The following is a 55,999-nucleotide window of genomic DNA, read 5'->3' on the forward strand; positions in this document are numbered from 1 at the left end:
GGGGGGGGGGGGGCCCCCGGCGCCGGCGGGGGGGGGGGGGCCCCCGGCGCCGTGCGTCTCGGTCCGGGCGTGCCCGGGTCCGGGCTACCAGGCCACCGGCAGCCGCAGCGGGAAGCGGCGGATGGTCTTGGTGTCCCAGCGGACCTCGTCCGGCTGTACCGCCAGGCGGAGGTCGGGGAAACGGTCCAGGAGGCGGCCGACGGCCACCTCCAGTTCGGCCATCGCCAGGGGCACCGCGATGCACCGGTGGCCGCCCCAGCCGAAGGTCATGTGGGGCATGACGGGGCGGTCGGGCACGATCTCGTGCGGATCCGGGTAGCGGTCGGGGTCGCGGTTGGCCGTCAGGTACGAGACGTGGACGAAGTCGCCGCGTTTGATGAGGACCCCGTCCAGCTCCACGTCCTCCAGTGCCACCCGGGGAATGCCCACGCCCTTGCGGAAGGGGATGTACCGGAGCAGTTCGTGGAGGAACTCCGTCAGGTTCTCGCGGTGCGCGCGGGCGTACTCCGCGAGCTCCGGGCGGGTCAGCAGCAGGTACATGATGTCGCTGATCTGGCAGGTGGCCGTGTCCTGGCCGCTGAGGGTGAGCGTCAGCAGCAGGACCGCCAGTTCCCGGTCGTCGAGGTGGTCGTCGCCGTCCCGTGCCTCGACGAGCAGGCTGACGAGGTCCGTGCCGGGTTCCTTACGGCGTTCGTTGACGAGCTGGCCGAAGTAGGCCGTCAGGTCCTGCTTGGCCGCGCGGGCGACGTCGCGGTTGCCCGCGCCCACCACCAGCAGCCGCTGGACCTGTTCCTGCATCCGGGGCCACTCGGCGCGTTCGATGCCCAGCAGGTCCATGATCGTGTGCTGGGGAAGGGGGTCGGACAGATGCCGGACCAGGTCGGCGGGACAGCCCTGCGCCTCCATCCCGTCCAGCAGCCGGTCCGCGAGCAGGACGATACGGTCCCGCATGCGTTCCACGTGCTGCTGGGTGAAGGCCTGGGTGGCCAGATGCCGGATCCGGCTGCTCTGCGGCGGGTCCATCACGTTGATCGACTCGGGGGAGACGATCGGTTCGGCGGTCATGCGCGGATAGTCGTACTCGATGATCTCGGCCCGGCTGAACCGGGGATCCGTGGTCACCACCTGCACCGACTCGAAACTGGTGACCAGCCAGGCGTCCGACTCGCCGTACGGCAGGCGGATGGTGCCTAGGGACTCGCGCTCCATGAACCCGGACAGTGCCGGATCGAAGTCGAGGGCCTTGCTGAAACCGAAGGGACAGTCGACGGCCTGCACGTTGTTCTCCTTCATCGGTCGACCATGGAGTACCTCCTCTCGCGATGGAATCACGGCTTCCGTATCAACCGGTGTGTTAATCGACCCAGGTGGGGCCACGTGGGCTAACGCAAACCACCGTGCGCGGCGACGGCCGCCGGTCACTTGGCGTACAGACCCTCGATCTCCGTCGCGAAGTCCTTCATGACCGCCTCGCGGCGCAGCTTCATCGACGGGGTCAGATGCCCGGCCTCCTCGGTGAAGTCGACGGGGAGCATGGCGAAGCGCCGGATGGACTCGGGGCGGGAGACGAGCTTGTTGGCCTCGTCGACGGCGCGCTGCAGGACGGCGAGCAGTTCGGCGTCGTCCATCAGGAGCTCCGGCGGCACCGGGTGCTTGCCGTTCATCTGGCGCCAGTGGGTGAGGCCGTCCCGGTCCAGGGTGATGAGGGCGCTGACGTACGGCAGCCCGTCGCCGACCAGCATCACCTGGGAGATGAGGGGGTGCGAGCGCAGCCAGTTCTCGAGCGGGGCGGGGGCGACGGACTTGCCGCCGGCCGTGATCAGCATCTCCTTCTTGCGGCCGGTGATGGTGAGGTAGCCCTCGTCGTCGAGTTCGCCGAGGTCGCCGGTGGCCAGCCAGCCGTCCCGGGTGGCGGGGACGACCCCGCCGGCCGCCGGGTCCCAGTAGCCGCGCAGCACGTGTTCGCCGGCGACCAGGATCTCGCCGTCGGCGGCGATCCGGACCTTGGTGCCGGGCATCGGCCACCCCACCGTGCCGAGGCGCGGCTTGAGGGGCGGGGTGCAGGTGCTGGCCGCCGTGGTCTCGGTCAGGCCGTAGCCCTCGTAGATCTCGATGCCGGCCCCGGCGTAGAACGCGGCGAGGCGGCGGCCCAGCGGGGAACCGCCGCAGATGATGTGCCGGACGCGGCCGCCCATGGCGGTCCGGATCCGGCGGTAGACGAGCGGGTCGTAGAAGGTGCGGGCGGTCTTCAGGGCGCGGCCGGGCCCGCTGCCGGTACCGGTCTGTTTCGCCTCCAGCGCCTCGCCGTAGCGCTGCGCGACCCCCGTGGCCCGGTCGAAGACCGAGACCCGTCCGCCCGACTCCGCCTTCGCCCGCGCGGTGTTGAAGACCTTCTCCAGCATGTACGGGATGGTGAGCAGACAGGTCGGTTTGAAGCCGGCGAGGTCCGGGAGCAGGTCCTCGGCCTTGAGGCTGGGGGCGTGACCGAGGCGGACCCCGGCGCGGACGCAGGCGATCGCCACCATGCGGCCGAAGACGTGGGACATGGGGAGGAAGAGGAGGACGGAGACCTCCTCTTCGCTGCGCGCCTTGAAGATCGGGTAGAGGAGTTCGATCGCGTTGTCGACCTCGGCGAAGAAGTTGCCGTGCGAGAGGGCGCAGCCCTTGGGGCGGCCGGTGGTGCCGGAGGTGTAGATCAGGGTGGCGAGGGTGTCCGGGCCCAGCATGCCCCGCCGGACGCCCACCTCGCCGTCCGGCACCTGCGCGCCGGCCTCCGCGAGCCGGTCCACGTGCCCCTTCTCCATCACCCACAGGTGCCTGAGGTCGGGCAGCCGGTCGAGTTCGGGGCCGAGCGCGGCGGCCTGCGCGCCGGTCTCGGTGACCAGGGCGACGGCACCGGAGTCGTGCATGATCCAGCGGGTCTGGAAGACCGAGGAGGTCGGGTAGATCGGCACCGTCACCAGACCGGCCGCCCAGGCGCCGAAGTCGAGGAGTGTCCACTCGTAGGTCGTCCGGGCCATGATCGCGATCCGGTCGCCCGGCACCAGGCCCTCGGCGATCAGGCCCTTCGCCACCGCCAGCACCTGCGCGGCGAACTGAGCGGCCGTCACGTGCGCCCAACGGCCGTCCTCCTCGGACGACTTGCGGCTGAGCACCACGGCACCGGGCTCCGCCTCCGCGTTCTCGAACGGCAGGTCCGCGAGCGAGCCGTGCCGTACCGGGGGCGCGAACGGCGGTACGTACGCCTCCCGGACCACCCCGTCCAGCCGCTGCACGAGGGGCTCGACCAGGATCGGGTTCCCGTCGTAGTCCGTGGCCTGGATCGCCGCGCCGGAGAAGAAGACCGGGGCGGCGTGCGGATAAGAGGACGTGGACACGGGGCGGCTCCTCGGGCGTGCAGCGGTGAACTGCTTGCTGCATGACGTACGTGCCTCGCGCACCGAGGCGTTCACCGGCACCGGCACTCGGGAAGGGGTTACCGGCGGTTCAGGCTGGAGATCGTACGGGTCCGCTGTGGCGGGCTTGTGGGGTTTCGGGGGTTGTCCGGGGACGGGCCTGTGCAATCCCGGAGGTTACGTGAGGGTCCTTCACGTTCGGCCCGTTTCCCGGTGATTGACAGCTGTGACATAGGCTTACCTACGGTAACCTTACTCCGGAGTCAGGAATTGGGCCATATGGGGGACGCCGGGTACTTCCCAGGCCGCGGGTGCGTCGCGGCCGGGCGCGCCTTCGGCACCGGAACGTGAAAGGAAGGCCCTGTGATCAACCTCGGCAGCTCTCCTTCTCTCGGGCCTCTGCTCGTGCGCGGGGCGCTACGGTCACCGTTCAAACGGCCCGCCCCCGACGCGGACTTCCCCCGCACTCAGCTCGTGCTGCCGGGCGTCCGCCCCGACCTCGAAAGGCTCGCCGGCTACGAGCGGGTCTGCGGGTACGCCACCGGGGAGGACGGACTGCCGGTCACCTATCCGCACGTGCTCGGATTCCCGTTGGCCATGCGGCTGATGACCGCGCGCGAGTTCCCGTTGCCGCTGCTGGGGCTGGTGCACACCTCCGTCGAGATCGAGCGGTACGCCGAGCTGCCAGGCGGCGGGACGTACGACATCGCCGTCCACGTCGAGGAGTTGAGGCCGCACCGGCGGGGCACCGAGGCCACCGTCGTGACCGGGGTGCGGATCGGCGAGGACCTGGTGTGGGAGTCGCGGAGCACGTATCTGGCACGGCACCGTACGCGGCACCCGGGTGAGACGGTCCGGGAGGAGCCCGGCCGCCCGCTGCCCGTCGTCGAGGAGTGGCGGATCGCCGGGGACGTCGGCCGGCGGTACGGGGCCGCGTCCGGGGACCGCAACCCCATTCACCTGCACCCGCTCACCGCCCGCCTCTTCGGCTTCCCCCGGGCCATCGCGCACGGCATGTGGACCGTGGCCCGGTGCCTTGCCGCGCACGGGGTGCCGACGGCGGCAGTCGTGCGGGCGGAGTTCCGGGCGCCGGTGCTGCTGCCGGCCAGGGTCGAATACGCCGCCGCGGACGGCCGTTTCCAACTGCGCAGCGGCGACCGGGTGCACGTGGCGGGCAGTGTCGGACCGCGCGTTGCCCAGTGACCGGCCGACACCGCACAGAGATTGCGGCGCCTCGCCGGGCGGGGCACCAGGAAGCTGTACCACGTGGGCCGCAGCCGGCTGGCGCCCGCGTTGCGCCGCTGGGGTGCCGTGTGACGGACCGGGCCGGTCAGGGCGGGGACCAGGGCCGGCCCTCCATCAGGTTGCCGAGGCCCGCCCAGGCGAAGTTCATCAGGGTCGCGGCGGCCTGACGTGCCGTGACTCCCGGCGTGGCGTTGGCCCAGGTGGCCAGGGACTCGGCCGCGCCCACCAGCGCCTCGGCGAGGCCCGCGACCTCGCCCTCCGCCAGGTCGGGGTCCCGGTGCGCGGCACGGGCGGCGGCGACGATGAGCTGGGTCACGAACGCGACGATCTCCTCGCGCATCGCCGCGACCTCGGAGGCGAACCGCTCGCCGTGCGTACGGGCCTGGAGGTGCAGCACCGACCAGCCGTCGGGGTGTCCGGCGGTGTACGTGAAGAACGCCCGCAGTCCGTCCCAGAGCTGCCGGTCGGCGGGCAGCGCGCGGTCGACACCGGTGCGGACCGCGTCGGTCAGGGCTCTGGCCTCACGGCGGATGCAGGCCGTGAACAGATCGTCCTTGGAGTTGAGGTACAGGTACACCAACGGCTTGGAGACGCCGGCTAGTTCGGCGATCTCGTCCATCGACGCGGCCATGTAGCCGCGCTGGCCGAAGGTCCGCACGGCGGCGTCCAGCATCTGCTGCTCACGCACCGCGCGCGGCATCCGCTTGGTCTTGACGGTCCCCATGGCACGAAGCCTAGTTGGGGCCGGCGGCGAGGGAGCCGCTCAGGAGGAGGCCTGGGCCTGGTCCGCCGCGTCGACCGCGGCGTCCTCCTGGCTGCGGTTGGCCTCGATGTTCGCCTGCATCCGTTCGACCCGCTGCGCGACCTGCACCGAGGCCCGGTCCCGCTCCTTGCGCAGTACGACGAAGCTGATCGGCGCCGACAGGACGAGGGAGAGCAGCAGGACCCACAGAAGGTTGGAGTCGCCGAAGCCACGCGGGAACGCCCCGGCGTAGACGAGGCCCCAGACGACGAGGAGGCAGCCCGCGAAGATACCGAGGCGCATCAGCGTGTAGCGGAGCATCTCAATCCAGTCTTCCGATGACGAAAAGGGGCACCGTCCAGTGAAGCACGCCGTGGGGCCGATCTTTCACCGGGGTCAGGTCAGCGGGAGCAGCATGGTGATGTCGTCGCGGTCGTCGCCGGGGGCGACGCGGACCGCGGCGGGGACCCGGCCGACCTCCTTGTAGCCGCAGGAGCCGTAGAACTTCTCCAGGCCGAGGCCACCGCGGCAGCTGAGCCGTATCGCGTCGATGCCGTCGAAGCCGCGGGCGGCGTCGGCGGCGGCCGCGAGGAGGTCGCGGCCGTAGCCCCGGCCCTGGTGTCCCGGGTGCACCATCACGGTGTACAGCCACACCCAGTGCGTCATCAGCCGGTGCGTGTTGAAGGAGAAGAAGGCGGTGGCGGCGACCTCACCGGCCTCGTCGTGCCCGACGAGGAGCCGGTGCCGGCCCTCGGCCATCGCGACGAGATGCCGCACCAGCTCCGGCCGGACGTCCTCCGCCGTGACCGGCGCCACGAACCCGACGGCTCCGCCTGCGTTGGTCACGTCCGTCCACAGGGTGAGGACGCCGTCGCGGAGGGCGGGGGTGATGGCGGGGTCGAGGGTGAAGGTAAGGGGCATGCCGGGATCGTATCTATTACGACGGGGGGCGGGTAGGGCCGTCTCGCGACTGCGGGCCGGTGGGGGCTGGTCGCGCAGTTCCCCGCGCCCTTTGCGGGGCGCACTGCAGCGAGCCCCGCAAGGGCCGGTGGGAACTGCGCGAGGAGCCACGACGCACCCGCACCCGGAAACGCACCGTCGGGCGGCCTCACACCCGCGCCGTCGGCGGCCTCACACCCGCATCGTCGGCGGCCTCACACCCGCATCGGCTGCGGGGACTCCCGGCGCGCCGGGTCCGGCCCGTCGTACTCGCGGATGATCTCGTACCGCGTGTTCCGCTCCACCGGGCGGAAGCCCGCGTCGCGGATGAGGTCGAGCAGGTCCTCGCGGGTCAGCTTGTTCGGCGTGCCGTAGTTGTCCGCGTCGTGGGTGATCTTGTACTCGACGACCGACCCGTCCATGTCGTCGGCCCCGTGCTGCAGCGCCAGCTGCGCCGTCTGCACGCCGTGCATGACCCAGAAGACCTTGACGTGCGGGACGTTGTCGAAGAGGAGACGGGAGACCGCGAAGGTCTTCAGGGCCTCCGCGCCGGTCGCCATCTGGGTCCGGGCCTGGAGCCGGTTCCTGACCTTGCCGTCCTTCATGTCCACGAAGTCGTGCTGGTAGCGCAGCGGGATGAAGACCTGGAAGCCGTTCGTCTCGTCCTGCAGCTCGCGCAGGCGCAGCACGTGGTCGACGCGGTGACGGGGCTCCTCGATGTGGCCGTACAGCATGGTGCACGGGGTCTTCAGACCCTTCTCGTGCGCCAGGCGGTGGATCCGCGACCAGTCCTCCCAGTGGGTGCGGTGGTCCACGATGTGCTGCCGGACCTCCCAGTCGAAGATCTCCGCGCCGCCACCGGTCAGCGATTCGAGGCCCGCGTCGATCAGCTCGTCGAGGATCTCGGAGGCCGACAGACCGGAGATCGTCTCGAAGTGGTGGATCTCGGTCGCCGTGAAGGCCTTCAGCGAGACGTTCGGGAGGGCCGCCTTCAGCTCGCGCAGCGACCGCGGGTAGTAGCGCCACGGCAGGTTCGGGTGCAGGCCGTTGACGATGTGCAGCTCGGTGAGGTTCTCGCCCTCCATCGCCTTGGCGAGCTTCACCGCCTCCTCGATGCGCATGGTGTAGGCGTCCTTCTCGCCCGGCTTGCGCTGGAACGAGCAGTACGCGCAGGACGCGGTGCACACGTTCGTCATGTTGAGGTGACGGTTGACGTTGAAGTGGACGACGTCGCCGTTCTTGCGCGTCCGCACCTCGTGGGCGAGGCCGCCCAGCCAGGCCAGGTCGTCCGACTCGTACAGCGCGATGCCGTCCTCGCGGGTCAGCCGCTCACCGGCCCTGACCTTCTCCTCCAGCTCACGCTTGAGCCCGACGTCCATGCCCACACCTCTCTACGACAACTTCGACCACCGTACGCCCCACCCTTCGGGCGGCAGGTACCCCCATACGGCCCTTCGGGCCTACGCCTCTTCGGGAAGTTCCCCGACCCGGTTCTCCCACTTCGTGGACAGCACGATCGTGGTACGGGTCCGGGAGACGCCCTTCGTCCCGGACAGCCGCCGGATGGTCTTCTCCAGGCCGTCCACGTCCGACGAACGCACCTTGAGCATGAACGAGTCGTCGCCGGCGATGAACCAGCAGTCCTCGATCTCCGGCAGGTCCCGCAGCCGCTGCGCCACGTCCTCGTGGTCGGCCGCGTCGGAGAGGGAGATCCCGATGAGGGCGGTGACGCCGAGGCCGAGCGAGGCCGCGTCGACGGTGGCCCGGTAGCCGGTGATGACCCCGGCCGCCTCCAGCCGGTTGATGCGGTCGGTGACGCTGGGTCCCGACAGTCCGACGAGGCGGCCCAGCTCAGCGTAGGAGGCCCGGCCGTTCTCCCTCAGGGCCTGGATGAGCTGCCTGTCCACGGCGTCCATGCGATCGAAGCCTTCCGCTGAAGATTCCCGAAGTAGATGAGAGGTGGTGCTGAGGTACAGCTACTTGCCGGCGCCGCCGAGGTCCCCTTCCCAGCGGCGGTAGAGCCGGTGCCCCACACCGGCCGCGTCGAGCACCCGGCCGGCGACGAAGTCGACGAGGTCCTGGATGTGGGTCGCGCCCGCGTAGAAGGCGGGGGAGGCCGGGACGACGACCGCCCCGAGGTCGTCCAGGGTGACCAGGTGGCGCAGGGTCTGGCCGTTCAGCGGGGTCTCGCGGACGGCGACGACGAGCGGGCGGCGCTCCTTCAGGGTGACACTGGCCGCCCGCTGGAGCAGGTCCTTGGAGAGGCCGAGGGCGACCCCGGCGACGGCGGCGGTGGACGCCGGCACGATCAGCATGCCCTTCGCCCGGTACGACCCGGAGGACGGCCCGGCGGCCAGGTCGCCGGCGCTCCAGTACCGCACCCGGGCCAGGTCGGCCGCGAAGGTGCCCGGCTTGCCGTCGGCCCCCCGCGCCAGCCATTCCCCCAGGTCGTCCTGCCAGTGCGCGTCCCGGAAGGAGATCCCGGTCTCGTCCAGCAGGGTGAGCCGCGAGGCCCGGCTGACCACCAGGTCGACGCTCTCCCCCGCGTCCAGCAGGCCACGCAGCACAGCAGCGGCATACGGCGTTCCGGACGCCCCGGACACCCCCACGATCCAAGGCACGCGCTGCGTTTCTCCTGCGTTCACATCTTGAGCGTACCGGCGCGCCGACCGAGGTTCAGGCCGGGTGGGGGGCCTACGGGTCGGCGGGGAGGCGGTCGCCGTCCGGGACGGGCTCGCCGGCCTTCCGCTCCTGTCACCTGACGGCGGGCCGCACCGTGTTCAGACGGTCAGACCACGGACCAGCAGATCCAGCAGGGCGCACACGAACAGGGCAATGCCGATAAACCCGTTGACGCTGAAGAAGGCGCGGTTCAGGCGCGAGAGGTCGTGCGGGCGGACGATGGAGTGCTCGTAGGCGAAGGCGGCGGCGACGATCACCAGGCCCAGCCAGAAGAACGCGCCTGCGTGGGTGGCCACGGCGTACCAGACGAACAGGCCGGTCACCAGCGCGTGGCAGACCCGGGCGCCCCAGATCGCCGCCGGGATGCCGAAGCGGGCCGGGACCGACATGACGCCGATCTCACGGTCGGTCTCGACGTCCTGGCAGGCGTAGATCAGGTCGAAGCCGCCGATCCAGATGCCGACGGCGAGGCCGAGGATCACCGCTTCCCAGGACCACTCGCCGGTGATCGCCAGCCAGCCGCCGATCGGGCCCATGGCCTGGGCGAGGCCCAGGATGGCCTGGGGGAAGTTCGTGAACCGCTTGCCGTAGGGGTAGACCACCATCGGGATCACGGCGACGGGGGCCAGGGCCAGGCAGAGGGGGTTCAGGAGGGCCGCCGAGCCGAGGAAGACGGCGACCGCGATCAGCGCGCCGGTCCAGGCGTGCTTGACGCTCATCGCGCCGGTGACCAGCTCACGGTGGGCGGTGCGCGGGTTCCGGGCGTCGATCTCGCGGTCGATGATCCGGTTGACGGCCATCGCGAAGGTGCGCAGGCCGACCATGCAGACCGTGACCAGGAGCAGCCGGCCCCAGTGGATGTTCCGGTCCAGCTCGAACATCGCGGTCAGCGCGGCGATGTACGCGAAGGGCAGGGCGAAGACCGAGTGCTCGATCATCACCAGCCGGAGAAACGCCTTGGTGCGTCCTGGCTGCGGGATCGCGGCTGATGCAGAACTCACTGAGAACCTCCGAGAATGCCCCGGCCTTCAGATCGGGGAAGAATCAAACGCCTTCTGTGCAGGGCACGGAAAGGCGAATCACTTTCGTGGTGACTCGCCGTCTGGCGCGATGGTCGAGCGCTCACCGTCCAAGCGGTACACGATCTCGGAATTGAGGGAGCGGCGGGCGGACTTGGCCTGGGCAACCAGCCAGACGTGAAGGTCGGCGGGGAGCCTGAGCGTGATACGCACTTCATCAGTCACGCTCCGCATTCTAGTGGTACCGTAGTGTCATGATGACACCAGGAACGGTGGTAGACGCGGGCCATGCCCGGTACACCTACCGGCTGCGCGTGTCGTCGACCGCCCACTCGGCACTGCTGGCCGAATGGGACCGCTGCCGCTGGATCTGGAATGAGTGCGTCGCCCGCTCCAAGAAGGCCCACCGCGACGGGGAGAAGTGCGGCCCCGCCCGGCTGGACAGAATGCTGACCGAGGCCCGCGCTACCGGGCCGTGGCTGATTGAAGGCAGCTCTGTACCGCAGCAGCAAATCATCCGCGACTTCGGCAAGTGCCGAGCGAAGGCCTTGAAGGACATCAAGGAGCGCCTGCCGCGACAGCAGCGGGCCGGTATGCCGAGACACAAGAAAAAGCGCGAGGCCGACCCCACCCTCAACTACACGCGGCGCGGCTTCCGGGTGAAGGACCGGCGTCTGCACCTCGCGGGCGGCATCGTCCTGAACGTGGTGTGGTCGCGGGACCTGCCCGCCGATCCGACCAGTGTGCGCGTGTACCGGGACAGTCTCGGGCACTGGTATGCCTCGTTCGTCGTTCCCGCGGAGGTCCAGCCACTCCCCGCCACTGGCGCCGTGATCGGCGTGGACTGGGGCGTCCGCGAGACCGCGACCACGACGAGTGAGGGCCATGACCTCCCGCACGCCGAACACGGCGAAAAGGCCAAGACCAAGCTGACCCGGTACGACCGGATGATGGCCCGCCGTAAACCCGCCAAGGGACGGTCGGCTTCGAAGGGTTATCGCGAGGCGAGGAAGCTGCGGGCGAAGACGTGCCAGAAGATCGCCCGTCAGCGACAGGACACCGCCCGTAAGTGGGCCAAGCGCGTCGTGACGGACCATGACGCAATCGCTGTGGAGGACTTCCGTCCGAAGTTCCTCGCCAAGACCAGCATGGCGCGCAAGGCCGCCGACGCGGCGATCGGCGCCACCAAGACGGCCCTGCTGGAGATGGCCCGGAAACACGCGCGCGACGTGTACCTCGTGCACCCGGCGCACACCACCATGGACTGCGCATCGTGCGGAGCGAGAACCAAGCACGCACTTCCTCTTTCGGAACGTACTTATACCTGCATCGCCTGCGGAGCCGTGTCCCCCAGAGACAAGAACTCCGCCCGTGTGATGCTCGTCCGGGCTGGTCTGAACCCGGCTGGTGTCGAGGGCGTAGGAACTCTTGGAGCGCCGCTCCAAGAGGCAGCCTGAGCCAGGAATCCCCTCCCTTTCAGAGAGGGAAGCAGTCAAAGGCCGTACTCCTTCCAGCGGCGGTCCACGAGGGCCGCCGTATCCGGGTCCGGCAGGACCATGTCCGGCCAGCCCCCGTCCCGTGTGTAGCCCTCCTCGGGCCACTTCCTGGTCGCGTCGATGCCCGCCTTGCCGCCCCAGAACTGCTGGTAGGAGGCGTGGTCGAGGTGGTCGACGGGGCCTTCCACGACCGTGAGGTCACGGGCGTAGTCGGTGTTGCCGAGGGCCCGCCAGGCGACCTCGTGCAGGTCGTGCACGTCGCAGTCGGAGTCGACGACCACGATCAGCTTGGTGAGCGACATCATGTGCGCCCCCCAGACGGCGTGCATGACCTTCTGCGCGTGCTTCGGGTACTTCTTGTCGATCGAGACGATCGCACAGTTGTGGAAGCCGCCGGCCTCGGGGAGGTGGTAGTCCACGATGTCCGGGACGATGATCTTCAGGAGGGGCAGGAAGAAGCGTTCCGTGGCGCGGCCCAGCGGACCGTCCTCCGTCGGGGGGCGGCCGACGACGATCGACTGGAGCAGCGGCCGCTTGCGCATCGTCACGCAGTCGATGGTCAGGGCCGGGAACGGCTCCTGCGGCGTGTAGAAGCCGGTGTGGTCGCCGAACGGGCCCTCGGGCCGCATCTCGCCCGGCTCCAGCCAGCCCTCCAGGACGACCTCGGCGCTCGCCGGGACCTGGAGCGGGACCGTCTTGCAGTCGACCATCTCGATCCGCTTGCCGGCGATGAACCCGGCGAACAGGTACTCGTCGATGTCGCCGGGGAGCGGGGCGGTGGAGGCGTAGGTGACGGCGGGCGGGCAGCCGAAGGCGATCGCGACCGGGAGCCGCTCTCCCCTGCGCGCCGCCACCTGGTAGTGGTTGCGGCTGTCCTTGTGGATCTGCCAGTGCATGCCGATGGTGCGCCGGTCGTGACGCTGGAGCCGGTAGAGGCCCAGATTCCGGATGCCGGTCTCGGGGTCCTTGGTGTGGGTGAGCCCCAGGTTGAAGAAGGAGCCGCCGTCCTGCGGCCAGGTGAACAGCGCCGGGAGCCGGTCCAGGTCGACGTCCTCGCCGGTCAGGACGACCTCCTGCACCGGGGCCTCCTTGACCTTCTTCGGCGGTACGTGCGTCATCGCGCCGAGCTTGCCGAACGCCTCGCGCACACCGACGAAGCCGTGCGGCAGCTCGGGGCGCAGCAGCCCGCCGATCTTCTCGGAGATCTCCCCGTACGACTTCAGCCCGAGGGCCTTGAGCAGCCGCCGGTCGGTGCCGAACACGTTCATCGCGAGGGGCATGCTCGACCCCTTCACGTTCTCGAAGAGCAGGGCCGGTCCGCCGGACTTCTGCACCCGGTCGACGATCTCCCCGACCTCCAGATACGGGTCGACCTCGGCCTTGACACGCTTGAGGTCTCCCTCGCGCTCCAGTGCCCGGAGCAGGGAGCGAAGATCGTCGTAAGCCATGTGTCCCAGTATCGGCCACCCGGGGTCCGGGCCCGGTCACCGCCCCCTGCCTACGCGTCGGCCGTGGGACGCGACGCACGCGTCCGTGGTGGCCCCCGGCGGGGGCGCCGCCCCCAGGGAATCCACCCGCACCGCCCACCGCTCCGCTCCCCCGCCTGCCGGAGGAGGCGCTCGTCTCACTGACGCCGGCGTCCGGTGGCGTCTCCTGAGGACACCGGCCCGGCCGGCTTCCCGCACCGGCATCGCGCCGCCGACTTCAGTAGTGTGGCCGCCATGCTCAGGTATCTGCCCTATTTGCTGGTCCTCGCGCTGTGGATCTACGCCTTCGTGGACTGCCTGAACACCCCCGAGGACGAGGTCCGTGCCCTGCCGAAGCTGGCGTGGGTGTTCGTCATCCTGCTCTTCGGCGAGGTCCTGGTCGGCCCGGTGGCCTGGCTGGTGGCCGGCAAGGCCCGGCAGCCGCGCGAGCGCTGGGTCGCCCCGGACGACAACCCGGAGTTCCTGAAGTCCCTGAAGCGGGACGATCCGCGCACCGACTGACCGCCTACAGCAGCGCCTTCACCTGGGCCGCCGTCAGTGCCCGCTGGAAGACCTGGACCTGTTTGATCGAGCCGGGGAACCAGTCGGCGGGGGTGCCGGCCGTGGTGGCACGGCCGATGAGGAGGGGGCCGCGGGCGGCGACGGGGTTGCTGTCGTTGATGCCGGCTTCCTGGACGCCGTCGACGTACAGGAGGAGCTGGTTGCGGAGGCCCTCGTAGACGCCGACCAGGTGGGTCCAGGCATCCGGCTTCGGGACCGTGAACGACAGGGCGCGCAGGTCGGGGCGGGCGAAGGCCCAGCGGTTCTCGGCGGCCGAGTACTGGAGGTAGAAGCCGCTGGCGTCACCCGCGTCCTGGCTGACGGCGGTCGCGAAGGACGACGGGACCCTGCTCAGGGCCACCCACGCCGAGACGGTGAAACTGCGGCCCTTCGCGGTCCGCAGCACCGGTCCCGCGGTCGCGATCTGGCTGGTGCCGCCGTCGAACAGTGCGGCCCCGTCCTTGCCCCGCCCCCACCCGACCGCGGTGGCCGCGCCGTCGTACCGGCCGGTGTCGTCGGCGGCGACCGCGCCCGAGGTCTCGTCCAGCGGCCAGGCGTCCAGCGGCGAGGGGACGGAGACGGAACCCGAACCGGCCGGGTGCTGCGGGGAGCTGGCCCTGCCCCGGTTGACCAGGTGGGCGACCGGTACGGCCGCGATCGCGGCGACGGCCAGCGCTCCCCCGGAGACGAGGAGGGTACGGCGGCTGGTGCCCGGGTTCTGGCGGTGGGGCACCGGCGGCGGGGCCGGGGCGAGTCTGGTGACCTGGCGGGTCGCCGTGACGGGCGGCGGGGCCGGGCGCGCGAGGTCGGCCGGTGGATCGGCCGCGGGTCTCGCGAGGAAGGCGGTGGCATCCGTCGCCGGGCCGACCCGGGCCAGGATCTCGCGCGGGGTGGGCCGCCCGGCCGGGTCCTTGACCAGGCAGTCCGCGACGAGGGAGGCGAGGGCCGGGTCGGTGACGGCGGTGATGTCGGGATCGTCGTGGACGACGCGGTAGAGCAGGGCCGGGGTGGGCCCGGCGCCGAACGGGTTGCCGCCGGTGGCCGCGAACGCCAGCACCGCACCGAGCGAGAACACGTCGCTCGCGCCCGTCACCTCGCTGCCCGCGACCTGCTCCGGCGACATGAAGCCGGGCGAGCCGACCATCAGCCCCGCCTGCGTGATCGTCGCGGACTCCACGCTCCGCGCGATACCGAAGTCGATGACCCGCGGCCCGTCCTCGGCCAGCAGCACGTTCGACGGCTTGAGGTCCCGGTGCACCAGCTGGGCCGCATGGATCGACGTGAGCGCCTCCGCCAGCCCGGCGGCGAGATCGAGCACGGTGGCGGCCGGCAGCGGTCCTCTCTCGGCGACCGCGTCCTGGAGCGAGGGCCCCGCGATGTAGCTGGTGACCAGCCAGGGCAGCGGGGCGTCCGGATCGGCGTCCACGACCGGTGCGGTGAAGGCACCGCTCACCTTGCGGGCGGCCTCCACCTCGCGCCGGAACCTCGATCGGAACTCCGGCTGTCCCGCGACCAGTTCGGCGTGGACCACTTTCACGGCGACGGGCCGGCCGCCCGGCGAACGGCCGAGGAAGACCCGGCCCATCCCGCCCGCGCCGAGCCGCCGCAGCAACTGGTACTCCCCGACGGAGCGCGGATCCCCCGGCTCCAGAACTGCCACGACCCCTCCCGCACCGCCGACTCCCCCGAGACCCGGTCAGCATAGGACCACCGGCCGCGGCGGTTGGCCGATTCCGGTCCGTGCGGGGCAAGTTGCCCCCGGGTCTGCCCTTGGGGACCGGGCAGCGGGCGAGCGCGGCGCCGTCGTGGGCCGTCGCGCGGCTCCTACCCTTCCGTCGCCTCGCCGATCCGAGCGGCGGGCCCGGCAGCCGCTGAGGCGTCCGGGCGGTCAACCGCCTTTCCGGCACGCCCGGTTACCCGGCGCGAGCGCGCGCCGCGGCCGACCGTCAGCAGGGGGAGTCCGGCAGGTGCTCCTGGGCCCACTCGCGCAGTGCCCGCAGCGACGGCTCCAGCGCGGCGCCCGACGCGGTGAGGCGGTACGAGACCCGCAGTGGCGGGCCCTCGTCGACCTCGCGGACCACGAGCCCCGCCGCGGCCAGCTCGGCGAGGCGGTCGGAGAGCATGCGCTCGCTGATGCCGGGGACGGCGCGGCGCAGGCTGGCGAAGTGGGTGGGCTGACCCAGCAGGACGGACAGGATCGGGCCGTTCCAGCGCTTGCCGAGCACTTGGAAGACGCGCGTGATGCCGTCGTCGACACCCTTGCACGCTTCCGGGTCATGGACCTGCTCCACCGCCATGACATCAGGGTACAGTCACACCAAAAGGAAGGAGCTGCAAAAAAGTAAGCACCTGTGTTATCTATAGCTGAGTACGAATTCTCAGCCCCGCGGCTCCGCCCTGGGCCCGTGTATCCGGAGACCTCTCATGGCCACGCTTCTCCACATCGACTCGTCCCTCCTCCCGGGCGGGGCGTCCTCCTCCCGCACCGTCACCGACGCCTTCCGCACGGAGTGGCTGGCGCAGCACCCCGACGGCAAGGTGATCTACCGCGACCTGGCGGCGGACCCCGTACCGCACCTGACCGCCGCCGCGCACACCGCCGGTTTCGCCGACCCCGCCACCCACACCCCCGAGCAGGCGGACGCCTTCGCGGCCCGGGTGCGGCTGATCGAGGAGCTGGAGGAGGCGGACGCGGTGCTCATAGGCGCCCCGATGTACAACTTCACGATCCCGTCGACGCTGAAGGCGTGGCTGGACAACGTGGTCCTGTTCAACCGCACGATGGGCGAGACGCCGTCCGCCAAGGGGACGCCGGTCACCGTGGTCGCCAGCCGCGGCGGCTCGTACGCGCCGGGTACCCCCCGGGAGCCGTACGAGTACGTCCAGAACTACCTGGCCGCGCTGCTCGGCGACGGCCTCGGCCTGGATGTCGACTTCATCGTGCCGGAGCTGACCATGGCCCCGCAGAACCCGGCCATGGCCGAGCTCGTGCCGCTCTACGAGGCCTCCCGCGACCGCGCCCTCCAGGACGCGGCCAGCAAGGCGAAGGAGCTGGCGGACCGCCTCGCCGCGTGACGTGCGCGCCGGCCCCGGGCCCCGGTCCGGTGCCGGTTGCGCCGATCGGACCAGCACCGCGTGCGGGCCCGGTGGCGACCGGTTGTGATGGACGCGTTCTGACATCCAGACACCATGGAGACCAGCATGCGCATTCGTTCCCTCGCCGTCGCCGGCGCCCTCGCCGCCACCTTCGCCCTCGGCGGTGCCACCGCGGCGTTCGCCGACAACGGCGCCGACGCCACCGGTACCGCGTCCAACAGCCCGGGCGTGCTGTCGGGCAACGTCATCGAGGTCCCGGTCGACATCCCGGTGAACGTGTGCGGCGACAGCATCGACGTCATCGGCCTGCTGAACCCGGCGGCGGCCAACGCCTGCACCAACGGCTGACCTCACCGCACCGCGGGTACCGTCCGAGGAGTTCCGCAGGCACCACGCCCGCGGAACTCCTCGCCTGCGTGCAGGTTGTACGCCGGTGAGCCGCCCGAAGCGGACAGTGCGCCCCTGGGCCGCACCCGGAGCGATCCCGACACTTACCTCGTATGACGACTGCTCCCGCCGGTTCCACCACCCCCATCGCGCCCGAGTACGGCGACCGGGTCATCGCCGTGGAGGCGGCGGGCTCGGAACCGATCCCCGACGCCGAACGCCACGGCAGCCCGCTCCAGCTGCTCTGGACCTGGGCCTCCCCCAACATCGAGTTCGCGACCGTCTACATCGGCGTGATCGCGGTCCTCTTCTTCGGCCTGGACTTCTGGACGGCGACCGCCGCGATCCTGCTGGGCACCGCGATCGGCGCGGTCACCCAGGGGGTGCTCTCGCTGGACGGGCCCCGGTTCGGCGTCCCGCAGATGGTGATCGGCCGCTTCTCCTTCGGCTTCCTCGGCAACATCCTGCCCTCCGCCGCCAACGGCCTGCTCGCGGGCGTCGGCTGGTTCGCCGTGAACAGCGTCAGCGCCGCCTTCGCCCTGAACACGCTGACCGGCCTGCGTCCCCTGCCCTGCCTTCTCCTTGTCGTGGTCGCCGAGATCCTCATCGGCTTCATCGGCCACAACTTCGTGCACACCTTCGAGAAGTACGCGTTCCCGGCGCTCGCGGTGGTCTTCCTGCTGGCCGGGGTGTGGACCTTCAAGGACGCGGACCTCGGCGGGGGCGGTTCGGGCGGCGGCGTCGGCGGCTTCCTGCTCGCGTTCAGCGCGGCCTGGGGCTACGCGGCCGGCTGGAACCCGTACGCCACCGACTACTCCCGCTACCTGCCGCGCACCGCGGACAAGGTGAGGACCGTCCTGTGGCCGGCCGTCGGCCTGTTCGTGTCGGTGTCGATCGTCGCCGTCATCGGCGCGGCCTCGGCGACCGTCGTCGCCCCGAAGGACGCCACCCCGACCGCCGCCTTCACCGGCCACCTCCCCGGCTGGCTCGGCGACCTCGTCCTGCTCGCCATCATGCTCGGCGGCATCTCGGCGAACGCCCTCAACGTGTACTCCGGCGCGATCTCCGTCGCCTCCTTCGGTCTGCGGCTCCCCACCTGGCTGAGCCGCAGCGCCCTGGTCGTGGTCTCGGGCATCGCCGGTACGGCCGCCGCCTGGGCCTCGCTGGACGACGCGGGCGCGGCCTACGAGGCGTTCCTGCTCGTCATCGCCTACTGGGTGGCGCCGTGGCTGGGCGTCGTCCTGGTGGAACGGTGGCTCCAGCGCCGTACCGCCACGGACGCGGAACTCTCCGCCCGCCTCGCCGACCGCACCCACACCAACTGGCCGGGCCTCGCCGCCCTGCTGACCGGCGTCGCGGTCTCCGTCCCCCTCTTCTCCAACCAGGAGGACTACGTCGGATACGTCCCGAAGCACCACCCCGCCTTCGGCGACATCACCCCGCTGGTCGGCTTCGCGGTCAGCGCACTGCTGTACGCGGTGCTCCGCAAGCGCAGCCGCTAGCAACCCCGCGCCCCGCAGGGGCGCCGGGAGTGCCCCCGGCCGCACGCTGGGGGAGGAACTGCGCGACCAGCCACAACGAAACCCGCGGCCGGCCGACGCCCCGAAACCCTCCCGTCGGCGCCCTCAGTCGTCCCGCAGCTGCCGCCAGATCCGGCTCCGGTGCAGCAGGAACAGGGACCCGACCACGGCGATCATCTGGAGACCCACGGCGAGCAGCCAGAACTCGTCGCGGGTCTCCAGCCGGTTGGTCAGGAACTCGAAGTTCATGCCGAAGAACCCGGTCAGGAACGACAGCGGCAGGAAGATCACCGACACGATCGCCAGCCGGTTGATCACCCCGTTCTGTTCCCCCGCGACCAGGGACGCGTAGCTGGCGAAAGCCCGGCGGCTGGCGTCCTGCAGGGACTCGATGTCCGCGAGGACCAGGCGCGCCGCCCGCTGGAACTCCTGGGCGAGCCGCTGCCGCTCCACCGGGAAGTCGGGGCTGAGCATCCTGCGGGTGATCACCTCGTCGACGCCCTGGAGGTAGGGCAGCAGCGCGTGGTGCAGGACCGCGGAGTGACGGCGCAGCTGGGACAGCCGGTAGATCTGCTCGGGGCGCCGCGCGTCGAACATGTCGTCCTCCAGCTCCTCCACCTGGAGCAGCGCCCGCACCGCGGCCCGGCGGAACGTCGACAGCGCCTCCTGGAGCAGCAGGAACAGCGCGGCCACCGCGTCGCGCGGCCGCTCCCGCCGCACCAGCGCCCTGATGTCCCCCGCCAGGCCGGCCCGGCGGCCCCAGTGGACGACGACGAGGAAGGTCGCGGAGGCGAGGGCGTGCACATGGTGGACCCGGCCGGCCCGGACCACCGGCACGACGAACCCGACGGTGTCGCCCAGGAACTCGGCCCGCGGTGACCCGCCCGGCCGGCCGAACCACTCCAGGTCCTCGTCGTCGAGGCCGAGCTGCCGCACCACCGGCTCCTCGGCCGGGCCCGACGCCCGGGCCTCCCCCGGGGCCTCCGCCGGGCCCTCCTCCTCACCCAGTTCGACACCGAGGATCAGGAACGGATCCGTGGCGAGCCGCCGGCGCGCCTCCGGAACGGAGACCGTCGTCGTACCCCCGTCCGGCACCGACACCACCGTCACGATCATCGATCGTCCTCGCCGCTGAGCCCGTCACGCACGCTCCCAGCCTGCGTGCGGCCGGCGGTACGCGCACCCGCTGCCGCTCCGACCAGGTGCGGGCCGTCCGGGCGAGGCGGCGGCCCCGTGCCTAGGCGCTCCGCCGGACGTGCCGCGGCATGTCGTCCGCCGACTGCCGCGCCGTCGTGGCCGGTCGCGCGCACGCGGCGGCAGCCGCGGACCGGACAGGGGCCCGCGCCCCTTCGGGGCGCTGCCGCACCACCCGGTGCGCGCAGGCCGCCGTGAGGAGTTCGCCCAGCAGGTCCGGGTCGTCGATCTCCAGGCCGAGGAGCGACTCGATGCGTTCCAGGCGCTGGTAGAGGGACTGGCGGCCGATGTGCAGGAGGGCGGCGGTGCGGGTCGGGGAGCAGCCGTGCCGCAGGTGCACCTCCAGGGTGCGGACCAGGTCGCTGGGGTGCGCCGCCTCCCAGGCGAGCAGCGGGCCGAGGGTGTGCTGGACGAGCGCGGCGAGCCGGTCACGGTTGGCGGCGATCCCGCCCCGGGTCAGCTCCCGTTCCAGGGCGAGGGCGCGGGCCGAGGTGACCGACGGGCCCTCGGGCACGGCCGGTTCGGCGGGCGGCACGGTCAGCGCGAGTTCCAGGGTGGTGCGGGCCGCGCGCAGCGTCTCGCTCCAGTGCAGCCAGCCGCCGGGACCGACCGCGTGGCCGACGGCGACCGTGGCCCCCGCCTCGGTGACGCCGCGGAAGGCCTCCTGCACGGCCCGCACCGGGTCGCCGGGGACCGCGGCCGGTACCGCCAGCAGCGCCAGCACGTCGCCCGGGAACGCGGCCCGCAGCGTCCCGGCGCCGCCCAGTACCCGAGCCGCCCGGTCCACCGCGCCCACGCCCCGGCTGCCGTGCAGCGAGACGCCGAGGAGCCGGGCGCCGGGGCCGGGGTGGAACCCGGCGAGGGCGGCCCGGGCCTCCACCTCGGGCTGGTTGAGGGCCTGCCCGTCGGCCAGGTCGGCGAGGAGCGCCGCCGCGTGGTCGTCGCCCCAGGGCCGCACGACCGTACGGCGTCCGGACAGGCCCCGGGCCACGATTGCCCGGTTGGCGGCCTCGGTGATCCGCACGAAGGGCACCACCCGGTGCAGGGCGATCAGCGGCAGGCCGAGGCGGCGGGCCTCGTCGGTCACCTCGGGCGGCATGCCGGGCAGCGCGCGCCCGACCTCCACCGCGAGCCCGGCCGCACCGCGCGCCGCCAGCTCGCGCACGTACCGGCGGCGGAGCTCGTCGTCGGCGTCGGTGAGTCCGAAGCCGTTGGTGAGGAGGAGTTCGCCGCCGTCGAGGAAGCTGACGCCCTCGTAGGCCTCGCTGGTGGGGGTCCCCCCGCTTCGAGCGAAGTCGAGAATCAGGGGGAGCACCCAGCGGACCGGGCGGTCCAGGGCGTCCTCCCCGGCGAGCAGTTCGGGGCGGGCCGCCCGCACCGGGTCGAGGGCCAGGACTTCGCGGAGGGTGAGTGCGGGCACGGCGACCTCCAGGGAACGGGCGCGGCCGCTGACATTTCGTCCGGCCGGGGGCTGCCCGGAGGCTACTTTCCGCACGTTGCCCTCGTGTTTCGGCCACGGGAGAGTGTCGTCATGGATCATCTGGACGCCCGTACCGCCCGTACCTGGCTCGCCACCGCCGTCGCCGAGGCGCGCGCCGGGCTCGCCGAGGGGGGCATCCCGATCGGTGCCGCGCTCTACGGCGCCGACGGCGCACTGCTCGGCCGCGGGCACAACCGGCGGGTGCAGGACGACGACCCCTCGACGCACGCGGAGACGGCCGCCTTCCGGGCGGCGGGCCGGCAGCGGTCGTACCGGGGCACCACCATGGTGACGACCCTGTCGCCCTGCTGGTACTGCTCCGGCCTGGTCCGCCAGTTCGGCATCTCCCGGGTCGTGATCGGCGAGGCGGCCACCTTCCACGGCGGCCACGAGTGGCTCGCCGCGCACGGTGTGGAGATCGTCCTGCTGGAGGACGCCGAGTGCGTCGCCCTGATGCACGACTTCGTCGAGAACAACCCGGCTCTGTGGAATGAGGACATCGGTGAGTGAGCCCAGGCCCCGCATCCCCACCATCGATCTGCGTCCCTGGCTGGACGGTGACCCGGCGGCCCGCGAGGACCTCGCCCGGACCGTCGACTCCGCCCTGCGGACCGCCGGCTTCCTGCTCGTCACCGGGCACGGGGTCGAAGCGGAGCTGCGCACCGCCGTACGCGAGGCCGCGCGCCGGTTCTTCGCCCTCCCCGCCGAGGTCAAGCAGGCGTACGGGGCGAAGGTCGGCGGCCGCGGCTGGCTCGGGCCCGGCGCGGAGGCCAACGGCTACTCGGAAGGCACCGAGACCCCGCCCGACCTGAAGGAGTCGCTGACCTTCGCCACCGACGAGCCGTTCGAGGACCCGGTGGTCAACGCGGAGTGGTACGCGCCCAACGTGTGGCCGGCCGAGGTGCCGGAGCTGCGCACGCTCTGCGAGGAGTACCTGGAGCGGATGGCCGGCCTGGAGAAGGAGCTGCTGTCCCTGCTCGGGTACGCGCTCGGGCTCGAACAGGACTTCTTCTCCCGGCACATGGACCATCCGACGTACGGCTTCAACATCAACTGGTACCCGGGCACCGACGTGGTCGGCGAGCCCGCGCCGGGGCAGTTCCGGATCGGGCCGCACACCGACTTCGGGACCGTGACCATCCTGGACCGGCAGGCCGGCAGAGGCGGGCTGCAGGTGTACACCGACGAGGGCGGCTGGCAGGACGCGCCCTTCGACCCCGCCGCGTTCACCATCAACATCGGTGACCTGATGGCGCGTTGGACCGGCGACCGGTGGCGGTCGGGACGGCACCGGGTGCTGCCGCCGCCCACCGACGCGCCCGCCGAGGAGCTGATGTCCCTCGTCTACTTCGGCGAGTGCACCCCGGGCACCACCGTCGAGTCCGTCCCGGCGCCGGTCGGCAAGGTCGCCTACCCGCCGGTCGACTCGCACGTCTACCTGCGGGAGAAGCTGGACGCCATCACCGTCGGCTGATCTCTCAGCGTCAGGATTCGTGACCCAACAGTCATCACCCGATCTGGCCCGGAGCAACTCCCCGTTCCTACACTTGCGTTGAGGGGGGACTGCCTTGCACAGACGGCTGCACGGGCGCGGGGCGCTGTTCGACGTCGAGCCGGCCGGGCTCGTGCCGAGAATCGTCGGGTTACGGCCGTACCAGCATCGTGCCCTTCCCCTCGAACACCCCGGTGAGCTGCCGTTCGTCGTGCTGACCGGGGCGCGGGGGCTCGGCAGGAGCGCGGTGCTCGGTGAGTTGCGGGACGCGTACAAGGGGCACACCCCGGTCGCGCTCGTCGACTGCGCGGAGCCGCAGTTCGCGGGGCCGCCGCCGGAGCGGCCCGCCGAGTCCTGGTCGCCGGTGGCCCAGGCGCTGCTGGTCGTCGCCGAGCAGCTCGCCGAGCCGGTGACCGGTGCCGGGCGCATCCCCTTCCCACGGCTGATGTCGGGCCTGGTCGCGGTGGCCGCCGGCGGCTGGGGGGACGCGGACTCGGAGCGGATCCGGCGCGAGGTGGAGCGGATCCTGCTGCTGAACGAGAGCGGTTCGTGGATCAGCGGCTTCGCCGGGCGGTGGGCCGGGAAGGTGGCGGCGAAGGTGGTCGCCGCCGCGACCGGCACGGGGCCGCTGGTCTCCGGGGCCATCGAGGCCACCCTGGAGTCGATCGCCGAGGGCTTCGCCAGCCGCCGCCACCAGAAGGCGTCGGTCTGGTACCGGACCTACCCCAACGCGGGCGGGCACGCCCAGCGCGGCCTGATCCTGCTCTCCGGGCACTTCCGCGCGGGCGGCACCTCCCGCGAGCACGCCGAGCGGTACCTGGTGCGGGCCCTGCTCGCCGACCTGACCGAGGCGTACGCGGGCGTGCTGCCGCGAATGCAGCGGCTCGGCCGGCCGCTGGTGCTCGTCGACAACGTCCAGACCGGGCCGGGGCCGGGCCTGCTGGAGGCGGTGCTCAGGGATCGCGCCGAGGGCATCGCCGACCAGGTGGCGTTCGTCGCCGGGCTACGCGGCGACGGCCGGGAGCTGCTGCGCGGCGGGACACGGCGGGAGCTGGCCGGGGTCGCCCGGCGCAGCGAGTGGACGCCGGACCCGGCCGTACCCTCCTCGCGGGCGCTGCTGGTCGCGCTTCCGGCGCTCACCCCCGACGACACCCTGCACCTGGTCGGCGCCCCGGCCGCGCCCCAGCTCCCGCACGCCGTGCACCGGCTGACCCGCGGCAACCCGCTGGGCATCGCCCTGCTCGCCGAGGCCGCGGCGCAGCATCCGGAGCGGGCCGGATCGCTGGCCGACCTGCTCACCGCCGACGTACGGCCGGCCGAGGACGGCCCCGCCGCCCCCGCCTACCTCCAGCTCCTCGACCGGCTGGTCCCCGCCGACCGCCTCGACGAGCTGACCGTCCTCGCCGCCGCCCACGACCACGACTCGGCGTGCGCGCTGGCCGCCGCGCTGCTCCCGGACGACTTCGGCCCGGCCGATGTACGGGCCCTGCAGAACCGGCTCGCCCAGGAGGGGCTGCCCACCGTGCCCGGCCAGTTCGTCGGGGACCCCTTCGTGCGGACCCTGCTGCTGCTCCGGCTGCACCTGCGGGACGCCGACCACAGCGGCTGGCGCACCGCCCACGAGACGCTGGTCGCGTACTACACCGAGGACCGGCCGGACGGGCACGCCCGCTTCCGGCTCCACCACCAACTGGCCCTGGGCCGGACCGGACCGGCCGTCGCCCACCTGCGCGACAGCTTCCCCGTCCTGGACACCCGCGGCTGGCTGCACACCCTGCGGTTCGTCGCCGCCGCGCCCTACTTCCACGCCCACGACGCCGAGGGCCACGACTTCACCGGCCACGGCGACCGGCGGGCCGCGGTGGCGCTCGGCCGCACCGACGCCCAGCAGCGGGTGCCGGACGGCGTGGACGGCGTACTGCACCTGCGGATACGGCGGCTGCTGCACGCGGTGTGGCTGCTGACCGATCCGCTGGTACTGCCCGACCCGAAGGTCGCCGACCGGCTGCGGTTCGAGCTGGAGCAGCTGTCCAACCTGCGGCCGGCCGGCAACGCACTGCTGTGGCGGGCCTCCCGGGACTGGCCGGCGGCCGCGCTGGCCGGCCGCCCCCCGGCGGCGGACGGGGACGACGGTGACGACGACGAGGGTGACGCGGGCGACGACGAGCGGAGCGGGGTGGCGTGATGGCGGGGCAGGGCGTGGGCACGTGGTTGCGTGAGGGCGTCTGGGAGATCCCGCTCCGCCGCTATCTGGCCCTGCTGGTCACGGCCGCGGTGATCGCCGGGCTGGTCGTCGGGGTGCGGGCGGCCGTCCACGACGACCGGTCCTGCGCGCCGGGGGTGACCCGCCCCGAGGGCAGCGACGAGTGCGTGGGCGTGGCGACGACCGCGTACGACTTCGGGCACCCGCAGCTGCGGAGCACCGTGGAGGCGATCGCACGCGAGAACGCCCGTCTGAAGCCCGGGAGTTACGTGACCGTCGCGGTGATGCTGCCCTACACCGCGACGGCCGCGGCCAGCCTCGCCGACATCCAGCACGAGCTGCAGGGCGCCTACCTCGCCCAGTACCAGGCCAACCACGACTCCAACGGCCAGTCCCCGGCGATCCGGCTGGTGGCGGCCAACCCCGGGGCGACCAGCCGGTACTGGCAGCGGATGGTCACGCAGCTGGCGGGCATGACCGGCGGCACGGACCGGCTGCGGGCGGTCGCCGGGGTCGGGCAGAGCACCGACGACAACAAGAGGGCCGTCAAGGAGCTGACCCGGCTGGGCATCCCGGTGGTCGGCTCGTCGATCACCGCCGACGACCTCGCCAACGGGCAGGGCGGCAAGGACCCCTACCCCGGACTGGCCCGGGTCTCCCCCACCAACACCGACGAGGCCCGCGCCCTCGCCTCCTTCGCGAAGGTGAGCGCGGGCCGGGCGCTGCTCGTCTACGACAAGCCAGGCGACCCGTACACGCGCACGCTCCAGACGTCGTTCGCCGCGCTGATCAAGGGTTCGCCGTACGAGCCGCAGCCGTTCACGCCGCCGGCCGACCGCAGCAGGGAGGGCACGACCGCGAACACCTTCCGGCAGATCACCAACCTGGTCTGCGACACCTCGCGGACCACGGACACGATCCTGTTCGCCGGCCGCCACACCCAGCTGCGGCAGTTCGTCAACGCGCTGGGCGGACGGGGCTGCCAGGACCGCAGGTTCACGGTGCTGACCGGGGACGAGGGGTCGTACCTGACCGGCGAGACGAAGCTGGACCGCAGCGCCCTGCGGCACAACCTCTCCGTCCGCTACACCGCCCTCGCCCATCCGGACGCGTGGGGGAAGGGCAGCCCGGGGACGGGCGGTTCCGCGGCCGACACGGCGGCGCTCACCGCGCTGCTGCAGAGCGCGCGGAAGGCGCCGGTGGGGCCGGTCGGGCCGGTCGCCCTGGAGGACGGGCAGCTGATCATCGCCTACGACGCGATACGGCTCGCGGTGCACGGGATCCGCGAGGCGGTGCCGGAGGGGAGGTCCGTGCCGGCGCTGGCCGACGTGGGGCTGCAGTGGCCGCAGGTGAAGGGGTCGCTGCGGGTGGACGGGGCGAGCGGGTGGATCTGCCTGGACGCGCACGGGAATCCGTACGACAAGGCGGTGCCGATCGTGGAGCTGCGGCCGGAGGGCGGGTCCAGGTTCGTGACCCTTGCGTGGCCGGAGGGGAAGCCGCCGGGTCCGGAGTGTCTGCCGCCGTCGTGAGCGCGGCCGGTGGGGGGCGCGCTCAGTCCCCCGCGCCCCTGACCCGGCGCCACAGATCGCCGTGCCGTCAAGGGCCCAGCGTCTCCATCAGGCGTTCGAAGCGCGCCCGCCATGCCGGCTCGGTCGCCACCTCGCCCTTGAACTCGTGCGTGAAGCGCAGGGCGCTGCCGCTTTCCCCGTCGCGCTCCAGGTGGAAGCGGATTCTGCCGCCGCCCTCCACCGTGTACTCCGCGATCCGGTCGACGTCCCAGGCGGTCACCGTGCCGGTGCCCAGGTCACCGAGGGTGACCGTGCCGCCCAGTCTTGGCTGCAGGACGTCGACCGTGGTGAACCAGGCGGCCAGGCCCTCGGGGGTGGAGAGGCTCGGCCAGACCCGGTCCGTCGGTTTCGGGAGGCGCACCAGGAAGTGGAGGATGTGCGTTCTCCCGTGGGTCTGACTGGTGCCCTGCTCTATGGAACCGGCCATGGCACCAGTGTCGCCCCTCGTCGGCTCAGACGCCCGCGTAGGAGTGCTTGCCGGTGACGAAGATGTTGACGCCGTAGTAGTTGAAGAGCCAGCAGCCGAAGGCGATCATCGCCAGATAGGCGGCCTTGCGGCCCTTCCAGCCGGCGGTGGCGCGGGCGTGCAGGTAGCAGGCGTAGGCGACCCAGGTAATGAAGGACCAGGTCTCCTTGGGGTCCCAGTTCCAGTAGCGGCCCCAGGCGCTGCCGGCCCAGATCGCGCCCGCGATGATCGTGAACGTCCACAGCGGGAAGACCGCCGCGTTGACGCGGTAGGCGAACTTGTCGAGGGACGCCGAGGCGGGCAGGCGCTCCAGGACCGAGGTGGCGAAGCTGCCGGGCTTGCCGCCGCTCTCCAGCTTGCTCTCGTAGGCGTCCTTGAAGAGGTACAGGATCGTGGCCACCGCGCCGACGTAGAAGACCGCGCCGCAGAAGATCGCCGTCGAGACGTGGATGTACAGCCAGTACGAGTGCAGGGCCGGGACCAGCGGCTCGCTCGCCGTGTAGAGGACGGTGACCGCGAGGCCGAGGTCGAGCAGGACCGTGGTGATCAGGAAGAGGCCGAGCCAGCGCACGTTCTTCTTCAGGGCGAGGAGCGTCAGGTAGACGGCGACCGCGACCGTGGAGAACGTGATGTTGAACTCGTACATGTTGCCCCACGGCGCCCGCTGCACGGAGGCCGCGCGGGTGACCACGCCCGCCAGCTCGACGAGGAAGGCGAGGACCGTGAGGGAGATCGCGATCCGGCCGTAGAGGTCGCCCTGCTCGTCACCGCCGTGCGCGCCGGGCCCGTCCGGCACGTCCCGCGAGCCCGCCGCGGAGCGGACGACCACCTGCGGACGCTCCAGCACGGCGGTGCCGCCGGCCTTCTTGACCGTGACGGCGGGCGCCTTCCTGGCCTCGCCCGTGCTGGTGAGCGCGTTGGCGGTACGCGCCACCCGGCTGCGGCTGCCGAGCAGCCATTCGAAGATGTAGGCGAAGAACGCCAGCGTGTAGACGGCCATCGAGGAGTAGACGAGCGTGTTGCTCATGCTCGCCAGATGCTCGTTGGTCGCGGCGAGGGTGGTTGCGTCGAGCGCGGTTGCGGCGGCGGAAGTCATCGCTTCTCAGCCCCTTCGGCAGGTACGACTTCGGGGTCGGGGGATTCTGCGGGGTCGTCGTCAGTGGTGTCGTCGGGGTCGGGGGCGCCCGGCGCCCGGTCGTAGAGGATTCCGGCGAGGTCGCCGAGTTCCTCGGGCACCTTCGCGGACTCGCTGCGGCCCAGCCCGGCCATCTCGACCACCGTGACGCCGTCGGGGCCCTGCACCGCGCGCACCCACACGCGGCGGCGCTGGATGAACAGGGAGGCCGCCAGGCCGAAGATCGCGGCGAGCGCGCCGCCCAGCGCCCAGCCGCTGCCGGGCTCCTGCACGATCTCGAAGCCGGCCCATTCCTTGACGTCCTTCTCGAACGTCACGGACCCGGCGCCGTTCGGCAGCTGCATGGTCTGCCCGGGCCTGAGGTTGTCCCGGAACTGCGCGCCCTTGGAGTCCTTGAAGTCCTTCATGTGGGTCTTGTCGAGCTGGTAGACGCTCTGCGGGATGCCCGAGTCGACGCCCAGGTCGCCGTGGTACGGCGTCAGGTTCAGCACCGGGTTGTCGAGTGCCGGGAAGCTGGAGAGCACCGAGGAACCGCCGGCGTACGTCGGCAGGAAGAACAGCGAGATGCCGAGCTGCTCGCTGACGCCCTTGGCGTCCCGGTAGCCGTCCATCACCTTCACCACGCCCTGGGAGGTGACGTTGCTGTCGAGCGGGAGGAGCGGGACGGCGTCGCGGTAGACGACCTTGCCCTTGCTGTCCCGGACGGTGACGACGGGCGCGTAGCCGTGGCTGACGAGGTAGACCTTGGCGTCGTCGATGTGCAGCGGCTCGTTCACCTTGATGGTGGTCCGCTTCGACTTGCCGTAGGCCCCCTCGCTGTAGTCGACGTCCGCGGCGAAGGAGACCGCCGTGCCCTTGCTGGGGCCGCTGGTCTGGTACGTGGCGTGGAAGTTCTTCAGGTCGAAGCTGAACGGCACCAGGTCGTCGGTGCTGAACATGGAGCCGGACTTGAAGTCGTCGTACTGGAGGATCGAGTTGGAGAACCCGTCGCCCTCGACGACCAGCTTGGTCCCGTCCGACTTGTACATCTGGCCGGAGGCGAAGGCGATCAGCAGCACGATCAGCGCGATGTGGAAGGCCAGGTTGCCGAACTCGCGGACGTAGCCCTTCTCGGCGGCGACCGCGTCCCCGGCGACGTGCGCGCGGAACTGCCGCTTCTTCAGCAGCTTCAGCGCCGCCTCGCGGACCTCCTCGGGCGCGGCCGTGGTCCGCCAGGTCGTGTACGCGGGGAGCCGGTCGAGGCGTTTCGGGGCGCCCGGCGGACGGCCGCGCAACTGGCCCACGAACTGCCAGGCACGCGGGATGATGCAGCCGACGAGCGAGACGAACAGCAGGATGTAGATCGCCGAGAACCACACCGAGCTGTAGACGTGGAACAGGCCGAGCTTGTCGTAGACCGGTGCCAGCGTCTTGTGGGACTTCTGGAATTCGGCGACCTTGTTGATGTCGGCGCCGCTCTGCGGGATCAGCGACCCGGGGATCGCGCCCAGCGACAGCAGCAGGAGCAGCAGCAGCGCGACCCGCATCGAGGTGAGCTGCCGCCAGAACCAGCGGGCCCAGCCGACGACCCCGAGCCCGGGGGCGACCGGTGGCTCGGCGGGGGCGGTGGAGAGCTGGGAGCCCGCCGCGCCGAGGTCCACCTCGCTGTTGTCGGTTTCGGTCTTGCTCATCGATCAGATCCCCACAGTGAAGCCGTCGGACCAGCCCTGCATCTCCTGCACGAGGCTGTCCCAGGCCCCGGTCAGCAACAGCACACCGGTCACGATCATCATCGTGCCGCCGATGCGCATCACCCAGACATAGTGGCGCTTGACCCAGCCGAAGGCGCCGAGTGCCTTGCGGAAGGCTACGGCGGTGAGCACGAAGGGGACACCGAGGCCCAGGCAGTAGGCGACGGTCAGCAGGGCGCCGCGGCCGGCGCTCGCCTGGTTGAAGGACAGGGTCGTGACGGCCGACAGGGTCGGGCCGATGCACGGTGTCCAGCCGATCCCGAACAGCGCGCCCAGCACCGGCGCCCCGGCCAGACCCGCCACCGGCCGCCGGTGGAAGCGGAACTCGCGCTGGGTGAACCAGGGCATCATGCCCATGAAGAACACGCCCATGGCGATCATCAGCACCCCGAGCACCTTGCTGAGGACGCCGGACTGCTCCTGGAGGGTCTGGCCGAAGTAGCCGAACAGGGCCCCGCCGGAGACGAACACGGCGGTGAACCCGAGGACGAACAGGGAGGCACCGGCTGCCATTCGGCCCCGCCGGGCCTCCGCGAGATCGGTACCGGCGACCCCCGTGACGTACGAGAGGTAGCCGGGGACGAGGGGCAGCACGCACGGGGAGAAGAACGAGACGAGCCCGCCGAGCAGCGCGATCGGCAGGGCGACCAGCAGGGCGCCGTTGAGGACGGTCTCGTTCCGGCCTGTCTCGGCCGCGGCCGCGAGAAGTGCGCTCACGTCACTTCTCCGCGACGACCGGCTTGACCATCTTCAGCAGGCTCTCCTCGCTGAGCGCCGCCAGTGAGCGCGCAGCGATCTTCCCCTGCCGGTCGAGTACCAGGGTCGAGGGGATGGCCTGCGGGTTGAGCGTGCCCTTCTTGAAGCGGAGCATAAGCTTGCCCGTCGGGTCGTACAGGCTCGGGTAGTCGATGCCGTTCTGCTTCTCGAAGGCGACCGCGGAACCGGTGCTGGTGTCGCGGGTGTTGATGCCGACGAACTGGACGCCCTTGCTCGCGTACTCCTTGGCGACGGCCGCGAAGTTGGGCGCCTCGGCCCGGCAGGGGCTGCACCAGGAGCCCCAGACGTTGATGACGACGACCTTGCCCTTGTAGTCCGCGACGTCCAGCGTGCTGCCGTCGATGGTCTTGCCGGACAGGTCGGGGGCCGCCGCACGGTGACCCTCCGCAACCGTGTCGATGCCGTCCTTGCCGGTGACGAAGTTGGTGTTGCCGCCTCCGCCGGAAGTGCCGCCGCTGCCGCACGCGGACAGGGTCAGGGCTGCCGCGGCGGCCGTGGCACCGAGCAGGAGGGCGCGGCTACGGGTACTCATGTGAAAAGTTTCGCATGCCCGTTCTGGGGATCTTGCGCACCCCCCTGGGTCCGGGATCCGCCCCGCTTCAGGCCGCCGCACCCTGCTTGAACAAGCCCTTCCAGCCGCCGGCCGGCCGCTGCCCCACGTCCAGCGTGCGCAGCTTCGCGAGGACCTCCGGCTTCTGTACGTCCATCCAGTCCACGAACTGCCGGAAGGAGACGAGGCGGACGTCGGCGCCCTTCTCCTTCTCCCGGGCGATGTGCTTGAAGGCCTGTTCGACGGCGTCCATGTAGATGCCGCCGTTCCACTGCTCGAAGTGGTTGCCTATGAAGAACGGTGCCCGGTTTGTCGTGTATGCCCGCTGGAATCCCGTTATGTAGGCCTGCGCCGACTGGGTTCGCCAGCCCGGGTAGTGGTAGGCGGGGGCCTTGGTCGAGTTGACCGACTGGTTGGCGAGCATGTTGTAGTCCATGGAGAGGACCTCGAAGGAGCGACCGGGGAACGGTATCTGCTGCAGGGGCAGGTCCCAGATGCCCAGCTTCTTCTCCGGCCAGACCTGGCGGCCGCCCGGCGAGGAGGCGTCGTAGCGCCAGCCGAGCGCGCGGGCGGTGGGCAGCAGGTTGTCCTGGCCGAGCAGGCAGGGGGTACGGCCGCCGACCAGCTCCTTGTCGTAGTCGAAGGGGAGCGCGGGCAGGTCGGTCCAGCCGGAGTTGGTCCGCCACTCCTTCACGAACGCCTTGGCCTGGTCTATCTCGCTGCGCCACTGCTTGGGCGTCCAGTTGCCCACGGTGCCGTGGCCGCTGCAGAAGTGGCCGTTGAAGTGGGTGCCGATCTCGTGCCCTTCGAGCCAGGCCCGGCGGACGTTGGCGAGCGTCGCCTTGATGTGCTCGTCGGTGAGGTAGCCGATGTCGGAGGCGCCGCGGGGGTTGTTCGGGGGGTCGTAGAGCCGCTTCTTCGACTCGGGGAGCAGGTACAGCCCCGAGAGGAAGAAGGTCATCGACGCGCCGTGCTCCTTGGCCAGGTCCAGGAAGCGGGGGAAGAGGCCGGTGCCCACCTCGCCGGCGCCGTCCCAGGAGAAGATCACGAACTGCGGCGGGGTCTGGCCCGGCTCCAGCGGTTCGGGGGCGGCGGGCTGGTGGGGCTGCTTGCCCGTGTCGGCGGTGGAGCCGTCGCCGAGGGGGCGGGCGTTCGGCGTCTTCGACGGCTTCTTCGACGGCTCCCCGGTGGAACCGGAGGCATGGGTCACGCCGTCCGAACCGGTGGGTGAGCCGCAGCCGGTGAGGCCGAGCGCGAGCCCGGCCGTGGCACCCGCACCGGCGCCGAGCATTCCCCTTCGGGTGAAGGTCCGCATGGTTCCCCGATTCGTCACGTCCTCTGGTGGTCACCCACTCAGAGGGCGGGACGAACGGGAAGGTTCCCGAAGGAACCATATATTTTCAGACTAATCTCATGAATCCGGTTCGAGCGGCCCGGAGTTCACGCGCCGAAGGCCTTGTCCTTCCCCTTCACCGGCTTGGCGCCGGCGCGGAGGTGGGCCGGGACGAGGTCGATGGCGGGCTCGGAGTAGCCGACGGAAACGATCCTGTCGCCCTCGTATGTGAAAGTTGTCAGGGAGGCGAGGGTGCACTGCCGCCTGCGCGGGTCGTGCCAGAGCCGGCGGTTCTCGACGTACGACCGCAGGATCCAGATCGGCAGCTGATGGCTGACGAGCACGGCCTCGTGCCCGCGGGCCCGGTCCCTGGCCGTGTCCAGGGCGCTCTTCATCCGCACGACCTGGTCGACGTACGGCTCGCCCCAGGACGGCCGGAACGGGTTGACGAGGTACTTCCAGTTGGCGGGCTTCTTCAGCGCCCCGTCACCGACGCCGAAGGTCTTGCCCTGGAAGATGTTCTCGGCCTCGATGAGCCGCTCGTCGGTGGCGAGGTCGAGCCCGTGCGTCTTGGCGATGGGGGTCGCGGTCTCCTGCGCGCGCTCCAGCGGAGAGGCGACGACGTGCGTCACGTCCCGCGACGCGAGGTGCTCGGCGACCCGGTCGGCCATCTGCCGCCCGAGCTCGGAGAGGTGGTAGCCGGGCAGTCTCCCGTACAGCACCCCGTCCGGGTTGGCCACCTCCCCGTGCCGCATCACATGCACGACGGTGATGTCCTGCTGTCCGCTCTTCTCACTCTGCACGCTCATGCTGCCGTGGCCTCCGCGGCCGCTCGGGCCGCCGCCGGGAGGGCGTCGGCGATCTTCTGGATGGCCCGCTCGTCGTGGGCCGTGGAGACGAACCAGGACTCGAAGGACGACGGCGGCAGGTAGACGCCGTCGGAGAGGAGGGAGTGGAAGAAGGCGGTGAACCGGAAGGACTCCTGGCCCCGCGCGTCCTCGTAGTTGCGCACCGGGCGGTTGGTGAAGAAGACGGAGAACATGTTGGAGGCGGTCTGCACCTGGTGCGCGACGCCCTCCTTGTTCAGCGCCTCGCCGACCAGCCCCTGGATCTGCTCCGACACGGCGTCGACCTTGTCGTACGCGGCGTCGTCGAGCAGCCGCAGCTGGGCGAGGCCGGCGGCGGTGGCGACGGGGTTACCGGAGAGGGTGCCGGCCTGGTACACGGGCCCGGCCGGGGCGAGGTGCGCCATGACGTCCGCCCGCCCGCCGAAGGCCGCGGCCGGGAAGCCGCCCCCCATGACCTTCCCGAAGGTCATCAGGTCGGGCACCACCCCGTCGATCCCGAACCACCCGGCCCGGCTGGTCCGGAACCCGGTCATGACCTCGTCGGAGATGTACAGGGCGCCGTTCTCGCGGCAGGCGTTCTTCAGCCCCTGGTTGAACCCGGGCCCCGGCGGCACCACCCCCATGTTCCCCGGCGACGCCTCGGTGATCACGCAGGCGATCTCCCCCGGGTGCCGGTGGAACGCCTCCTGCACCGCCTCCAGGTCGTTGTACGGCAGCACGATCGTGTCGCCGGCCTGCGCACCGGTGACACCGGGGGTGTCGGGGAGCGCGAAGGTGGCGACACCGGACCCGGCGGCGGCCAGCAGGCTGTCGACGTGTCCGTGGTAACACCCGGCGAACTTGATCACCTTGGTGCGCCGGGTGAACCCGCGCGCGAGCCGGATGGCGCTCATCGTGGCCTCGGTCCCGCTGCTGACCAGCCGGACCTGCTCCAGGGGCTCGATCCGCGCGACCATCTCCTCCGCGAGGGCGACCTCGCCCTCACCCGGGGTGCCGAACGAGGTACCGCGGGAGACGGCCTCCTGGACGGCGGCGATGACCTCGGGGTGCGAGTGCCCCAGGATCATGGGCCCCCACGAGCACACGAGATCGACGTACTCGCGCCCGTCGGCGTCCGTCAGGTAGGCCCCCTTGCCGGAGACCATGAAGCGGGGCGTGCCACCGACGGCACGGAAGGCGCGCACCGGCGAGTTCACGCCGCCGGGCGTGACGACGGAGGCGCGGTCGAAGAGCGCCTGTGAGACGGGCGCGTCGTAGGGATAGGGCGTTTCGCTCTGGGCACTCATGACGTGCGACTTCTCCGACTTCTCGGACTCCGGATGCTGGGTGACCTCCTCAGGGTAGGCCGAGGACGGCGGTCTCCTCGCAGCGGAGGACGGCGGTCCCCGCACAGGGCCCGGGGCATCTGCGAGACTGTGACCCGATACACCCAGCTCATCCGGTACGCAGGCGGCCGGAGGCTGTAAAGATCCTGCGGACTGATGTTTCGACGCACGTTTCGGCGGGCGGCCGTGGGGGAGGTCACTGACACGATGATCGGGTTGCGCGGCGGGGGCCACGCGTCCTAGAAAAGCAGTCGGGTGGAGATATGCATCGCGGTGGCGGACTGGGCGAGGGGACCGATGACCTGGGTCCTCGACGCGCCCAACGGGGAAGGCACCGGCGCGACGCGGAGGAATCTGCCGAAGCAGCACGTCAGGAACAGGGCGTACCGAGTGAGTCGGAGCGGCGCGACCGACGTATCGATCAGCGGGACCGCGATCGCAGGGATCGGGACCAGCGGAGCGAGCGGCGGATCGACCGTCTGCAGACCGGGAGCAGGAATGGTGGTCGGGTGGGGGTGACGTACAAATACTTCGGCGCACCGGACGGCGCGACCGCGGCCCGGGTCCCGATCTCGATGCGCCCCGAGGAACTCGGCGGCGACGAGCTCGGCATGAACGGCATGTTCACGAAGATCAAGCCGGAGACGATGGCCGCGATGGTGCTGACGGGCATCGAAGGCGTGCCTCTGCACAAGGTCCCGCCGCTGGAGCTGGTGGTGCTGCACCCCGACTACGCGGTCGTGAAGCTCCCCATGACGGTGGTGGACCCCTTGCGGGGCATAGGCGAGGAAGCGGTCGGCGCGGCCGCCTTCATCTGGTCCACGGTCCCCGACCGGGGCGGCCCGAGGGACGCGTTCAACGTGTACCAGCTGCTGCACGAGTGGCAGGACTTCAGCCACCGGCTGCATGAGGCGGGGCATCAGCCTTATTGCCTGGTGTGGCCCTGAGCTGGGGTTTCATGGTGTGCGGGCGGGGTTTCCGGACCCCGCCCTTTTCATGTGCCGACAGGGGCCATCAGGCGGCCAGGGCACATTGAGGGCACATCGGTTTCTCTGAAGGCACTGATGTGCCCTGGGCTTCGCCGGTTTCCTGGATCTCCGGTTCCGTGAAGGCGTCGTCGATCGCCTTACGGGTGCGGATCTCGCTGGACGGCAGCAGGTGCGTATACGTCCGCAGCGTGAGGCCCGGGTCCGAGTGGCCGAGGTACTCGGAGAGCGCCTTGATGCTCTCTCCCGCGTCCAGGAGCACGGAGGCGTACGCGTGCCGGAGGGCATGCATCCCGTCTTCCGGGGCCGCCTGGAGGTAGCGCGCGCCGCGCTCGCGGGGAGGAATCACGCCAGCGGCGGCCAGAGCGCGCTTCCAGTCGCCCATGTTGAAGACGCTGCGGTTGTAAGCCCGCCCTTTGGTGTCGACGAAGAGAAGGTGGAAGGTCTTCGGCTCATCGTCCGGCTTGGCCCAGGGCAGGGTGACCTCGACCGGCCGGAACTCCTTCATGTGAGCCTTGATGGCTGCGGCGAGCTGGGCCGGCAGGGGCACTGACCGGATCTTGTTGCCCTTGGGCAGGGCGAAGACGGGCTTCGTACCGACGAGCCGTACCTGACGGTTGACGTGTACCCAGCCGCCCTTGAAGTCGATGTCCTCGACTGCGAAGCCGAACACCTCGCCCTGGCGCAGGCCGCAGCCGAAGGCAAGCTTGCCGCCGGCCTGGAAGCGCTTCGGGAGACCGGCGATGACGGCGCGCACGCGCTCCAACGACCAAGGGACGATCTTCTTCTTGGTCGCGGTCGGCAGCTTGACCGACTTCGCCTTGCAGGGGTTCTTCGGCAACAGCCCGTCCTCCACGGCCGCGCCGAGGATGCTGGAGAGGATGTCGAAGATGCCCTCGATCGTCGACACCTCCAGTTCGGTGTCCTGGAGCGTGCGAATCCAACCCTGAATGATCGAGGGCTGGTTGAGGGACCGCAGCTCGCGTCGGCCGAGGTGCTCGACGATGTGGTTGCGGACCGTCGCCTCGTAGCGGAGCGCGGTCGCGTCCGCCGACGTCAGGCTCATGGAACTCAGCCCCTGCGAGTTGCTCCGTCCGGCCAGACCACGTCTACAGGGACGCCCGCCGCTTGTGCTTCCAGGACGGTATCGGCGGTGCCGCCGCCCTTGCCGGTGGGCGGTTCGCCGTTCCATACGGCCACAAGCCGGTCTGCGCGTTCGACGAGGACGGCGTTGGCGGCCTCGTATGCCTGTCGGTTGGCCGTCTCGTGGGGGAGGACGAGGACTTCCCCGGCGGCTTCGACGAGCTGGTCGAAGAGGGCGGCGTGGTCGGGCTTGACCTTGTTCTGGCGGTAGTCCTGGGAGGGGATGACGACGGTCAGGCGTCCTCCCGCAGCAAGGACGGCTTCGGCGAAGAGGGAGTCGGCGCCCTTGGCGATGCAGGAGACGCCGACGAGGTCGCCGTCCTCGGCGTACTGCTTGAGCAGGTCGTCCAGGGCGGTGCGGACCAGAGGGATGCTGTCCTCGGTCAGGTCCATGTGCCCGGTCACCGCGATGGTCGTCACGGTCGTCGTTCTCCTTCTCAGGTCGACAGCAGGTCGCGGATCCTATCGCGGGCCTCGCGCACGGGGCGGGCCACGCTGTTGCCCACGGTGTACGGGTACAGCTCGCCCAGCTGGGCACGGACCCTGTTCGAGCGGGTCCCGCTCGCCGCGTCCACCGCTCGGTGAGCCTCCGCCACGGCGCCGGTCAGGTCGCCGAGCAGGAAGTGGCACTGGGCCAGGCCGATACGGTCGAGGGCATGGCTGCGGCCAGCCTCGGGACCGCGCTGGGCGAGGGCGTGGCGGATCTCTCCGGCTGCGGCTTCGGCGTGTTTCTTCGGGTTCTGGCGGGCGAGTTCGAGGAGCCTGCCGCCGGTGGTGCCGGCGAGTTCCGCCTCGTCGAAGTAGGCGATCCAGTACGGCTCTTCGGCCGACTTGGCATCTGTCAGCGCCTCGGTCGCCTGGTTGGTGGCGCGATGGAAGGCGGCGCTGCGGCCCATCGACGCGTACGCCCACGCCTCCCGGGTGTGGAGCATGGCGCGCACTCTGGGGCCGGCCACCGATCGGGCTCCGTCCTGGGCCAGGCGGACCAGTTCGAGGGCATCCTGGGGCTGCTCCCGGTAGAGCATCTGGCGGGCCATGCCCGCGAGGACGTTGGCGCCGAAGACCATGTCGCCGCCGGCGTGGGAGGCACGCAGGGCCAGGAGGTAGTAGCTCTGGGCTCGGCGCTGGAGGCCGGTGTCCCAGGCCATGGTGGCCGCTGTGCCTGCCAGTTGCGCCATGACCTGGTACAGGCGCCGTTCGACCTTGGGTACCTGGTATTCGTCGAGATGAGCGGCGACCTCACTGAGCTGGCCCAGGACCGCCTTGCGGCGCAGGCCACCGCCGTACTTGTGGTCCCAGGCACGGAAGGCACGAGCGGTGGACTCCAGTTCCTCGACCTCCCGTGTGCCCAGTCGGCCTCGACGGCGCGGCCGTGCGGTGGCGGCCGTTGGCTGGAGCCAGCCCTCCAGCGGATCGAGCAGGGCGGCGCCGGTGATGGCGGCCCCGGCCAGAGCGCGGGTCGCCGCGCGTCGGTCCATCACGAGATCGCTCCTCGTCAGATGTGCGGCCAGGTCCACGGTGGCCTCCGGCCGCCAGGGGACCTCATCGGTATCGGGCCGCTCGCTCTCCGGCTCCGATGCCGGAGTCTCCCGGACCGACCGGGTCTCCCAGGAACGCGGGGCGAGTCCGAGGAGGTGGCCGGGAATCCGGAGCCCGTCGGCGATTCGGCAGACGACCTCGAAGCTGGTGACCTGCTGCTGACCGCTGATGATCGTGGAGACCTTGCCCGGGGTGAGGTGGCAGGCGGAGGCAATACGGTTCTGGGACAGGCCGCCGTACTTCTTGATCAGGGCAAAAGCGGCTGCGAAGTCGTGCTCTGCCAGGGCTCGGCGGACATCCTCGCGTTCAAGGAGGTCGGGAGCGAGCGAGCCGGGGGTGGTGGCGTCCATGGGGCCAACTTCCGGTGTGATCGTAGGCGCGATCAAGCTTCTTACGAAGCCGGGAACGAGTGTATTCCCGCCTCGGTAACACCCGCTGGTCATACCGCAGTTGCCCGCCGCTGGCGACGCTTGGTGAGTGCCTGAACCCCGTCGGTGACCGACCCCGAGGGTTCGGGCGACCGGACTTCAGCGGCGGAGGAGAGCCATGGCCCTGCACTCACATCAGTCCCGCCTGCCCCGGGCGACCTGGGCGAGACGTCTGAGCCAGCCGACGCTGTTCGCGGCCGGCCAGGACTGGGACGCCATCCGCGTCAGGGCCGACATCGGCCTGCGGGCGGTGCGCTTCCTCGTAGCGTCCGACGCTCCCGTGGGACCGGTGCTGCACGACCAGGGCAGCGGCCAGGCGTACTTCCTCACTCCCCCCGGCACCGCAAAGAGATGGCAGCAGGACCAGACCCACGCGCTCGGCGAGGGGTCGTGGGTCGTGCTGGCTCCGCCGGGCTGGGAGGACGGGCTGCTGCGTTGGGTGAGCGATCCGGCTGACGGCCCTGCCTACACGGCAGCCTGCGACCTCATCATCGCGTTGACCGTCGCCGCAGGTGGGGAGTCCAACCGATGATCCTGTGGATCCGGCACACCGAGGGGCGGGCGTGATGGGGCGCGCCGTGGACTGGCTGGCCCGTTTCACAGGACCGCTCCTGATCGTGATCATCTCCGCGTCCTGCGGCTTCGTGATCGGCGTCGCGGTCTCCGCCATCCCGCCATCCCCCTGAACTCCCGCTCTCTGCCAGTGACCGCACTCCCCTTGAACGGCTCTTCCAGCCGCAAGGTCCTGGCAGAGAGCGGGCCGTCAGCCCGGCTGTTTCCGACACGCATCCACTCCAGGAGCGGAAAGCGGACCCGCCATGTACGCGTTCGGCCTCTGCATCGACCGGCACTACCTCACCCCCGGCCTCGCCGTGATCACCGGCTTGGCGGACAGCCTCACCCCAAGCGCCCGCAGGGACGCGGCGCTGCGCGTCCTCACCATCGACCTCACTCCGGCCCACGCGCTCCTCCTCTCCGATCTCGCCAAGCGGGTCGGCTTCGGCTCCTTCGACCTCGCACACCGCTCCCCGCTGTGCGTCTCGCGGATGGCCGACGCCTCGTACATCACGGTCACCACCTATCTGCGGTTCGAGTTCACGGCAGCGTTCGTGCGCCGCCCGTACCTGATCTACGTGGATGCGGACACTCACATCCGCGGTGACCTGACCGCCCCGCTCAACACCCTCGAATCCGGTGAACTCGGCGCGGTGGTCGACGAGTTCAACCCCGCTGTCGGCGAATGCCCGGCTCTGCCCGGCGCCGCGGAACGTTGGCCGCATTTCAAGGGCCACCCCTACTACAACGCCGGTCTGCTGTGGGCCCACACCGCGGACCTGCCCAGCATCCGCGGCGGCGTCGAGCGTGCGCTGATCCGGCAGCGGCGGCACATCCTCCACAACGACCAGGACGCCCTGAACCTGTGGATCCTGCACGCCGGCCGCGTCCGCCCAGTCGACGCCGGCTACAACCGTTTCGAAGTCGGCCGGTTCCTGGAACGCGGCAACTGGGTGCGCCGCGTCGTCACCCGCTCCCTGCGTCCCGACCCGGCCGCACCCGTCATCCACTTCGTGGGCCCGGAGAAACCGTGGCAGGTGGCGTGCCCGCGCACGGACGACGTCCGCGAGTACCGCACTCTCTTACGGCGCGCCCTGCGGCACACCCGCGCGCTGGGCGCCGCCCACCCCGAGCCCGCGGGGCTTCGATGACCAGGCCCCCGCCGATGGTCTCCCGCGCCTGTGCCACCCTTCTGGGCACGCCCGCCCGGACCGCGGAACGGTTGAAGGCGGGTTCACGCACCGCCGTATACCGGGCGGGACTGGCAGATGGCCAGAGCGTGATCGTGAAGCTGTACGCGCCCACCGCCGGCCGCAACGCGATCACCGAAGGCACGGCGATACGAGCTGCCAAGACCGCCGTTCCCGTCCCGAAGGTGCTCGGCTGTGGCACCACCTCCACCGACGGAGCCACCGCGCTCATCACGTCCGACCTCGGCACCTGCACCCTTGGCACCGCCGTACGCACCCGACGCGTCCCGCACACCCAGGCACTCAAGGATCTCGGCGACCTTCTCGGCCGCCTGCACCGGGCGCCGCTCTCGCCGTCGGTCAAGCGACGTCCGTTCGTCGACTTCGTCGCATCGCTGACCCGGCGCTGCCCCGCCGACCTGATGGACCAAATCGCTCCGGCGCTCGCCCTGATCGCCGACAGCCCCGGCACGGCACCGGTGGTGTGGTGCCACGGGGACCTTCACTTCGACAACGTCGTCCTCTCCGGTCCCCGGGACACACGCCATCTGGTCGACTTCACCGACGCCGCCCCCGGCTCGCGGGAGTCGGATGTCGCCCACGCCCTCGTCATGACCGCCGCCCACACGCCGTGGGACCGTGACGCGCTCACCAGCAGCTATCCCCTCGCCCTGAACAGTGCCCGTCTGTCGGCATGGGTGGTCCTGATCACCGTCCGCTGCTGGGCGTATTCCGCTCCCGGCGAGGACGAAGCCTTGTGGCTGGGCCGGCTCGCAGACCTCCCCCACCGAACACCCCACTTCTTCCGCACACCACGCACGGAAAGGACTCCCCGATGACCAGAGCCGCCGGCCTGACCGTCGTCATCCCCGCCCACAACGAAGCCGCGTACCTGCCCCGCTACCTCCCCACCGTCCTCGCCTCCCTCACGAGGTGGGAGGAGAGCAGCGACGAGTGGGGGGAGGTGATCGTGGTCGACAACGCCTCCACCGACACGACCGCCGAGGTGGCCGCATCCTTCGGCGTGCGCGTGATCAGCGAGAGTGTGCGCAGTATCGGGCGGGTCCGCAACAGCGGCGCGGCCGTGGCCGGCGGCCGGCGGTTGTTCTTCACGGACGCCGACGTCGCACTGCCCCTGGAAGCGATCACCGCCGCTGCGGCCGCGATGGACACGGGGGCTGTCGGTGGCGCCATCCCGCCCCTCTACACTCCCAAGCGGCTCGGGGCACGGCTGCTGTGCGCGTACTGGGACCACTACCGAACCGCCCACGGTGGCGCGCAGGGCGTCGCCCAGTTCGCAACCGCCGTGGCTTTCAACAAGGTCGGCGGATACCGAGACGACCTGTTCATGAGCGAGGACGTCGACTTCTTCCATCGCCTGACCGCCCATGGCCGGGCCACCGCCGCCCCGGTCGCGATCTTGGACGAGCTGCGCGTGCGCCCCTCCACCCGCCGCTACGACCAGTGGTCCAGCCTCCGGATGCTGTGGTGGCAGAACCCCCTAACCGCCCGTCTGCGGCTGAGTTCCCCGCGCATGTGGCGCCACTGGTACGAGACCACGGTCCGATGAACCAGAGCCGTACGCCCGTGACGCTGCCGGTGCCGGACGCGGAAGGGATCTACACGTTCCCCGACGACCTCGTCCGCGCTCACGAGGAATGGACCGACCACCTCGTCGAACGCCACCGCGCGCACGACGACCACGTCATCGAGCTGATGACCCCCTATAACGGCCACCCCTACTTCATCGAGCTCCGCCACCCGGCCGGCCGCCCGGTCCTCGTGATCGAGCCGCACCACGACGACTTCGCCCTGTCGGCTTCCGGAACCTTCCTCGCCCACCCCCGCCCGCTCACCGTAGCCACCGTGTTCACCCGGTCCACCAGCGTCCACCCGGCTCTGGAGGACACCTTCACCACCGAGGCCGCTGTATCCCACCTGCGCGAACGGGAAGGCGCCGCCGCACTTGCCCCGCTGGCTGCCGAGCGCGTCCTGCTCGGGCACAAGGACGCCGAGCCGCCGTACCGGCCCTACAGCCACGACCGCCTGGAACGGATCACCCACGAACTCCACGAAGTCATCGACGCCCATCCCGACGCCGAACTCCTCGCCCCGGCCGCCGTCACCCGGCACCCCGACCACCTCCTCGTGCACCACGCCGCCGTACGCCTGGGATGCCGATGGTTCTGGGAAGACCTCGCGTTCTGGTCCACCTACGCGCTCGCCGGATGCGACCAGTACCTCTTCCGCGCCCGCACCGGCCTGCCCCTGCCCACCGAACTGGTCGACATCACCGACGTGGTCCTCGACAAGACCACCGTCCTACGGATGCACGGCTCGCAGATGCACCCGGCGCGGAAGATGTACCGGCCCATCCGGCATGCCTGGACCACCGCCACCGCTCTCCCGGCCGGCACTGGAACGTACGCGGAACGCTTCTACCGGACGGAGTCGCCATGAAGATCGTCGCTGTCGAAGGACCCTCGTATGCGGGAAAGTCCACGGCGATAGAGCATCTGCGCAGCCGTGGCATCGAGAGGCGGGCATTCGTATCGGATTGCTACGTCCGCCAGATCGCCCGCCGCGACGAGATCCCCCCGGCCCGCACCGAATCCGCGGTCGCGCAGCTCGCCGCCTTCGAGAAGTTCATGGCCATCGAGAACACCCGCGTCCGAGCGGCCCTCGCCAGCGCCAAACCCGTGGCCGTCCTCGACCGTTCCGTCGACACCCTGCTGGCCCACGCCCACGCCCTCGACGCCCTGTACGGCTACGACGTCCACGACCAACTCCGCGACCGCCTCCAGGAACTCCCATTCCTACGCCCCGACCACACCCTCTACCTCGACGTACCCGCCGAAGCGCTGAACCTGCGCCGCAAACTGGCCGGGCACACGGCAACGGAATCGGACTACTTCCTTCACGATCCGTCGTTCCTCATCCATACCCGGGACTACTTCGTCTCCAGAGCACGACCGGCGGTGTCACGGGAGGTCATCGTCGTCCGGGCCGACACCGACCCTGCCAACGTCGCGCACGCGGTGGAATCCCTCGTCACGTTCTGGGCGAGGTGACCGGCCGATGCCCACCGCCCTCTTCGCCTGGCGGCGTACTCCGCCCCCGCTCCTCATGGGCGGGGCCGAGGTCACCCAACAACTGCTCGCGGAAGAATTCGCCGCAGCCGGCTGGCGGACCGTTTACCTCGGCTCCCACCAAGCACCCTGGGACCAGACAACGCAGCTCCCCCGGATACGAGCCTTCCTCGACTCCCACCACACCCCCTACGAGGAGACACGGGGCGACCTGCGCTACCAGTGGAAGAAGGTGGACTGCATCGCCGTACCGCAGCACCGGACGGCATCGACCCTCCACAGCCTGCTGTCCGGACTGCGGCCCGACGTCGTGTTCACCTCGCAGGAAGGCGCGGCCGACCTCGCCGCACAAGCCCGGACCACCGCACTCGTCGCGGGCATCCTGCACTCCGTGTCCAAGACCGGACTCGGGGTCCTCGCCGGCCACCCGCACCACGGCCTTGCCGTCTCCGAATTCGTCCGCCGACGGGCGCCGCAGACCGAGGGAACCCGACTCGCCGTCCTCTACCCGCCGTTCGTACCACCGCTGCCTGGTTCCCACGTGGCACGAACCGGGTCGGTACTCATGATCAACCCGATCCCCGCGAAGGGTTCCGACCTCCTGCACCAGCTCATCCGGATCATGCCGGAACAGCGCTTCACCCTGATCGAAGGCTGGTGGAACACCGCAGACCAGTTCACCGCCTACCCCAACGTGACCTACGTCCCCCGGGTCTACGATATGAGCCCCCTCTACCGCGGTCACCGACTTCTGCTGGTGCCATCCACGGTGGAAGACGCGTTCCCCCGGGTGATCGTCGAAGCCGCACTACACGGGACACCCAGCATCGGATCGGACCGCGGTGGCATCCCCGAAGCGATCGGCTCGGCCGGAATCGTCCTGCCGCACACGGCGGGAGCGCAGGTATGGGCAGACACCATCCGCGCCGCCGACCACCAGACTCTGGGAGAGCAAGCCCGCTTGCAGGCGGCACGTCTTGCCCGACCACGGCTGCCAGACCTCGAAGCCGCGGGCATCTACCCGGCGAACACGTCCTCGACCTGATCCAGCCGCTCCGTCCACCAGCACAAGAGCGCCTCATCCGCGGTGAACAGGTCATCACAGGAGAAGTCACCACGGTCGTAGTGGAACTCCAACTGCCAGAAGTCCGTCATCCGCTTCCACCACAGCCTGCGGACACCATCCGCGAGCGCGGAGTCCTCCAGCGGCATCACAGACCGGTACCCGCCGACGAACGCCGAGACGCGGGCGAGGTCAAACACCCCGTCCACCCCGAACTGCACCTGAGCCGTCCGCACGACCTCTTCCGCATACGGGCGCACACCAACCCGGTCCCAGTCCAGGACAGCTACAAGCTCCTCGCCCTCCCACAACAGGTTCCGGTATTGGACGTCACCGTGCGTCCACCCGTGCGCGCCTTCGGGCGTCGCGTGCTGTGGCCGAAGGTCGGAGTGCTCGGCGATCAGCGTTCGACGGTGGTCGAGAGCCGCTGCTGCCGCCACATCGAAGGCCCCGGCGCCCCCTTCGGCGGCTCTCGACAGCCGGTGCGACTTCTCGACCGCTCGCTGCGGCGACGTGACGTCCGCGGTGACCGTGTCGGGCACAGCAGGCAGCAGGCCCTGACCACAAACCCGGCCCAGGCTCACGTGCAAACGCCCTAGGTGGGCACCCAACGAGGCCGCCTGAGGCAGGCTGAGATCGACGCCCCGGACATGAGCGCCTGCCGCCCACGGGAACAGGCACCACATGCCGCCATCAACCTCAGCGACCAGCGAGCCGACAGTGGTGGTGACGGGGGCACTGACCGGGATGCCGTCCTCGGCCAGCGCGGAAAGGACACCGAGGTTGCGGATCAGCCGGTCAAGGGGCACGTCAGTGACCCGCTTGAGGGCGAATGCCCCGGCCGACGTGTCCACCCTCCAGTTCACGTTCATCAGCCCATCGGCGAGGTACCGGCGTTCCCGCACCTCTCCGAGGCCAAAGGCGCCGGCCAACACGACGAGAGTGCTGCTGGGGATGTCAGTCCGGTCGGCCACGGTGGCATCAGTCACTCGGAAGACGATACGTGAGCGCCGCCTACCGAGACACGAGGATCACATGCTTCATCCCCACCTGCACCATAAGTCGGATTCAGCGCTCGGGCTCGGGGGTCGGCAATGCGTCAGCCACCGAGAAGGACTCCTGACGACAACGACCAGAAAGGCCCCACCAGGGCGACGCCGAGCAGGCCACGGTCACCGCCGCCGAGTCTTCACGATCATGGACAGCTGTCCCCTGCCCGGCCGCATGCGCACGCTCATCGGCGACTTCCACCGAGGGCTCTTCGTCCGGACCCACCGACCAGATGGACGACCCCTTCCATCAGCGCTTCGCCTGGTTCGTCGACCACTGGAGCGGCATGGGCGGCTTCTCCGTCGTAGTGGCCTACGACGGAGATGAACCGGCCGGCTTCGCCTAAAGCGCCTCCTCACCACTGGCCGCGATTGGTGGCGCTCCACCGCCTACGAGCCGAACAACGGCTACACCTCCACCTACGGGTTCTCCGAAGTGATGGTGCACCCCCCGCTGACGCACATAGGGACTCTCCGAACGACTTCACGAAGCACTGCTCAAGGAACGTACGGAAGACCTCGCCGTGCTGCTGGTCGACGTGACCCACCCCAAGGTGCAAAAGCTCTACGAGACATGGGAAAACACCAAAGCCGGAGAGCAGCAGCCGTTCGCCGACTCACCGGTGTACGCCGTCACGATCAAAGACCTCCGGGACTGAGTCACGCTCACAGCGCGACAAGGCGGCTGTCGAACCCAGCGCGCACAAGTCGCTCGTAAGCGTCATAGACGTCCCCCGGTACGACCTGTTCGACGGCGAAGCCAAGCTTCGGGTACTCGACCACCCGCTGCAGATCGCCGACGAGCATGTCGACGACCAGCTTCTCGTCGCCGATGGACTTGATGTAATCCTCCAGTTCCAGCGGCTCGGAGGCGCACACGACCTCCACCTCCGGCCACAGCTTGCGGCAGGTCGCGTACGAGCGGCGCTCCATGTAGGGCTTGGAGATCAGCAGCAGCGAGTCGACCGTGACGCCTGCGTCGGCCAACAGCTCGCGGGAGAAGGCGATGTTCTGGCCGGTGTTGGCCGCCTTCGACTCGACCAGGATCACTCCGTCCGGCACGCCCAGGCTCAGGGCGTGCTCGCGGTAGTGCACGGCCTCGCCGCACGGGAAGCGGGCACGCGTGGTGGGGCTGTTGCCGCCGCTGAAGACAACGACCGGGAAATGGCCGGCGCGGTAGAGTCCGGCAGCTGTGGTGGCGACACCGAGGTCGTGACTGCCCAGCCCGATGGCCGCCGAGCAATGCCGCGGGGTGTGTCCCATCTGGTGGTAGTTCCAGATCAACTTCGCGTCGTGGAACTGCGCATTGGTCATCTGACACTGCTGGTGCTCCGACACCGACGCCTCCTCGGGTGATAACTACCCACAACATTCCATCAGCGCTTGGCGTACGCCGCGCTCAGGACACTGGCGCCGACAGATATGCCTGCGAGATCCCGAACAGTGCTGGACACCCACCCAGTTCTCCGGCTAATACAGACCCTGCTCCTTGACGATCCCAGTAAATACGTAAATATCGTGCACCAATATGACCTTCACCCATACCCTCAAGCCGTGACAACCACAACTGAGGAAGATCAATACCTCAGACGGATCCTTGCACTGCTGGACAGCGCCAGGCCGTACGAGAACCTCACCCAGTCCGACTCCAAGCAGTGGCAGGTCCAGCCCGGTAGCGCCCTCGCCGGCGACGACGCCAAGACCGACCCCTACCAGGTGTCCCACAACGCCTGGATCGCCCTGACCGTGGCGGTGGACCATCTCCACTGCTTCCGCTCCACGTTCGTGAGCGCCCCACAGAACAACTCGGTGTCGGTCACGCTCCACACCCACGGGCAGTACTCGTTGCTGCGCTGCGCCTTCGAGAACAGCGCCCGCGCGGTGTGGATGCTCGGCCCTGCCCACCCCCTCGTACGCGTCCAGCGCCGACTGTCCATGCAGGCCGGCGAGCACAAGAACTCAGACCGCATGAACTCCCTACTTCAACGGCAGCCCAGGCGGCCGCTCGACGTACGGATGCAGCAGCTGACGGACCTGGTAGTGAAGGCGGGAACGGATCCAGCGGACGCAAAGAAGGTCCTCAAGCCGTCCACATACTCAGAGATCGTTCGCGAGGCGGGCGCCTTGACTCCCATGGGCGCTGCTCAGGCTGAGGTCGTCTGGAGCGGCTGCAGTTCGCTGGCCCACGGCGACACTTACGGCACCCTGAGCATCCTGGAGCGCGACATCGTGGCCACGCAGGGGCGCCTGAACCTCGCCCAGATCACCAGCTCCCCCAAGGTGCTGTTCTGGGCCACGGACCGCACCGTCGCGATGATGCAGCACGGCTTCGACCTGTTCAAACAACGAGCGACCTGCCACCGCTGACGGTCCCGGAACCCCGCATCGCCACACCATTGCGCCCGCCGTGCGCAATGTCCCGCACAGAAGAAAGCCGAACCATGGACGGATCAACAGCCGTTCGAGTGGGTCTACGGCACCGCCGTACGAGCCTGGTGGACAAGACCAAGCTCAAGGAGTCCTCGTCCAGAAGGAAGACGTTCGCCGCTGCGCTGCAGCAGTTCGAGGAGCAGATGAACGCGGCGAAAGTCGTCTCCGCCGCCACCCGGCCCATCAACCTGTACTACGGCCTCGTGCAGGCCGGCCTCGCGATGACCGCGGCCCATGCACCAGGGCGATTCACCTTCGACAAGCACGGCTTGAAGATCCTCGACATGGAGCAGAACATCCCCGACGTGGCTGTCAGGCCCGACGGCGAAGGCGCCTTCCAGGCGGTGTCCGACGCCACAGGATCCGAGCGGACGGCGGCTGCGATCAGCGTCGGGGCCTTGTGGAACTCGATTCCCGAACTCACTGAGGCGCCCCTTGACGGGATGATGAGCGACCCGGCGATCATGTTCCTCGCCGATAGCCAACCAGCCTTGCGGGGCGACTGGGAAAGCTGGAGCGGCGACACCGCGCCGCCGATCGAGTACCTGCGCGCCACGGTCTGTGTGAACGACGAGACGCCCTCGGGGGCAGACAGGAAGGCATGGTTGGCGTCATTCCTGCCGAAGTACCCAGGTCTGCACGACGCACGTCTCTGGGGCAGTGAGCAGGATGCCTTCACGGAGATCCGTCCTGGGCGCTTTTCCGTTGACATCTGTTGGCCTGCCCCCGAGCGGGGGATGGCGGAGGCTGAAGTCGACAGCTTCTTCGACAGCAGGGCTCCCGCCTACCGCTTCAGCGCGGACCGTTTCGTACGACCGTCTTTCGAGCCCACCAAGACTCCTCTGACTCCCCTCATGTCCTGGTGGCTGATCCTCTACAGCTTCTCGATGCCGGCCCGGTACCAGCCCCGAAAGTGGTCCGAGGCCCTGGACGTCGACAAGTCCAAAAGCGCCGCCGCCCTTGAGTACGCCGTGGACATCGCCCTCGAAGTCGTCCCCCATCTCGTCCTTGAGGGGCTGGATCAGGAGCCGTTGTTGCTCGCGAAACCGATGGCGTTCTGAAGCCGCCAGGGCACATCCAGGGCACATGAGCCCGGGAAACGGCGTTGACCCGTGAGAACTACGGAGATGAGTTTCCCCAGGTCAACGCATAGTCCCCTGTGAAACCCCAGGTCAGCCCCCTCCCGCCCCCAATCGCTGCACGAGTGGCAGGACTTCAGCCCCCGGCTGCATGAGGCGGGGCATCAGCCTTATTGCCTGGTGTGGCCCTGAGCTGGGGTTCGTGCGGATCGGGCGGGGTCTTCGGGCCTCGCCTTTTTTGGTGGCGGGGACGACGGGCCGCACGAGCCGGGTTCCTGACGGACCCCGCCCGGTCCGTCACTCGTAGCGGTACGTGAGCGAGTCCGCCTCCGCCTGCTCGATGTCGGCGATCGTCAGCTCCGGCATCCGCAGCTGGGCCAGCGTCACCTCGGCCGAGGTCGGCTGGGCGTCCACCGGCAGCCACTGCTCCGGCTTCCAGGCGCCGCTGCGCAGCAGCGACTTGGGGCAGTGCGGGTAGACCTCCTCGATCCCCACCACCAGCGCACTGGCCGGCGGCTTGCCCACCGCCGTCAGCTGCGACAGCAGTTCCGGGCGGGTGGAGACGCAGGCCCGGCCGTTCACCCTGAGCGTCGTGGTGCGCCCCGGGACGACGAACAGCAGCCCGGCCCGTCCGGTGGCGACGACGTTCTGCAGGGTGTCCAGACGCTTGTTGCCGGTCGCGTCCGGTATCGCCACCGTCCGAGCGTCCAGGACGGCGACGAACCCGGCGGGCCCGCCGCGCGGGGAGACGTCGCAGTTGCCCTCGGCGTCCGCGCTCGCGACCAGCACCAGGGACGAGCAGCCGATCAACCGCCGCGTCTGCTCGGTGAGTTCGGTCATCTGCTTGCGTACGGCCGCGTCGCCGGGAAGCGCGTAGACCCGGCGCAGCGCCTCCGGGTCGGGCACGGCGTCGAGACGGAGCGAGTCGAAGGCACTGCCGGCAAGGGATGTCGTCATGCTGCCGACCCTAGAGCCACGACGGCCGGCCACGGCGGTCGGCCGTACCCGGCAGCCGCACCGGCCGCACGCCGGCTCAGCGGACGCGGGCCACCCCCGCGTAGATGCCGCTGCCCTCCGGTTCCGGGGCCTGGGTGCCGGCGAACCACTCCGTCGCCGTGACCAGGCCGGGGCCGGCCAGGTCCAGGCCGTCGAAGAAGCGTTCCACCTCGGGGCGGGTGCGGAAGGCGAGCCTGATGCCGCCCCTGGCGTACTCGGCGACGACCTGTTCGACCAGTTCCGGGTACAGGTCGGACGCGGCGTGCGAGAGGATCAGGTAGCTGCCCGACGGCAGCGTGTCGACCAGGGCGCGGACGATCCCGTGGGCGCCCTGCTCGTCGCTGATGAAGTGCATCAGGGCGATGAGGGAGAGGGCGATCGGGCGGTCGAAGTCCAGGACGTGCCGGGCGTGCCGGACGATCGCCTGCGGGTCGCGCACGTCGGCCTGGATGTAGTCGGTCGCTCCCTCGGGGCGGCTGATCAGCAGCGCCTCGGCGTGCCGGAGGACGATCGGGTCGTTGTCGGTGTAGACGACCTTGGCCGACGGCACGAGGTTCTGGACTATCTGGTGCAGGTTCGGCTCGGTGGGGATGCCGGTGCCGATGTCCAGGAACTGGTCGATGCCCTGCCCGGCCAGCCACGCGGCCGCCCGGTGCATGAACTGGCGGTTCTGCCGGGCGGCGTCCCTCGCCTCGGGCGGCAGCTTCTCACCGACCGCCTCGTCGACGGGGTAGTTGTCCTTGCCGCCGAGCAGCCAGTCGTAGACCCGCGCGGGGTGTGCCCTGCTGGTGTCCAGCGGCAGGGGTGGCTGTGGGCTGGTCGTCATGGCAACTCCATCGCGCCGGGGAGACGGTGAGAGACCGAGGTCGTGGTGATCGTACTCGGGTGTCCATCTGCCCTGCGCCTGGGGCGACTTGGTCACGGCACGGCGGACGGGCCGGTCAGAGGTCCAGCAGTTCCTCGTGGAAGCCACCGAACTGCCCTTCCGGGGTGAGGAGATGGATCTCCAGGATCCAGTGGCAGGCACGGCCTGCCTTGTCGGTGCGGCGCAGCGGGGTGTCGTTGCCGGGCGTGATGTACGACTCGACGTCGGCGCCGTCGATCGTCTCGTGCGGGAACTCGCCGACCAGGTGCCCGGCGTGCCAGCCGCCCAGCTCCCAGCCGGCCTCCGCCGCGAGGCGGGCGACCTCGGCGTACAGCCGCGCACCCGTGATCTCCGGGTCGGCCTCGAAGCACCGCCGGCCGGCCGCGAACACCCGGGGGAGGTCGGCGCGGAGCCGGTGCTTGACCGGGTCGTCGCCGAGGACGAAGGTACGGCCGAAGTCGGCCTCGTACTCCTCGAAGATCGGCCCGAAGTCGGCGAAGACGATGTCGTCCGCGGCGATCACCCGGTCCGGCGGGTTCTCCCGGTACGGCAACACGGTGTTCGGACCGGAGCGCACGATCCGCTTGTGCCAGTGCCGGGTCGTGCCGAACATCTCGTTCGCCAGGTCCCGGATCCGGTCGCTGACCGCCCGCTCCCCCTCACCGGCCGCGACGAGCCCGCGCTCCTCGATCTCCGCGAACAGGCGTACGGCCTTGTCCTGGGCTTCGAGCAGGCGTGCCGCGCGCGTGGGTTCGTCATCCGCCATGGGCCGAACCCAATCAGCTCCGGCCGTCCCGGGCAACGGGGTTCCGCAGGGCCGTGGCCAGCCGAAGGCTCTCCTCGACGGCGTGCGGGATGTCGGTGACCGGGAAGAGCGCGTGCCGTACGGTCCGTTCCGCGTCGACGACGAGGATCAGGCGCTTGTGCCGCAGCCGCCCGGCGCCGCGGAAGACCGGCAGCCGCAGGGCCGCGGCCAGCTGGTGGGCGGCGTCCGAGAGGAGCGGGTACGGGAGCTGCTCGGCGCGCGCGAACTCCGCCAGCTCGTCGGGGAGTTGGGTGCTCGTGCCGCGTACGGCCACGCCCGCGCGGTGGAAGTCGGGCCAGGCGTCGCGGAAGAGGCGGTTCTCCAGGGTGCAGCCGGCGGCTCCGGGGATCGGGCCCCATTCGACGCCGGTGCCGGGGTAGGCGAACAGCACGGTGGCGGGGGCGTCCGGGGAGATCACGGGAACGTCCGCCCCCTCGGCGCCGGCGCCGGCCGCCGCCGTCGCGGGCAGGCGCAGGCCGTCCGGGAGGCGGCTGCCCGGCAGGGCGTGGACGCGGGCGTGTTCGGCGCCGTCGGCCTCCGCCGTCGCGGTGAGCGTGCCGTCGCCGAGGGCCCACCGGTCGCCCCAGTCCTGCATGGCGACGAGCACCGGGAGCAGGGCCGTACCGGCGTCGGTGAGCAGGTACTCGTAGCGCACCGGGCGCCGCTGGTAGAGAGCGCGCCGCAGGACGCCCTGGGCGACCAGTGCGCCGAGCCGCTCGGTGAGCACCTTCCGGGACAGGCCGATCTCGGCGGCCAGGGCGTCGAACCTGACGTGTCCGCGGGCGACCTCCCGCAGCACCAGCACGTTCCACCAGTCGCCCAGAACCAGCGCGGCCCGGGCGACGCCACACGTCTCGTCGGCGTTGTGCATCCTCATGCGGCCATAGTAAGTTCCCTTTCGGGACTCACTTTGTTTCTGAACGGAACTTACCGCCCGCCGGTGCGCAGAACCGCGGGCCAGGCGTGAGGAGTTGCACCGTGACCGCCATCAGCCGCGTCGTCGCACGGGAGATCATCGACAGCCGGGGCAACCCCACCGTCGAGGTGGACGTGGAGCTCAGGGACGGCTCCCTCGGCCGCGCCGCCGTCCCGTCGGGGGCCTCCACCGGCGCCCGGGAAGCCGTCGAACTCCGCGACGGCGACCCGGGCCGCTTCCACGGCAAGGGGGTGCTGCGCGCGGTCGACGCCGTCAACGAGACCGTCGCGGACGCCGTCGTCGGCCTGGACGCCGAGGACCAGGCGGCCGTCGACCGCACGATGACCGAGCTGGACGGCACCGACACCAAGTCCCGGCTCGGCGCCAACGCCCTGCTCGGCGTCTCCCTGGCCACCGCCAAGGCCGCGGCCGCCGCCCACCGGCTGCCGCTGTACCGCTACGTCGGCGGGGTCGACGCCCGGCTGCTCCCGGTCCCGATGATGAACATCGTCAACGGCGGCGCCCACGCCGACAACCCGCTCGACTTCCAGGAGTTCATGATCGCGCCGATCGGTGCGGCCACCTTCGCCGAGGCCGTCCGGATGGGCTCGGAGGTCTTCCACACGCTGCGCGGCAACCTGCTCGCCGCCGGCCACAGCGTCAACGTCGGCGACGAGGGCGGCTTCGCCCCCGACCTGCGCACCGCCGAGGAGGCCCTGGACTTCGTGGTCCGGGCCGTCGAGCAGACCGGCTACAAGCCGGGCACCGACATCACCCTCGTCATGGACCCGGCCAGCTCGGAGTTCTTCCGGGACGGGGTGTACGAGTACACGGGCGAGGGCGTGCGCCGCTCCCCCGCCGAACACGCCGAGTACCTGGCCGGGCTGGTCGACCGCTACCCGGTCGCCTCGATCGAGGACCCGATGGCCGAGGACGACCACGACGGCTGGCGCGACCTGACCGCCCGGCTCGGCGACCGCTGCCAGCTCACCGGCGACGACGTCTTCTGCACCAACGAGACCCTGCTGCGGGCCGGCATCCGCGACGGCATCGCCAACTCGGTCCTGGTGAAGGTCAACCAGATCGGCACCCTCACCGAGACCCTGGCGACCGTCGCCACCGCCCACCGCGCGGGCTACACGGTCGTCATGTCCCACCGCTCCGGCGAGACCGAGGACACCACCATCGCCGACCTCGCGGTCGCCACCGGCTGCGGCCAGATCAAGACCGGCTCCCTGTCCCGCGCCGACCGCACCGCCAAGTACAACCAGCTCGTCCGCATCGAACAGGAACTGGGCCCCCAGGCCCGCTACGCGGGTGCCGAGTCACTGGGGCTGCGCCGCTGAACGGGGGGGCGGGACCGGGCGGCCGGTGTCAGGCCGTCGGAGGCGGTGCAGTGCTCCGGAGGGGCAGCAGGCTGACGGTTCCGGCGACCGGGCCGCCTCCGGCTCCGCAGGCCACCCCGCCGCCCCCGCCGCCCCGGCTGTCCCCACTGCTCCGGCCGCCCCCGCCGCCCCGGCCGCCCCCACTGCTCCCGCGGTCCTCACTGGTGCCGTACCCGTCGCTTTCCCCACCGCCCCGGACCCCGTCCAAACTCGCGCCGCCCCGGACCCCGTCCAAACTCGCGCCGCCCCGGACCCCGTCCAAACTCGCGCCGCCCCGGTTCGTGTCGTGTGTCGCCTCGATGTCGGCCCACCAGTCGGCGCCGTCCTCCAGGTAGCGCAGCAGGATGCCCTCGCGCAGGGCCCAGGGGCAGATCGCGAGGGTCTTCACGCCGCTCAGTTTCATCGCGGTGTGGCCGACGACCGCTCCCGCGAGGCTCTGCCGGGCCCGGGGTGCGGAGATGCCGGGCAGGCCGGCGCGTTCGGTCGCCGGCAGGGCGGCCAGCCGGTCGATCGCCCGGCGCAGGTCGCCCCGGCGCAGGATCCGTTCGGCGAACGGACCGTTCCGGCCGGGAGCCGCGCCGCACAGCCGGGCCAGCTGCTGGAAGGTGCGGGAGGTGGCGACGACGGTGTGCGGGTGCTCCCAGCGGATACGGGAGGTGGCGTCGCGCAGCTGATGACGGGCCCGGCGGCGCAGCGCGCGCAGTTCGTCCGCCGTCGGCGGCCCGTCGTGGCCGAGGAATTCGTCGGTCAGCCGGCCCGCCCCGAGCGGCAGGGCGACCGCGAACTCCGGCAGCCGGCCCCGTCCGAAGGCCACTTCCAAGGAGCCGCCCCCGATGTCGAAGACGGCCAGCGGCCCGGCCCGCCAGCCCATCCAGCGCCGGACGCCGAGAAAGGTGAGCTCGGCCTCCACCTCGCCGGGCAGCACGCACAGCCGTACCCCGGTGTGCCGGGCCACGGCCTGCAGAACGGCCACGCGGTCGGGGGCGTTGCGTACGACGGCGGTGGCGAACGCCAGCGGTTCCGGGGCGCCCCACCGGCGGGCGACCTCGACGGCCTTGCGGAGCGCCTCGACCAGCTGCCCGGTGGCCTCCTCCCCGAAGTACCCGTCGGCTCCGACCTGTTCGGACAGGCGGAGCTTCCACTTGGCGGTGTGCACCGGCAGCGGCACCCCGCCCGTCGCGTCGCTCACCACCAGCCGCACCGTGTTCGACCCCGCGTCCACCAGGCCAACTCTCATGGGCTGCACGTACCCAGCGCGGCCCGGGAAATGCGGTGCGTGCACGGCCGTGTACGCAGGGGGTACCCGGGCGTGTGCGCAGCACGGCGGCCTCCCGCGGTGCCTGACGGGCGCGCCGTGCCCGACCGGCTAACTTGTGGAGTCGATGTCAGGACGAACACTGGCAATCGACCCCTTTTCCTACCTTGTTAGGCGGACCGTCATGAGCCTGAGCATCCGCAACCAGATCCCCGGCACCGTTACCGCCGTCACCCCGGGCGAGGTGATGGCGACCGTGAAGGTCCGGCTCGACGGCGGCCAGGAGCTGACCGCCGCGATCACCCTGGAGTCGGTCCGGGAACTGGGGCTCGCCGAGGGCTCGGCCGTACGCGCGATGGTCAAGTCCACCGAGGTCGCGCTCGCCACCGGCCGGGTGCCCGGCGTGTCCATCCGCAACCAGCTGCCCGGCACCGTCAGCGACGTGGCCACCGGCGGGGCGATGGCCACGGTCAAGGTTGCCGTGGACGGTGGCCAGGACCTCACCGCGGCGATCACCAGGGACGCGGTCGGCGATCTCGGCCTGACGGCCGGTGCCCCGGTCGTGGCGCTGATCAAG

55 protein-coding genes and 1 pseudogene (1 of these 56 cut by a window edge) are annotated in these 55,999 nt (G+C 70.7%); 23 read left to right on the forward strand and 33 right to left on the reverse strand.

Going from position 1 to position 55,999, the window contains the following annotated elements:
• Positions 1-84: 84 nt before the first annotated feature.
• Both AB0472_RS33210 and AB0472_RS33215 read right to left on the reverse strand, forming a co-directional pair.
• The gene (locus tag AB0472_RS33210) at positions 85-1,293 is read right to left on the reverse strand and encodes a cytochrome P450 (protein ID WP_366361972.1); all 1,209 of its coding nucleotides are present in this window, start codon (positions 1,291-1,293) and stop codon (positions 85-87) included.
• Positions 1,294-1,418: 125 nt separating this feature from the next.
• On the reverse strand, positions 1,419-3,323 hold the full coding sequence (locus AB0472_RS33215) for an AMP-binding protein (protein WP_366362142.1): 1,905 nt from the start codon (positions 3,321-3,323) through the stop codon (positions 1,419-1,421).
• Between the two features lie 435 nt (positions 3,324-3,758).
• Between AB0472_RS33215 and AB0472_RS33220 the strand changes: the two genes are divergently transcribed.
• Positions 3,759-4,598, forward strand: a complete 840-nt coding sequence (locus AB0472_RS33220) for a MaoC/PaaZ C-terminal domain-containing protein (RefSeq protein ID WP_366361974.1) — start codon at positions 3,759-3,761, stop codon at positions 4,596-4,598.
• Positions 4,599-4,725: 127 nt separating this feature from the next.
• Here AB0472_RS33220 and AB0472_RS33225 read toward each other — a convergent pair whose 3' ends face one another.
• From AB0472_RS33225 to AB0472_RS33260, 8 genes are all read right to left on the reverse strand, one after another.
• Positions 4,726-5,364 carry a TetR/AcrR family transcriptional regulator gene (locus AB0472_RS33225; RefSeq protein ID WP_366361976.1) on the reverse strand — a complete coding sequence of 213 codons (639 nt, stop codon included), beginning with the start codon at positions 5,362-5,364 and terminating at the stop codon, positions 4,726-4,728.
• 39 nt (positions 5,365-5,403) lie between these two features.
• Positions 5,404-5,703, reverse strand: coding sequence for a DUF4229 domain-containing protein (locus AB0472_RS33230; RefSeq protein ID WP_366361978.1), 300 nt, complete (start codon positions 5,701-5,703; stop codon positions 5,404-5,406).
• 75 nt (positions 5,704-5,778) lie between these two features.
• Positions 5,779-6,303 (reverse strand): GNAT family N-acetyltransferase, encoded by a 525-nt coding sequence (locus AB0472_RS33235; protein WP_366361980.1) that lies wholly within the window; start codon positions 6,301-6,303, stop codon positions 5,779-5,781.
• A 233-nt stretch (positions 6,304-6,536) separates the two neighbouring features.
• Complete coding sequence (gene mqnE / locus AB0472_RS33240) at positions 6,537-7,700, reverse strand: aminofutalosine synthase MqnE (protein WP_351486357.1); 1,164 nt, start codon at positions 7,698-7,700, stop codon at positions 6,537-6,539.
• An 81-nt stretch (positions 7,701-7,781) separates the two neighbouring features.
• Positions 7,782-8,237: an Lrp/AsnC family transcriptional regulator gene (locus AB0472_RS33245; RefSeq protein WP_366361982.1), complete on the reverse strand. Its 456-nt coding sequence runs from the start codon at positions 8,235-8,237 to the stop codon at positions 7,782-7,784.
• Positions 8,238-8,297: 60 nt separating this feature from the next.
• Positions 8,298-8,942: a UbiX family flavin prenyltransferase gene (locus AB0472_RS33250; protein WP_366361984.1), complete on the reverse strand. Its 645-nt coding sequence runs from the start codon at positions 8,940-8,942 to the stop codon at positions 8,298-8,300.
• A 159-nt stretch (positions 8,943-9,101) separates the two neighbouring features.
• Positions 9,102-10,004 (reverse strand): menaquinone biosynthesis prenyltransferase MqnP, encoded by a 903-nt coding sequence (gene mqnP / locus AB0472_RS33255; RefSeq protein ID WP_366361986.1) that lies wholly within the window; start codon positions 10,002-10,004, stop codon positions 9,102-9,104.
• A 78-nt stretch (positions 10,005-10,082) separates the two neighbouring features.
• Positions 10,083-10,247 (reverse strand): Arc family DNA-binding protein, encoded by a 165-nt coding sequence (locus tag AB0472_RS33260; RefSeq protein ID WP_366361988.1) that lies wholly within the window; start codon positions 10,245-10,247, stop codon positions 10,083-10,085.
• Between the two features lie 32 nt (positions 10,248-10,279).
• Between AB0472_RS33260 and AB0472_RS33265 the strand changes: the two genes are divergently transcribed.
• Positions 10,280-11,479 (forward strand): transposase, encoded by a 1,200-nt coding sequence (locus AB0472_RS33265; protein ID WP_366362144.1) that lies wholly within the window; start codon positions 10,280-10,282, stop codon positions 11,477-11,479.
• 35 nt (positions 11,480-11,514) lie between these two features.
• Here AB0472_RS33265 and AB0472_RS33270 read toward each other — a convergent pair whose 3' ends face one another.
• Positions 11,515-12,966 (reverse strand): menaquinone biosynthesis decarboxylase, encoded by a 1,452-nt coding sequence (locus AB0472_RS33270; protein ID WP_366361990.1) that lies wholly within the window; start codon positions 12,964-12,966, stop codon positions 11,515-11,517.
• 195 nt (positions 12,967-13,161) lie between these two features.
• Between AB0472_RS33270 and AB0472_RS33275 the strand changes: the two genes are divergently transcribed.
• Complete coding sequence (locus AB0472_RS33275; protein WP_366361992.1) at positions 13,162-13,506, forward strand: PLD nuclease N-terminal domain-containing protein; 345 nt, start codon at positions 13,162-13,164, stop codon at positions 13,504-13,506.
• Between the two features lie 4 nt (positions 13,507-13,510).
• Here AB0472_RS33275 and AB0472_RS33280 read toward each other — a convergent pair whose 3' ends face one another.
• Both AB0472_RS33280 and AB0472_RS33285 read right to left on the reverse strand, forming a co-directional pair.
• The gene (locus AB0472_RS33280) at positions 13,511-15,205 is read right to left on the reverse strand and encodes a LamG-like jellyroll fold domain-containing protein (RefSeq protein WP_366361994.1); all 1,695 of its coding nucleotides are present in this window, start codon (positions 15,203-15,205) and stop codon (positions 13,511-13,513) included.
• A gap of 286 nt (positions 15,206-15,491) precedes the next feature.
• Positions 15,492-15,842 carry a helix-turn-helix domain-containing protein gene (locus tag AB0472_RS33285; RefSeq protein WP_366361996.1) on the reverse strand — a complete coding sequence of 117 codons (351 nt, stop codon included), beginning with the start codon at positions 15,840-15,842 and terminating at the stop codon, positions 15,492-15,494.
• A gap of 127 nt (positions 15,843-15,969) precedes the next feature.
• On the opposite strand from AB0472_RS33285, the gene AB0472_RS33290 reads away from it, so the two are divergent.
• The 3 genes from AB0472_RS33290 (at position 15,970) to AB0472_RS33300 (ending at position 18,530) form a co-directional block, all read left to right on the forward strand.
• Positions 15,970-16,620: an NAD(P)H-dependent oxidoreductase gene (locus AB0472_RS33290; RefSeq protein WP_366361998.1), complete on the forward strand. Its 651-nt coding sequence runs from the start codon at positions 15,970-15,972 to the stop codon at positions 16,618-16,620.
• 126 nt (positions 16,621-16,746) lie between these two features.
• Positions 16,747-16,989 (forward strand): chaplin, encoded by a 243-nt coding sequence (locus AB0472_RS33295; protein WP_366362000.1) that lies wholly within the window; start codon positions 16,747-16,749, stop codon positions 16,987-16,989.
• 152 nt (positions 16,990-17,141) lie between these two features.
• Positions 17,142-18,530, forward strand: coding sequence for a cytosine permease (locus tag AB0472_RS33300; RefSeq protein ID WP_366362002.1), 1,389 nt, complete (start codon positions 17,142-17,144; stop codon positions 18,528-18,530).
• A 123-nt stretch (positions 18,531-18,653) separates the two neighbouring features.
• Here AB0472_RS33300 and AB0472_RS33305 read toward each other — a convergent pair whose 3' ends face one another.
• Positions 18,654-19,664, reverse strand: a complete 1,011-nt coding sequence (locus AB0472_RS33305) for a CorA family divalent cation transporter (RefSeq protein WP_366362004.1) — start codon at positions 19,662-19,664, stop codon at positions 18,654-18,656.
• Positions 19,665-19,785: 121 nt separating this feature from the next.
• A complete protein-coding gene (locus AB0472_RS33310; RefSeq protein WP_366362006.1) occupies positions 19,786-21,162 on the reverse strand; it encodes a PucR family transcriptional regulator in 1,377 nt (458 codons plus the stop codon).
• A gap of 111 nt (positions 21,163-21,273) precedes the next feature.
• Here AB0472_RS33310 and AB0472_RS33315 point away from each other — a divergent pair, with 111 nt between their 5' ends.
• From AB0472_RS33315 to AB0472_RS33330, 4 genes are all read left to right on the forward strand, one after another.
• Positions 21,274-21,732, forward strand: a complete 459-nt coding sequence (locus tag AB0472_RS33315) for a nucleoside deaminase (protein ID WP_366362008.1) — start codon at positions 21,274-21,276, stop codon at positions 21,730-21,732.
• On the forward strand, positions 21,725-22,696 hold the full coding sequence (locus AB0472_RS33320) for a 2-oxoglutarate and iron-dependent oxygenase domain-containing protein (protein ID WP_366362010.1): 972 nt from the start codon (positions 21,725-21,727) through the stop codon (positions 22,694-22,696). The genes AB0472_RS33315 and AB0472_RS33320 overlap by 8 nt, the downstream gene beginning before the upstream one ends.
• A gap of 94 nt (positions 22,697-22,790) precedes the next feature.
• Complete coding sequence (locus AB0472_RS33325) at positions 22,791-24,899, forward strand: hypothetical protein (protein WP_366362012.1); 2,109 nt, start codon at positions 22,791-22,793, stop codon at positions 24,897-24,899.
• Positions 24,899-26,446, forward strand: a complete 1,548-nt coding sequence (locus AB0472_RS33330; RefSeq protein ID WP_366362014.1) for a hypothetical protein — start codon at positions 24,899-24,901, stop codon at positions 26,444-26,446. Before AB0472_RS33325 ends, AB0472_RS33330 begins: the two co-directional genes overlap by 1 nt.
• Positions 26,447-26,513: 67 nt before the next feature.
• On the opposite strand, the gene AB0472_RS33335 is transcribed toward AB0472_RS33330, so the two are convergent.
• From AB0472_RS33335 to hemL, 8 genes are all read right to left on the reverse strand, one after another.
• A complete protein-coding gene (locus tag AB0472_RS33335; protein WP_366362015.1) occupies positions 26,514-26,912 on the reverse strand; it encodes a hypothetical protein in 399 nt (132 codons plus the stop codon).
• 25 nt (positions 26,913-26,937) lie between these two features.
• Positions 26,938-28,047 carry a c-type cytochrome biogenesis protein CcsB gene (ccsB, locus tag AB0472_RS33340; protein ID WP_366362016.1) on the reverse strand — a complete coding sequence of 370 codons (1,110 nt, stop codon included), beginning with the start codon at positions 28,045-28,047 and terminating at the stop codon, positions 26,938-26,940.
• Positions 28,044-29,756, reverse strand: coding sequence for a cytochrome c biogenesis protein ResB (locus tag AB0472_RS33345; protein ID WP_366362018.1), 1,713 nt, complete (start codon positions 29,754-29,756; stop codon positions 28,044-28,046). Before AB0472_RS33345 ends, ccsB begins: the two co-directional genes overlap by 4 nt.
• A 3-nt stretch (positions 29,757-29,759) precedes the next feature.
• The gene (locus AB0472_RS33350) at positions 29,760-30,533 is read right to left on the reverse strand and encodes a cytochrome c biogenesis protein CcdA (protein ID WP_366362020.1); all 774 of its coding nucleotides are present in this window, start codon (positions 30,531-30,533) and stop codon (positions 29,760-29,762) included.
• 1 nt (position 30,534) lies between these two features.
• Positions 30,535-31,125 carry a TlpA disulfide reductase family protein gene (locus tag AB0472_RS33355; RefSeq protein WP_366362022.1) on the reverse strand — a complete coding sequence of 197 codons (591 nt, stop codon included), beginning with the start codon at positions 31,123-31,125 and terminating at the stop codon, positions 30,535-30,537.
• 67 nt (positions 31,126-31,192) lie between these two features.
• Positions 31,193-32,458, reverse strand: coding sequence for a hypothetical protein (locus AB0472_RS33360; RefSeq protein WP_366362024.1), 1,266 nt, complete (start codon positions 32,456-32,458; stop codon positions 31,193-31,195).
• Positions 32,459-32,583: 125 nt separating this feature from the next.
• On the reverse strand, positions 32,584-33,285 hold the full coding sequence (locus AB0472_RS33365; protein WP_366362026.1) for a histidine phosphatase family protein: 702 nt from the start codon (positions 33,283-33,285) through the stop codon (positions 32,584-32,586).
• Entirely contained in the window at positions 33,282-34,610 is a 1,329-nt protein-coding gene (hemL, locus tag AB0472_RS33370) for a glutamate-1-semialdehyde 2,1-aminomutase (RefSeq protein WP_366362028.1), read from the reverse strand. Before hemL ends, AB0472_RS33365 begins: the two co-directional genes overlap by 4 nt.
• 302 nt (positions 34,611-34,912) lie before the next feature.
• Between hemL and AB0472_RS33375 the strand changes: the two genes are divergently transcribed.
• Positions 34,913-35,596 (forward strand): hypothetical protein, encoded by a 684-nt coding sequence (locus AB0472_RS33375; protein WP_366362030.1) that lies wholly within the window; start codon positions 34,913-34,915, stop codon positions 35,594-35,596.
• 67 nt (positions 35,597-35,663) lie between these two features.
• Here AB0472_RS33375 and AB0472_RS33380 read toward each other — a convergent pair whose 3' ends face one another.
• Genes AB0472_RS33380 through AB0472_RS33390 form a run of 3 tightly spaced genes read right to left on the reverse strand, consistent with a single transcriptional unit; the run spans position 35,664 to position 38,667 of the window.
• Positions 35,664-36,701, reverse strand: coding sequence for a site-specific integrase (locus tag AB0472_RS33380; RefSeq protein ID WP_366362032.1), 1,038 nt, complete (start codon positions 36,699-36,701; stop codon positions 35,664-35,666).
• Positions 36,702-36,706: 5 nt separating this feature from the next.
• On the reverse strand, positions 36,707-37,198 hold the full coding sequence (locus AB0472_RS33385; RefSeq protein ID WP_366362034.1) for a hypothetical protein: 492 nt from the start codon (positions 37,196-37,198) through the stop codon (positions 36,707-36,709).
• A gap of 17 nt (positions 37,199-37,215) precedes the next feature.
• On the reverse strand, positions 37,216-38,667 hold the full coding sequence (locus AB0472_RS33390) for a helix-turn-helix domain-containing protein (protein WP_366362036.1): 1,452 nt from the start codon (positions 38,665-38,667) through the stop codon (positions 37,216-37,218).
• A gap of 196 nt (positions 38,668-38,863) precedes the next feature.
• On the opposite strand from AB0472_RS33390, the gene AB0472_RS33395 reads away from it, so the two are divergent.
• The 7 genes from AB0472_RS33395 to AB0472_RS33425 all read left to right on the forward strand — a co-directional run bounded on the left by AB0472_RS33395 (position 38,864) and on the right by AB0472_RS33425 (position 44,624).
• Positions 38,864-39,277, forward strand: a complete 414-nt coding sequence (locus AB0472_RS33395; protein ID WP_366362038.1) for a hypothetical protein — start codon at positions 38,864-38,866, stop codon at positions 39,275-39,277.
• Positions 39,278-39,563: 286 nt separating this feature from the next.
• Entirely contained in the window at positions 39,564-40,451 is an 888-nt protein-coding gene (locus AB0472_RS33400) for a glycosyltransferase (protein ID WP_366362040.1), read from the forward strand.
• A 14-nt stretch (positions 40,452-40,465) separates the two neighbouring features.
• A complete protein-coding gene (locus AB0472_RS33405; RefSeq protein ID WP_366362145.1) occupies positions 40,466-41,329 on the forward strand; it encodes a phosphotransferase in 864 nt (287 codons plus the stop codon).
• A complete protein-coding gene (locus tag AB0472_RS33410) occupies positions 41,326-42,060 on the forward strand; it encodes a glycosyltransferase (protein WP_366362042.1) in 735 nt (244 codons plus the stop codon). Before AB0472_RS33405 ends, AB0472_RS33410 begins: the two co-directional genes overlap by 4 nt.
• Entirely contained in the window at positions 42,057-42,950 is an 894-nt protein-coding gene (locus tag AB0472_RS33415; RefSeq protein WP_366362044.1) for a PIG-L family deacetylase, read from the forward strand. Before AB0472_RS33410 ends, AB0472_RS33415 begins: the two co-directional genes overlap by 4 nt.
• Entirely contained in the window at positions 42,947-43,561 is a 615-nt protein-coding gene (locus tag AB0472_RS33420) for a hypothetical protein (RefSeq protein ID WP_366362046.1), read from the forward strand. The genes AB0472_RS33415 and AB0472_RS33420 overlap by 4 nt, the downstream gene beginning before the upstream one ends.
• 7 nt (positions 43,562-43,568) lie before the next feature.
• Positions 43,569-44,624 carry a glycosyltransferase gene (locus AB0472_RS33425; RefSeq protein WP_366362048.1) on the forward strand — a complete coding sequence of 352 codons (1,056 nt, stop codon included), beginning with the start codon at positions 43,569-43,571 and terminating at the stop codon, positions 44,622-44,624.
• Here the strand turns inward: AB0472_RS33425 and AB0472_RS33430 are convergent.
• The gene (locus AB0472_RS33430; RefSeq protein WP_366362050.1) at positions 44,597-45,631 is read right to left on the reverse strand and encodes a phosphotransferase; all 1,035 of its coding nucleotides are present in this window, start codon (positions 45,629-45,631) and stop codon (positions 44,597-44,599) included. The genes AB0472_RS33425 and AB0472_RS33430 overlap by 28 nt on opposite strands.
• Before the next feature lie 584 nt (positions 45,632-46,215).
• Between AB0472_RS33430 and AB0472_RS33435 the strand changes: the two genes are divergently transcribed.
• A complete protein-coding gene (locus AB0472_RS33435; RefSeq protein WP_366362052.1) occupies positions 46,216-46,350 on the forward strand; it encodes a hypothetical protein in 135 nt (44 codons plus the stop codon).
• A gap of 7 nt (positions 46,351-46,357) precedes the next feature.
• On the opposite strand, the gene AB0472_RS33440 is transcribed toward AB0472_RS33435, so the two are convergent.
• Complete coding sequence (locus AB0472_RS33440) at positions 46,358-47,005, reverse strand: YdcF family protein (RefSeq protein WP_366362147.1); 648 nt, start codon at positions 47,003-47,005, stop codon at positions 46,358-46,360.
• Between the two features lie 240 nt (positions 47,006-47,245).
• On the opposite strand from AB0472_RS33440, the gene AB0472_RS33445 reads away from it, so the two are divergent.
• Together AB0472_RS33445 and AB0472_RS33450 are read left to right on the forward strand one after the other, a co-directional pair.
• Positions 47,246-48,058 (forward strand): hypothetical protein, encoded by an 813-nt coding sequence (locus tag AB0472_RS33445; RefSeq protein WP_366362054.1) that lies wholly within the window; start codon positions 47,246-47,248, stop codon positions 48,056-48,058.
• Positions 48,059-48,186: 128 nt separating this feature from the next.
• Entirely contained in the window at positions 48,187-49,182 is a 996-nt protein-coding gene (locus AB0472_RS33450) for a hypothetical protein (RefSeq protein ID WP_366362056.1), read from the forward strand.
• Positions 49,183-49,497: 315 nt separating this feature from the next.
• Here the strand turns inward: AB0472_RS33450 and AB0472_RS33455 are convergent, their stop codons facing one another.
• The 4 genes from AB0472_RS33455 to AB0472_RS33470 all read right to left on the reverse strand — a co-directional run bounded on the left by AB0472_RS33455 (position 49,498) and on the right by AB0472_RS33470 (position 52,743).
• Positions 49,498-50,157 (reverse strand): MSMEG_1061 family FMN-dependent PPOX-type flavoprotein, encoded by a 660-nt coding sequence (locus tag AB0472_RS33455; protein WP_366362058.1) that lies wholly within the window; start codon positions 50,155-50,157, stop codon positions 49,498-49,500.
• A gap of 76 nt (positions 50,158-50,233) precedes the next feature.
• Positions 50,234-51,022, reverse strand: coding sequence for an SAM-dependent methyltransferase (locus tag AB0472_RS33460; RefSeq protein WP_366362060.1), 789 nt, complete (start codon positions 51,020-51,022; stop codon positions 50,234-50,236).
• 115 nt (positions 51,023-51,137) lie between these two features.
• Positions 51,138-51,827: a M24 family metallopeptidase gene (locus AB0472_RS33465; protein WP_366362062.1), complete on the reverse strand. Its 690-nt coding sequence runs from the start codon at positions 51,825-51,827 to the stop codon at positions 51,138-51,140.
• Positions 51,828-51,840: 13 nt separating this feature from the next.
• Entirely contained in the window at positions 51,841-52,743 is a 903-nt protein-coding gene (locus tag AB0472_RS33470) for a winged helix-turn-helix transcriptional regulator (protein WP_366362064.1), read from the reverse strand.
• A gap of 101 nt (positions 52,744-52,844) precedes the next feature.
• Between AB0472_RS33470 and eno the strand changes: the two genes are divergently transcribed.
• Positions 52,845-54,128, forward strand: coding sequence for a phosphopyruvate hydratase (eno, locus tag AB0472_RS33475; protein WP_366362066.1), 1,284 nt, complete (start codon positions 52,845-52,847; stop codon positions 54,126-54,128).
• A gap of 337 nt (positions 54,129-54,465) precedes the next feature.
• Here eno and AB0472_RS33480 read toward each other — a convergent pair.
• Positions 54,466-55,404 (reverse strand): annotated as a pseudogene (locus tag AB0472_RS33480) (Ppx/GppA family phosphatase); the annotation flags it as partial.
• Positions 55,405-55,606: 202 nt separating this feature from the next.
• Here AB0472_RS33480 and AB0472_RS33485 point away from each other — a divergent pair.
• On the forward strand, positions 55,607-55,999 hold the 5' portion of the coding sequence (locus tag AB0472_RS33485) for a TOBE domain-containing protein (RefSeq protein ID WP_366362068.1). 30 nt of this gene lie beyond the right edge of the window; only the first 393 of its 423 coding nucleotides appear in the window; the start codon lies at positions 55,607-55,609; its stop codon lies beyond the right edge, outside the window.

The organism is Streptomyces sp. NPDC086777, assembly GCF_040702065.1.
Taxonomy (GTDB): Bacteria; Actinomycetota; Actinomycetes; order Streptomycetales; family Streptomycetaceae; genus Streptomyces.

Coding starts and splice junctions, on each gene's coding strand:
- AB0472_RS33210 (WP_366361972.1), bottom strand. CDS start 1,293: ATGAAGGAGAACAACGTGCAGGCCGTCGACTGTCCCTTCGGTTTCAGC.
- AB0472_RS33225 (WP_366361976.1), bottom strand. CDS start 5,364: ATGGGGACCGTCAAGACCAAGCGGATGCCGCGCGCGGTGCGTGAGCAG.
- AB0472_RS33230 (WP_366361978.1), bottom strand. CDS start 5,703: ATGCTCCGCTACACGCTGATGCGCCTCGGTATCTTCGCGGGCTGCCTC.
- AB0472_RS33235 (WP_366361980.1), bottom strand. CDS start 6,303: ATGCCCCTTACCTTCACCCTCGACCCCGCCATCACCCCCGCCCTCCGC.
- mqnE (WP_351486357.1), bottom strand. CDS start 7,700: ATGGACGTCGGGCTCAAGCGTGAGCTGGAGGAGAAGGTCAGGGCCGGT.
- AB0472_RS33245 (WP_366361982.1), bottom strand. CDS start 8,237: ATGGACGCCGTGGACAGGCAGCTCATCCAGGCCCTGAGGGAGAACGGC.
- AB0472_RS33265 (WP_366362144.1), top strand. CDS start 10,280: ATGACACCAGGAACGGTGGTAGACGCGGGCCATGCCCGGTACACCTAC.
- AB0472_RS33270 (WP_366361990.1), bottom strand. CDS start 12,966: ATGGCTTACGACGATCTTCGCTCCCTGCTCCGGGCACTGGAGCGCGAG.
- AB0472_RS33285 (WP_366361996.1), bottom strand. CDS start 15,842: ATGGCGGTGGAGCAGGTCCATGACCCGGAAGCGTGCAAGGGTGTCGAC.
- AB0472_RS33290 (WP_366361998.1), top strand. CDS start 15,970: ATGGCCACGCTTCTCCACATCGACTCGTCCCTCCTCCCGGGCGGGGCG.
- AB0472_RS33295 (WP_366362000.1), top strand. CDS start 16,747: ATGCGCATTCGTTCCCTCGCCGTCGCCGGCGCCCTCGCCGCCACCTTC.
- AB0472_RS33300 (WP_366362002.1), top strand. CDS start 17,142: ATGACGACTGCTCCCGCCGGTTCCACCACCCCCATCGCGCCCGAGTAC.
- AB0472_RS33305 (WP_366362004.1), bottom strand. CDS start 19,664: ATGATCGTGACGGTGGTGTCGGTGCCGGACGGGGGTACGACGACGGTC.
- AB0472_RS33315 (WP_366362008.1), top strand. CDS start 21,274: ATGGATCATCTGGACGCCCGTACCGCCCGTACCTGGCTCGCCACCGCC.
- AB0472_RS33330 (WP_366362014.1), top strand. CDS start 24,899: ATGGCGGGGCAGGGCGTGGGCACGTGGTTGCGTGAGGGCGTCTGGGAG.
- AB0472_RS33335 (WP_366362015.1), bottom strand. CDS start 26,912: ATGGCCGGTTCCATAGAGCAGGGCACCAGTCAGACCCACGGGAGAACG.
- ccsB (WP_366362016.1), bottom strand. CDS start 28,047: ATGACTTCCGCCGCCGCAACCGCGCTCGACGCAACCACCCTCGCCGCG.
- AB0472_RS33345 (WP_366362018.1), bottom strand. CDS start 29,756: ATGAGCAAGACCGAAACCGACAACAGCGAGGTGGACCTCGGCGCGGCG.
- AB0472_RS33355 (WP_366362022.1), bottom strand. CDS start 31,125: ATGAGTACCCGTAGCCGCGCCCTCCTGCTCGGTGCCACGGCCGCCGCG.
- AB0472_RS33360 (WP_366362024.1), bottom strand. CDS start 32,458: ATGCGGACCTTCACCCGAAGGGGAATGCTCGGCGCCGGTGCGGGTGCC.
- AB0472_RS33365 (WP_366362026.1), bottom strand. CDS start 33,285: ATGAGCGTGCAGAGTGAGAAGAGCGGACAGCAGGACATCACCGTCGTG.
- hemL (WP_366362028.1), bottom strand. CDS start 34,610: ATGAGTGCCCAGAGCGAAACGCCCTATCCCTACGACGCGCCCGTCTCA.
- AB0472_RS33375 (WP_366362030.1), top strand. CDS start 34,913: ATGCATCGCGGTGGCGGACTGGGCGAGGGGACCGATGACCTGGGTCCT.
- AB0472_RS33380 (WP_366362032.1), bottom strand. CDS start 36,701: ATGAGCCTGACGTCGGCGGACGCGACCGCGCTCCGCTACGAGGCGACG.
- AB0472_RS33390 (WP_366362036.1), bottom strand. CDS start 38,667: ATGGACGCCACCACCCCCGGCTCGCTCGCTCCCGACCTCCTTGAACGC.
- AB0472_RS33395 (WP_366362038.1), top strand. CDS start 38,864: ATGGCCCTGCACTCACATCAGTCCCGCCTGCCCCGGGCGACCTGGGCG.
- AB0472_RS33400 (WP_366362040.1), top strand. CDS start 39,564: ATGTACGCGTTCGGCCTCTGCATCGACCGGCACTACCTCACCCCCGGC.
- AB0472_RS33405 (WP_366362145.1), top strand. CDS start 40,466: ATGGTCTCCCGCGCCTGTGCCACCCTTCTGGGCACGCCCGCCCGGACC.
- AB0472_RS33410 (WP_366362042.1), top strand. CDS start 41,326: ATGACCAGAGCCGCCGGCCTGACCGTCGTCATCCCCGCCCACAACGAA.
- AB0472_RS33415 (WP_366362044.1), top strand. CDS start 42,057: ATGAACCAGAGCCGTACGCCCGTGACGCTGCCGGTGCCGGACGCGGAA.
- AB0472_RS33420 (WP_366362046.1), top strand. CDS start 42,947: ATGAAGATCGTCGCTGTCGAAGGACCCTCGTATGCGGGAAAGTCCACG.
- AB0472_RS33425 (WP_366362048.1), top strand. CDS start 43,569: ATGCCCACCGCCCTCTTCGCCTGGCGGCGTACTCCGCCCCCGCTCCTC.
- AB0472_RS33440 (WP_366362147.1), bottom strand. CDS start 47,005: ATGACCAATGCGCAGTTCCACGACGCGAAGTTGATCTGGAACTACCAC.
- AB0472_RS33455 (WP_366362058.1), bottom strand. CDS start 50,157: ATGACGACATCCCTTGCCGGCAGTGCCTTCGACTCGCTCCGTCTCGAC.
- AB0472_RS33460 (WP_366362060.1), bottom strand. CDS start 51,022: ATGACGACCAGCCCACAGCCACCCCTGCCGCTGGACACCAGCAGGGCA.
- AB0472_RS33465 (WP_366362062.1), bottom strand. CDS start 51,827: ATGGCGGATGACGAACCCACGCGCGCGGCACGCCTGCTCGAAGCCCAG.
- AB0472_RS33470 (WP_366362064.1), bottom strand. CDS start 52,743: ATGAGGATGCACAACGCCGACGAGACGTGTGGCGTCGCCCGGGCCGCG.